Annotated in this window: 51 protein-coding genes (1 of these 51 running past the window's edge); 28 read left to right on the plus strand and 23 right to left on the minus strand. The window is 36.7% G+C overall.

All coding sequences use genetic code 11. The annotated features are described in order from the left end of the window. Positions 1 to 321 precede the first annotated feature (321 nt). The 6 genes from rlmN to lptC all read right to left on the minus strand — a co-directional run bounded on the left by rlmN (position 322) and on the right by lptC (position 7,447). Positions 322 to 1,548, minus strand: coding sequence for a 23S rRNA (adenine(2503)-C(2))-methyltransferase RlmN (gene rlmN / locus ACFIJS_RS00620; protein WP_375648856.1), 1,227 nt, complete (start codon positions 1,546 to 1,548; stop codon positions 322 to 324). A 41-nt stretch (positions 1,549 to 1,589) separates the two neighbouring features. Continuing rightward, positions 1,590 to 2,093 (minus strand): invasion associated locus B family protein, encoded by a 504-nt coding sequence (locus ACFIJS_RS00625; protein WP_273787736.1) that lies wholly within the window; start codon positions 2,091 to 2,093, stop codon positions 1,590 to 1,592. A 1,861-nt stretch (positions 2,094 to 3,954) separates the two neighbouring features. After that, positions 3,955 to 4,419, minus strand: coding sequence for a PTS IIA-like nitrogen regulatory protein PtsN (gene ptsN / locus ACFIJS_RS00630; protein WP_375648858.1), 465 nt, complete (start codon positions 4,417 to 4,419; stop codon positions 3,955 to 3,957). 912 nt (positions 4,420 to 5,331) lie between these two features. Beyond that, entirely contained in the window at positions 5,332 to 6,126 is a 795-nt protein-coding gene (gene lptB, locus ACFIJS_RS00635) for an LPS export ABC transporter ATP-binding protein (protein ID WP_375648860.1), read from the minus strand. 6 nt (positions 6,127 to 6,132) lie between these two features. After that, positions 6,133 to 6,729, minus strand: coding sequence for an LptA/OstA family protein (locus ACFIJS_RS00640; protein WP_375648863.1), 597 nt, complete (start codon positions 6,727 to 6,729; stop codon positions 6,133 to 6,135). Between the two features lie 73 nt (positions 6,730 to 6,802). Beyond that, entirely contained in the window at positions 6,803 to 7,447 is a 645-nt protein-coding gene (gene lptC, locus ACFIJS_RS00645; protein WP_375648865.1) for an LPS export ABC transporter periplasmic protein LptC, read from the minus strand. A gap of 199 nt (positions 7,448 to 7,646) precedes the next feature. Here lptC and ihfB point away from each other — a divergent pair, with 199 nt between their 5' ends. The 7 genes from ihfB (at position 7,647) to ACFIJS_RS00680 (ending at position 13,550) form a co-directional block, all read left to right on the plus strand. Then, complete coding sequence (gene ihfB, locus ACFIJS_RS00650; RefSeq protein WP_012754445.1) at positions 7,647 to 7,925, plus strand: integration host factor subunit beta; 279 nt, start codon at positions 7,647 to 7,649, stop codon at positions 7,923 to 7,925. A gap of 7 nt (positions 7,926 to 7,932) precedes the next feature. Continuing rightward, the gene (locus ACFIJS_RS00655) at positions 7,933 to 8,229 is read left to right on the plus strand and encodes a lipopolysaccharide assembly protein LapA domain-containing protein (protein ID WP_375624807.1); all 297 of its coding nucleotides are present in this window, start codon (positions 7,933 to 7,935) and stop codon (positions 8,227 to 8,229) included. Between the two features lie 172 nt (positions 8,230 to 8,401). Beyond that, the gene (locus ACFIJS_RS00660) at positions 8,402 to 9,334 is read left to right on the plus strand and encodes a class I SAM-dependent methyltransferase (RefSeq protein WP_375648866.1); all 933 of its coding nucleotides are present in this window, start codon (positions 8,402 to 8,404) and stop codon (positions 9,332 to 9,334) included. Between the two features lie 2 nt (positions 9,335 to 9,336). Then, the gene (locus ACFIJS_RS00665) at positions 9,337 to 10,191 is read left to right on the plus strand and encodes a TrmH family RNA methyltransferase (protein ID WP_375624809.1); all 855 of its coding nucleotides are present in this window, start codon (positions 9,337 to 9,339) and stop codon (positions 10,189 to 10,191) included. Then, positions 10,181 to 10,684 (plus strand): signal peptidase II, encoded by a 504-nt coding sequence (lspA, locus tag ACFIJS_RS00670; RefSeq protein WP_375648868.1) that lies wholly within the window; start codon positions 10,181 to 10,183, stop codon positions 10,682 to 10,684. The genes ACFIJS_RS00665 and lspA overlap by 11 nt, the downstream gene beginning before the upstream one ends. Before the next feature lie 1,116 nt (positions 10,685 to 11,800). Further along, entirely contained in the window at positions 11,801 to 12,574 is a 774-nt protein-coding gene (locus tag ACFIJS_RS00675) for a Bax inhibitor-1/YccA family protein (protein WP_375648871.1), read from the plus strand. Between the two features lie 112 nt (positions 12,575 to 12,686). Further along, entirely contained in the window at positions 12,687 to 13,550 is an 864-nt protein-coding gene (locus ACFIJS_RS00680) for an endonuclease/exonuclease/phosphatase family protein (RefSeq protein WP_375648873.1), read from the plus strand. Between the two features lie 4 nt (positions 13,551 to 13,554). Here the strand turns inward: ACFIJS_RS00680 and polA are convergent, their stop codons facing one another. The 6 genes from polA to ACFIJS_RS00710 form a co-directional block, all read right to left on the minus strand. Then, entirely contained in the window at positions 13,555 to 16,467 is a 2,913-nt protein-coding gene (polA, locus tag ACFIJS_RS00685) for a DNA polymerase I (RefSeq protein ID WP_375648875.1), read from the minus strand. Between the two features lie 300 nt (positions 16,468 to 16,767). Continuing rightward, the gene (dnaQ, locus tag ACFIJS_RS00690; RefSeq protein WP_375648878.1) at positions 16,768 to 17,475 is read right to left on the minus strand and encodes a DNA polymerase III subunit epsilon; all 708 of its coding nucleotides are present in this window, start codon (positions 17,473 to 17,475) and stop codon (positions 16,768 to 16,770) included. A 4-nt stretch (positions 17,476 to 17,479) separates the two neighbouring features. Further along, positions 17,480 to 18,064, minus strand: coding sequence for a dephospho-CoA kinase (coaE, locus tag ACFIJS_RS00695; RefSeq protein WP_375648880.1), 585 nt, complete (start codon positions 18,062 to 18,064; stop codon positions 17,480 to 17,482). Beyond that, entirely contained in the window at positions 18,061 to 18,933 is an 873-nt protein-coding gene (locus ACFIJS_RS00700) for a shikimate dehydrogenase (protein ID WP_375648882.1), read from the minus strand. Before ACFIJS_RS00700 ends, coaE begins: the two co-directional genes overlap by 4 nt. Next, positions 18,926 to 19,522 (minus strand): Maf family nucleotide pyrophosphatase, encoded by a 597-nt coding sequence (locus tag ACFIJS_RS00705; RefSeq protein ID WP_375648885.1) that lies wholly within the window; start codon positions 19,520 to 19,522, stop codon positions 18,926 to 18,928. Before ACFIJS_RS00705 ends, ACFIJS_RS00700 begins: the two co-directional genes overlap by 8 nt. Positions 19,523 to 19,534: 12 nt before the next feature. Then, positions 19,535 to 20,359 carry a pyruvate, water dikinase regulatory protein gene (locus ACFIJS_RS00710; RefSeq protein ID WP_375648887.1) on the minus strand — a complete coding sequence of 275 codons (825 nt, stop codon included), beginning with the start codon at positions 20,357 to 20,359 and terminating at the stop codon, positions 19,535 to 19,537. A 552-nt stretch (positions 20,360 to 20,911) separates the two neighbouring features. Here ACFIJS_RS00710 and rho point away from each other — a divergent pair. From rho to ACFIJS_RS00740, 6 genes are all read left to right on the plus strand, one after another. Next, positions 20,912 to 22,177: a transcription termination factor Rho gene (gene rho, locus ACFIJS_RS00715; RefSeq protein WP_015857121.1), complete on the plus strand. Its 1,266-nt coding sequence runs from the start codon at positions 20,912 to 20,914 to the stop codon at positions 22,175 to 22,177. A gap of 31 nt (positions 22,178 to 22,208) precedes the next feature. Beyond that, entirely contained in the window at positions 22,209 to 23,516 is a 1,308-nt protein-coding gene (mnmE, locus tag ACFIJS_RS00720) for a tRNA uridine-5-carboxymethylaminomethyl(34) synthesis GTPase MnmE (protein ID WP_375648890.1), read from the plus strand. 105 nt (positions 23,517 to 23,621) lie between these two features. After that, the gene (mnmG, locus tag ACFIJS_RS00725; protein ID WP_375648892.1) at positions 23,622 to 25,490 is read left to right on the plus strand and encodes a tRNA uridine-5-carboxymethylaminomethyl(34) synthesis enzyme MnmG; all 1,869 of its coding nucleotides are present in this window, start codon (positions 23,622 to 23,624) and stop codon (positions 25,488 to 25,490) included. Continuing rightward, complete coding sequence (rsmG, locus tag ACFIJS_RS00730; protein WP_375648894.1) at positions 25,490 to 26,137, plus strand: 16S rRNA (guanine(527)-N(7))-methyltransferase RsmG; 648 nt, start codon at positions 25,490 to 25,492, stop codon at positions 26,135 to 26,137. Before mnmG ends, rsmG begins: the two co-directional genes overlap by 1 nt. 6 nt (positions 26,138 to 26,143) lie before the next feature. Beyond that, positions 26,144 to 26,941, plus strand: coding sequence for a ParA family protein (locus tag ACFIJS_RS00735; protein WP_375624823.1), 798 nt, complete (start codon positions 26,144 to 26,146; stop codon positions 26,939 to 26,941). 41 nt (positions 26,942 to 26,982) lie between these two features. Beyond that, positions 26,983 to 27,888 carry a ParB/RepB/Spo0J family partition protein gene (locus tag ACFIJS_RS00740; protein ID WP_375648898.1) on the plus strand — a complete coding sequence of 302 codons (906 nt, stop codon included), beginning with the start codon at positions 26,983 to 26,985 and terminating at the stop codon, positions 27,886 to 27,888. A gap of 454 nt (positions 27,889 to 28,342) precedes the next feature. Here ACFIJS_RS00740 and gloB read toward each other — a convergent pair whose 3' ends face one another. From gloB to dapF, 5 genes are all read right to left on the minus strand, one after another. After that, the gene (gloB, locus tag ACFIJS_RS00745) at positions 28,343 to 29,104 is read right to left on the minus strand and encodes a hydroxyacylglutathione hydrolase (protein WP_375648899.1); all 762 of its coding nucleotides are present in this window, start codon (positions 29,102 to 29,104) and stop codon (positions 28,343 to 28,345) included. 69 nt (positions 29,105 to 29,173) lie between these two features. Beyond that, positions 29,174 to 29,860: a septation protein A gene (locus tag ACFIJS_RS00750; protein ID WP_375648901.1), complete on the minus strand. Its 687-nt coding sequence runs from the start codon at positions 29,858 to 29,860 to the stop codon at positions 29,174 to 29,176. Further along, on the minus strand, positions 29,857 to 31,110 hold the full coding sequence (gene ftsY / locus ACFIJS_RS00755) for a signal recognition particle-docking protein FtsY (RefSeq protein WP_375648904.1): 1,254 nt from the start codon (positions 31,108 to 31,110) through the stop codon (positions 29,857 to 29,859). The genes ACFIJS_RS00750 and ftsY overlap by 4 nt, the downstream gene beginning before the upstream one ends. Positions 31,111 to 31,124: 14 nt before the next feature. Further along, positions 31,125 to 32,408: a tRNA (N(6)-L-threonylcarbamoyladenosine(37)-C(2))-methylthiotransferase MtaB gene (gene mtaB / locus ACFIJS_RS00760; protein WP_375648906.1), complete on the minus strand. Its 1,284-nt coding sequence runs from the start codon at positions 32,406 to 32,408 to the stop codon at positions 31,125 to 31,127. Then, on the minus strand, positions 32,408 to 33,259 hold the full coding sequence (gene dapF / locus ACFIJS_RS00765) for a diaminopimelate epimerase (protein WP_375648909.1): 852 nt from the start codon (positions 33,257 to 33,259) through the stop codon (positions 32,408 to 32,410). Before dapF ends, mtaB begins: the two co-directional genes overlap by 1 nt. A 226-nt stretch (positions 33,260 to 33,485) precedes the next feature. Here dapF and ACFIJS_RS00770 point away from each other — a divergent pair, with 226 nt between their 5' ends. The 8 genes from ACFIJS_RS00770 (at position 33,486) to lpdA (ending at position 44,619) form a co-directional block, all read left to right on the plus strand. Then, on the plus strand, positions 33,486 to 34,031 hold the full coding sequence (locus ACFIJS_RS00770; protein ID WP_375648911.1) for an AprI/Inh family metalloprotease inhibitor: 546 nt from the start codon (positions 33,486 to 33,488) through the stop codon (positions 34,029 to 34,031). Between the two features lie 98 nt (positions 34,032 to 34,129). Continuing rightward, on the plus strand, positions 34,130 to 35,329 hold the full coding sequence (gene zapE / locus ACFIJS_RS00775; protein WP_375648972.1) for a cell division protein ZapE: 1,200 nt from the start codon (positions 34,130 to 34,132) through the stop codon (positions 35,327 to 35,329). A gap of 289 nt (positions 35,330 to 35,618) precedes the next feature. Next, positions 35,619 to 36,581, plus strand: a complete 963-nt coding sequence (gene mdh / locus ACFIJS_RS00780) for a malate dehydrogenase (protein ID WP_375648913.1) — start codon at positions 35,619 to 35,621, stop codon at positions 36,579 to 36,581. Positions 36,582 to 36,670: 89 nt separating this feature from the next. Then, positions 36,671 to 37,867 carry an ADP-forming succinate--CoA ligase subunit beta gene (gene sucC / locus ACFIJS_RS00785; protein WP_375648916.1) on the plus strand — a complete coding sequence of 399 codons (1,197 nt, stop codon included), beginning with the start codon at positions 36,671 to 36,673 and terminating at the stop codon, positions 37,865 to 37,867. Between the two features lie 3 nt (positions 37,868 to 37,870). Next, positions 37,871 to 38,773 (plus strand): succinate--CoA ligase subunit alpha, encoded by a 903-nt coding sequence (gene sucD, locus ACFIJS_RS00790; RefSeq protein ID WP_375648918.1) that lies wholly within the window; start codon positions 37,871 to 37,873, stop codon positions 38,771 to 38,773. Between the two features lie 164 nt (positions 38,774 to 38,937). Continuing rightward, the gene (locus ACFIJS_RS00795) at positions 38,938 to 41,937 is read left to right on the plus strand and encodes a 2-oxoglutarate dehydrogenase E1 component (RefSeq protein WP_375648921.1); all 3,000 of its coding nucleotides are present in this window, start codon (positions 38,938 to 38,940) and stop codon (positions 41,935 to 41,937) included. Positions 41,938 to 41,969: 32 nt separating this feature from the next. Then, entirely contained in the window at positions 41,970 to 43,181 is a 1,212-nt protein-coding gene (gene odhB, locus ACFIJS_RS00800; RefSeq protein WP_375648923.1) for a 2-oxoglutarate dehydrogenase complex dihydrolipoyllysine-residue succinyltransferase, read from the plus strand. Between the two features lie 31 nt (positions 43,182 to 43,212). Beyond that, positions 43,213 to 44,619 carry a dihydrolipoyl dehydrogenase gene (lpdA, locus tag ACFIJS_RS00805; protein WP_375648925.1) on the plus strand — a complete coding sequence of 469 codons (1,407 nt, stop codon included), beginning with the start codon at positions 43,213 to 43,215 and terminating at the stop codon, positions 44,617 to 44,619. 1,143 nt (positions 44,620 to 45,762) lie between these two features. Here lpdA and ACFIJS_RS00810 read toward each other — a convergent pair. Further along, positions 45,763 to 47,001 carry a saccharopine dehydrogenase NADP-binding domain-containing protein gene (locus tag ACFIJS_RS00810; protein ID WP_375648928.1) on the minus strand — a complete coding sequence of 413 codons (1,239 nt, stop codon included), beginning with the start codon at positions 46,999 to 47,001 and terminating at the stop codon, positions 45,763 to 45,765. A gap of 53 nt (positions 47,002 to 47,054) precedes the next feature. Continuing rightward, positions 47,055 to 48,152, minus strand: coding sequence for a carboxynorspermidine decarboxylase (locus ACFIJS_RS00815; RefSeq protein WP_375648974.1), 1,098 nt, complete (start codon positions 48,150 to 48,152; stop codon positions 47,055 to 47,057). Positions 48,153 to 48,320: 168 nt separating this feature from the next. Here ACFIJS_RS00815 and ACFIJS_RS00820 point away from each other — a divergent pair, with 168 nt between their 5' ends. The 7 genes from ACFIJS_RS00820 (at position 48,321) to mnhG (ending at position 55,101) form a co-directional block, all read left to right on the plus strand. Continuing rightward, on the plus strand, positions 48,321 to 48,818 hold the full coding sequence (locus ACFIJS_RS00820) for a BA14K family protein (protein WP_375648930.1): 498 nt from the start codon (positions 48,321 to 48,323) through the stop codon (positions 48,816 to 48,818). 231 nt (positions 48,819 to 49,049) lie between these two features. Continuing rightward, positions 49,050 to 51,971, plus strand: a complete 2,922-nt coding sequence (locus ACFIJS_RS00825; RefSeq protein WP_375648933.1) for a monovalent cation/H+ antiporter subunit A — start codon at positions 49,050 to 49,052, stop codon at positions 51,969 to 51,971. Next, on the plus strand, positions 51,971 to 52,312 hold the full coding sequence (locus tag ACFIJS_RS00830) for a Na+/H+ antiporter subunit C (protein WP_375648934.1): 342 nt from the start codon (positions 51,971 to 51,973) through the stop codon (positions 52,310 to 52,312). Before ACFIJS_RS00825 ends, ACFIJS_RS00830 begins: the two co-directional genes overlap by 1 nt. Beyond that, entirely contained in the window at positions 52,312 to 53,934 is a 1,623-nt protein-coding gene (locus tag ACFIJS_RS00835) for a monovalent cation/H+ antiporter subunit D (RefSeq protein ID WP_375648976.1), read from the plus strand. The genes ACFIJS_RS00830 and ACFIJS_RS00835 overlap by 1 nt, the downstream gene beginning before the upstream one ends. Next, complete coding sequence (locus ACFIJS_RS00840; RefSeq protein ID WP_375648936.1) at positions 53,931 to 54,416, plus strand: Na+/H+ antiporter subunit E; 486 nt, start codon at positions 53,931 to 53,933, stop codon at positions 54,414 to 54,416. Before ACFIJS_RS00835 ends, ACFIJS_RS00840 begins: the two co-directional genes overlap by 4 nt. Continuing rightward, positions 54,413 to 54,694 carry a K+/H+ antiporter subunit F gene (locus ACFIJS_RS00845; protein ID WP_273787568.1) on the plus strand — a complete coding sequence of 94 codons (282 nt, stop codon included), beginning with the start codon at positions 54,413 to 54,415 and terminating at the stop codon, positions 54,692 to 54,694. Before ACFIJS_RS00840 ends, ACFIJS_RS00845 begins: the two co-directional genes overlap by 4 nt. After that, the gene (gene mnhG, locus ACFIJS_RS00850) at positions 54,691 to 55,101 is read left to right on the plus strand and encodes a monovalent cation/H(+) antiporter subunit G (protein ID WP_375648938.1); all 411 of its coding nucleotides are present in this window, start codon (positions 54,691 to 54,693) and stop codon (positions 55,099 to 55,101) included. The genes ACFIJS_RS00845 and mnhG overlap by 4 nt, the downstream gene beginning before the upstream one ends. Before the next feature lie 16 nt (positions 55,102 to 55,117). On the opposite strand, the gene ACFIJS_RS00855 is transcribed toward mnhG, so the two are convergent. The 4 genes from ACFIJS_RS00855 to ACFIJS_RS00870 all read right to left on the minus strand — a co-directional run. Next, positions 55,118 to 55,507, minus strand: a complete 390-nt coding sequence (locus ACFIJS_RS00855) for an MliC family protein (RefSeq protein WP_375648940.1) — start codon at positions 55,505 to 55,507, stop codon at positions 55,118 to 55,120. A 17-nt stretch (positions 55,508 to 55,524) separates the two neighbouring features. Then, entirely contained in the window at positions 55,525 to 55,920 is a 396-nt protein-coding gene (locus tag ACFIJS_RS00860) for an MliC family protein (RefSeq protein ID WP_375648943.1), read from the minus strand. A gap of 417 nt (positions 55,921 to 56,337) precedes the next feature. Continuing rightward, positions 56,338 to 57,471 (minus strand): 3-dehydroquinate synthase, encoded by a 1,134-nt coding sequence (gene aroB / locus ACFIJS_RS00865; protein ID WP_375648945.1) that lies wholly within the window; start codon positions 57,469 to 57,471, stop codon positions 56,338 to 56,340. Next, positions 57,446 to 57,671, minus strand: the end of a protein-coding gene (locus tag ACFIJS_RS00870; protein ID WP_375648979.1) for a shikimate kinase. Its footprint extends 407 nt past the window's final position; only the last 226 of its 633 coding nucleotides appear in the window; the start codon falls outside the window, past its right edge; it ends in the stop codon at positions 57,446 to 57,448. Before ACFIJS_RS00870 ends, aroB begins: the two co-directional genes overlap by 26 nt.

The raw sequence follows: 57,671 nt of genomic DNA on the forward strand, positions 1-57,671 counted from the left end.
GACAATGCACAATCTCCATTTTTTAAAAGATATTACCGTAAATGCTTTTAAAAGTCATAAAATAGAATTAAAGGGTATGATAATAAGGTGGAAATTAGTTAAGACTCCTAAGACTTCCTATTCCCTTTAAATGAGGCTGCCTCATCATTGCATGAGATTACGCAAACAGACTGCTATATACAATATTTTCCCCCATTTAACATATAAAAGCTGAAATTGTTCGCCTAGCACTTATCCATCTTAATCTCTGTCTCACACATGCTATTATATGCTGATTTACTGAAAAAACATAGGTTTTAATATCACTGAAAGTTGCATTAACTAATGACCAAGGGCATTTTCAAGTCGCAAACGTTCAGATTTCCGTAAACGCTCTGAAGCTGATTTAAGTTGTCCACATGCCGCTAAAATATCGCGTCCACGCGGTATCCGAATAGGAGAAGCATAACCCGCTTGATTAACGATATCAGCAAAACGCTCGATTTGCTCCCAATCAGAACACTGATAATTACTCCCTGGCCACGGATTAAAAGGGATTAAATTGATCTTAGCAGGAATCCCTTTCAATAACTGAATCAATCGCTTAGCATCATCTAAACTATCATTGATATCTTTCAGCATAACATATTCAAAAGTGATTCGTTTTGCATTGGAAAGACCAGGGTAATTACGGCAAGCCTCCATTAATAAAGCAAGCGGATATTTTTTATTAATGGGAACAAGCATATCCCTTAATGTATCGTGTACTGCGTGGAGTGAAATCGCCAACATAACACCAATTTCTTCTCCGGTTCGGATAATTCCAGGAACAACCCCACTAGTTGAAAGCGTAATCCGACGTTTTGATAAAGAAAGCCCATCACCATCAGAAGCAATCAATAAAGCTTTTTTAACAGCTTCAAAATTATAAAGAGGTTCTCCCATCCCCATCATAACAATATTGGTAATTTTGCGACCTTCAATGGGAACTATTGCTCCATCAGGAGTATTTTTATCAGGAAAATCACCCAAACAATCACGTGCAACCAATAATTGTGCCAAAATTTCTTCCGCAGTCAAATTGCGAACAAGCATCTGCGTTCCCGTATGGCAAAAAGAGCAAGTTAACGTACACCCTACTTGCGATGAAAGACATAGAGTACCACGTCCTTCTTCAGGGATATAAACCGTTTCAATTTCAACAGGCCTTCCAGCTCCACGTGCAGGAAAACGTAAGAGCCATTTACGCGTACCATCTTTTGATATTTGTTCTCCAACAATTTCTGGGCGCGCAATGGAGAAATGACACTTAAGTGTTTCTTGCACTGCTTTAGAAATATTCAGCATCTCATCAAAATTTGAAACACCACGCACATAAAGCCAATGCCAAAGCTGACGCACACGCATACACGTTTGATTCTCTGGTACACCAACTGTCTTTAAAGCTTGCACCATTTCATCTTGCGACAAACCAATTAAAGATAGCTTAGAACTCTCCTTTACGACCACATTATCTGTTTCTCGCGCAAAACATGAACCAACTGGTCTAAGGTCATAGAAAATGGCCATTGCTTTCCAATTCACATCACTATTTAGAAATTATCGAAACCTTAATGGCACTTTTGAGCTGCATTTAATGCAGCAGTGACCCCTTTTAAGGAATAGGTATAAGTGGTATGTGTTCCTCGTTTTGATATCGCTTTCACTGTCATATTGCTTCCAGCACGCATAGCAGAAACAAGCTGCTTTTCTAGCTCTGATGACGCCAACCAAGCTGAGGAATCTTTCGTGAAAAAATCAAAGTCCTTACCTCCAATGGTCACCGTCACTCTCGACCCTTCTTGAAGGGTATAACCAGCCATAAACTGCGGTTCAAACGAAATAGGTGAATGAGAACGCTTGGTAACCAAGAAAAAGTTATCACCATGATTAACTGTCGTTGGAAGAGCCTTCAAAGGTACCGATAACACATAGCAAATCGTATTTTTGGGCGATTTATAAGAATAGGCTCCCCACGCTTCAAATTGATTTAAACGGCTTGGCGTTTGTGCATACGCTACTCCCGCTGTAACAAGAACCATTACAGATGCAGCAATAACAGTCTTTTCAAACATCTTCATTTAACTCACTTCTTTAGTCTCTAACAAGATTCTCTTCATTGGAAAAATTCAACAAAAACTTCCCGATATTCATGTGTCATTGTCCTAATTCCTTAAATAAGCGAAATATTTTCACACTGATCAGAATAGATTTCTACGTTTCATTGTGATCTTTTAATCGTTACAAAAATATAAACTTCTTATTCAATAATCACATTAAAAAATAGCATCCTCATTTTACGCTACTCATTTCGTCTTTGTATAAAAAACGATTTCTTTAAGTTATAGAACTTCAAAACGAGATGAAAATATACCATCACTCTGTTAAGAAATAAACCATACTCTTTATATCACAAGCAATCTGATGTAAAATTTTGAAAATACACCCCATACTCCTCCCCCAAAAAGCTTCATCGCCTTGCGAATATCACTTCTCGACTTTATGCATTCAATAATTTATGTTCTAAAAACACTCCACCTTTCACCCATTATAGTGCATTCATACTTCGTATTCAATATCGTTCCGATAACACTTTTTCTAAATCTTCAAAAGATCTTGCAAAAATAATAAAACATAAAGAATTTAGATTCTATCTCAATAATCACCTACAACTTTTTTTCTTTTGATCTTATTCCCCTATATATTTTATCTCCAATTATTAATTTCTAAAATGATTTTAGTAGCTTATAATAGCTTAATCATATTATTTTATGTATTAGACGATATTTTTCTTTCTGTTATAAAAAACTTCTTAAGAATTCTTTTGGAAAGTTTCCTTATCTTATTTCTAAGTAATTTATAAACAAAAATATAAAGCCTTTTTCTACAGCAATTCTAACGTTATCGTTTTTTTAACAACATTTTAATCAATTAAAGTGGAGTTGAATAAATCTTCCCATGCACAAAGCTCTTTCACCCAATCTAAAGCTATAATTTTCATTTTTACCGTACAAAATTATTTTTTAGCATGAGCTCTATACAGCAGCTGACATCTAAATCATATCTATAAAATAGTTGATCTCTTCCCTTGTGAAGAAATAAACTGGCGCCATTACACTATTTTCTAGCTCCCAATGTTTTACTACAATCCTCGATACTTGAGACGATTCATAAGAGGCATTTTTACTCCTTTCTTGTACAGTTTTTATCCACACGCTAATTCCGTTTATAACGTGCAAGCAAATAGTTTTGATTGATTCAATATAAACGGATTTGGAATGAGAGAATCTTACAATATTCGAATCTCTCATCCAACGTGCAAAATAGTGAATTATATTTAAAATCAATATCTTGCTATCCTGAGAATACAATATATCGCTTATTTCTTCTTGAGAATTAAAATATTATCTCTAAACACTCAAATTCAACTTACGAAAAAATTCAATGCACAGATAAACTTTCCTGTTGATTTCTTTCCGTTTTCAAAGGACGAAGCTTCTTAAGCCAATCTCGACTGAAAACAGTTTGGATTCTTTTAGAGCGCTCTCCTCTTGTCTTCCCACTTATGTGATTCACTTAACAAAAAGCTCTACAAACAAGTCCTGCTTAAGAATATTTACCACACATTCTAAAAGCATTTAATGTATTAAGGAGACTTACATGCCTTATCTCTCCACACCTCTAATGATAGCTTTTTACAGTATAATAGGATAAACGAATCCACAAAACATAATGATTAGATGCTTTAACATACAAGAATAAGAAAAGATAAGTACTTCGTTTTGTTGCTTGCTCTTTAAAAAGAAGGTTCGCTTAGAAGCGATTTTTCAAAATTACATGACATAACCTTTTGTTATCAGTCTTTTAAGATAAAAATTATATTATTTTCTACGTTCTGTGGTGTATACTTTGCAACTGATAAATTCATAATACCTTCTAAGCTGCATTCGATTCTGAATTTTGAATCAGTAAAGCATAAAGCGCATTAGCATTATGCGTATTGCGCAATTTTTGCACAACATCAGTGTGACGCAAAACACGTGCGATCAGTGATAAAGCTTTTAAGTGATCTGCACCAGCGTTTTCAGGTGCTAAAAGGAGAAAAACGAGATCTATAGGTTCGTCATCGAGAGCTTCAAAATCAACAGGACTTTCAAGACGTGCAAATATACCAATAATCCGATTAATATCAGGTAATTTTCCATGAGGAATCGCAATACCTCCACCCAAACCTGTTGAACCAAGCTTCTCGCGTTGTAAAACAATATCAAAAATCACATGCTCACTAAGACCTGTTAACTTGGAAGCTTTTTCGGCTAAAATTTGTAGAACCTGTTTTTTCGAATTAGCCTTAAGAGCCGGAATAATCGCTTCCGGTGCTATTAACTCACTCAAATTCATACTTTAATTTTCCTCTTACACGCTCAAATGCTTATCAATAAACCTGTAAACGGTATAGATACTTAATGTTCTTTCACTTTTCGCAACATCGCATGTGTTTTTACTTTTCAATTTATAATGGGTGATGGCTCACTACATCTTATATCACTTTTAACACAACAATAAATAGTATTCGGGTCCTCATTAACGGTATGAGAAAACAAAGAAATGAAGTTGTTCATAAAGTTAATTTCCTTACGACTCTAGAAAAGGTCATTATTCATAAATTTATTAAACTTGTCATAAGAGTTGATGTATAATTCGCCATCAGAGTTTTTCTTTCTTTAAAAATGAGTCCTTAAATTAAGATGAAAAGCATACTGAGAAAAATGGGCCTTTACTTTGAAAATTACTGTATAGCTTGAACATTGCCTTATAACAAGAATATAAAAGTTTTTAGGGATTTAATGATTATTTTAAAAATTTATAGATTTAGCCTGCTATCTGCAGCCGAGCTCCTATTTTTAAATAGGCCATATAAACCAATAAAATACGACAACTCCTATTGAATAACCGCACTATATAACCGGTGCTCCCATCAAAATACCTAAAACAGCATAATCGATATATTATTTGATTCGACAGAGAAAAATATGATAAATATCTCTTACCTTTCAATAACACACGCATTGATTGAGAGCTTCGTTTATCACTCATTATCAAGTTAATCTAGTGATATCTTCTCTGTGATACAATCATGAGTAAGCTAAACTTATAAAACAACAAACTAACCCTTTAATGATGAAGCCTTTTTCACCACTCAATAAAAACATTCTAAGGTTATAGTCATAAAAGAAGTTTTGGCATAAATAAGGAAATTTTCAGTAATAATGTTTGGTTAAGCTTAAATGGAAACTCGTGAAAGCTGTAAAATTAAAGAGAAAACTGATTTCCCAAATAAATTCTGCGTACATCAACGTTGTTGATAATATCATTAGGACAACCGTGAACTAACACCCGCCCTGTATGAATAATATAAGCGCGATCGACAAGCCCTAATGTCTCACGCACATTATGATCCGTTATTAAAACACCAATGCCACGCTGCGTTAAATGACGAATAAGTTGTTGAATATCGAAAATAGCGATAGGATCAATTCCTGCAAATGGTTCATCAAGTAACATAAAATGGGGACGAGAAGCTAAAGCGCGCGCAATTTCAAGTCGCCGACGTTCTCCTCCAGACAACGAAAGTGCAGACATTTTACGTAAATGATCAATTTTAAATTCATGTAAAAGGCTATCTAACTCTTCACGTTGTTTAAGGCGATCTTTTTCAACGACCTCTAAAACAGCTTTAATGTTATTTTCTACTGAAAGACCACGAAAAATAGAAGCCTCCTGTGGAAGATATCCAATACCTAAACGCGCACGTCGATACATCGGAAGATGCGTAATATCAAATCCATCAATTTTAATGAATCCTCCATCAGATTTTATGAGCCCCGTAACCATATAAAAACAAGTTGTTTTACCTGCCCCATTGGGACCTAAAATGCCAACGGCTTCTCCCGTACGAATGCCAAAAGAAACACCATTAACAGTTCGTCTTCCTCGATAAACTTTAATCAAATTACTGGCAATCAAGGTCCCTTTTAAGGGATTTTTTGAAGCTTCACTTTTAAGATTATACCTATCGGTCTGCTTTTTTCTTTTGATTCCAAACATGAAATCTTAATGGCCATTCTTTTGATTTTGTTTTAAAATAATAGAAACACGACCTTTTTTCTTAGGCGTCTCACAACCTTCTAAAAAAGCCTTTCCGCTTTCCATATTTGCCGTTAGTTTGCACCCCATGGCTACATTATCACCATCAGTTAACACAACATGATTCCCTGTCAAACTCATCATTTTTGACTTTCCATCAAAAACGCCTTTATCACCCGTAGCAATTTGCGTAGCAATTTTTATATAAACTTTTCCTAAAGCTTCCATTTTTTGTATGCCCGACGAACCAAATAAAGAAACAGATGATACCTTTGTATCTTCCTTGTTTTTATCAATTTCTTTATATGCTTTATCATAGTAAACAACTAATTTTGCCGTTCTTAAAAGACGTTCACCTTGCACCACTGAAACATCACCCTTAAAAAGCGCTATCCCTTCTTTGTCACGTATTTCCAAAGAATCTGCATGAAGTTCTACCGGTTCTTTGTCGCTTGATAGACTTATTCCAAAATGGGCCCCTTCAGCATATCCTGAAACTGCTCCTCCTAACATTCCCATGCTAAAAGCCAAGGTCACACCTATCCACCTTTTATACGATTTCATTATTTCAATTCTTCTGTTTATATATATACTTCTCTTTAATAAATATTCTTTAAAGATTCGTATTGATATTGCGTCATTGCTTTTGAAGCACTAAATGCACACCACCATGGAAATACATGTTTTTTCCTTTTTCTCGAATTTGTAAGGCATTTGCGGCAAGATGCAAGCCGGCTTGCTGAATATTAACACGTTGATCTGTTTTTAACTGTCCCTTGGATAAGTTAATACTAGCTGACATAAATTGTGCTATCATCCCATCATTCGTCGTAATGGTGAATGGCTTCCTCAACTGTAAAAAACCATTAATGTTATCGTACCCCCCCCCTTGTGCTGCAAGAAAAACCTGTCTTTTTTGGCCCATAAACGCTTTAGCTGTAATGTTTTGCAACTCAATCATTCCAGAGTGTGTATGGTCTTGAAATGCCTTTTCTGCTTTAAGCCAATAAGGTTCATGAGCACGGGTATACCCTTCTAATTTTGGATTGAGCATCGTCAAATTCATCACGCCACTTCCTTCATTATCCAAAGACATAGAATCAGAAGTAACGGGAACAAAGAAAAACGTAAACCAGCAAAAAACCAGCGCTGAAATCAACGCTAAGAGAGGTAAAAAAAATTTTAATATGCTAATGCGACGCGAATGACGGGATGCTTTTTTAAAAACATCTTCAAAAGATGATTGCGTTGAAAAGGCTTCATAATGATTGTGTACAGACATACTCTCCTAAATCTCTTAAATACTCCGCATTTTTAATCTGTAGAACCTTTTCTGTATAACCTTTATAGAAGGTATTTTCAAATTTTCTTTCTTGCAATTTGTTTTTTCTTGATTTTATTTTGCTTTTATCCGTTTATATATTGTAATATGCATGAAGTGTACAATTACAAAAAGCTTTTTGTGTGAAAGTGAGGCCATTGTGGTAAAATCAGAGCTCGTGCAAATTATCGCTCGTCATAACCCGCATCTTTTTCAACGGGATGTGGAGAATATTGTAAACGCTATTTTTGAGGAAATTTCAACAGCACTTGCAAATGGCAATCGCGTTGAACTTCGTGGATTTGGAGCTTTTTCTGTAAAAAGCCGTTCAGCCCGTAATGGACGTAATCCACGAACAGGTGAAGCCGTTTCTGTTGAAGAAAAGTGGATTCCTTTTTTTAAAACTGGCAAGGATTTACGCGACCGTCTTAATCAGTGAGAAACTTATGATAATTAAACGTATTCTTTTAACAAGTATCGGTGTGATTCTCGCAGCGTTTTTGATTGTTTTTATCGTAGCTAATCGCCAAATGGTTCCGTTAACCCTTGATCCTTTTCGAGCAAATTCTGAAAGTTTTACTTATCATGCTCCCCTTTTTATATGGCTTTTTATTTTCTTTGGTTTTGGTATTTTATTAGGAAATCTGATCAGTTGGTTTTCCTATCACAAATACAAAAAAGCTCTCAAAAAAAGTAAAGCCGAGATCGAGAAATTGAAAACGTCTATCACAAATCTGATGTGATGGTATTTTAATTAAATTTTTTCTCTCTGTATTTTATATTCAGTACAGAGTTAAAAGTGCTCTTTTTCTTTTTTATACATGTTTTAACTGACTTTAGCTCTTTTGCACTTTTACGAAACACTTAAGAGCTTTATAATATATTTTCTTACCTCATATACCGTGATACCAAAACATGCTCGCACAATGCTTTCAATCTTCCCATAACAATAGATATCTGCAGGAAAAGTTGCCCCTTATTTTAGAAACAGGTATAAGTGAAAACTATGCTCTCATTGATTCTGGTCATGGACAAAAATTAGAACGTTATGGAGCTTTCCGCATTATTCGACCTGAAGGTCAAGCACTATGGAAACCCGCTTTACCACGAAAACAATGGGCTGATGTTGATGCTATTTTCACAGGAAACCGTGATGAAGAAGGGGTTGGTCGTTGGCATTTTCCTAAAAAGCCACTTGATGAAACATGGCCTCTTTCTTGGAATGGATTATCTTTTCTAGGCCGTTTTACTTCCTTTCGTCATGTAGGGGTTTTTCCTGAACAAGATGCCCATTGGCGCTCTATGGAAGAACAAATTATTAAAGCCGAACGTCCTATAAAATTGTTGAATCTTTTTGGCTATACAGGTATTGCTTCTTTGATTGGGGCACGAGCGGGTGCGAATGTTACCCACGTTGATGCTTCTAAAAAAGCCATTGCGTGGGCAAAAGCTAATCAAGAAAGAGCAGGATTACCAAATCATTCTATTCGCTGGATTTGCGATGATGCTATGAAATTTGTCGAGCGTGAACTGCGGCGTAAGAAAAGCTATGATATGATTCTTCTTGATCCCCCTGCTTATGGGCGTGGACCCCATGGTGAAATTTGGCAACTGTTTGATCATTTACCCACTATGATCATAAATTGTCGTAAACTTCTCTCTGATAAACCGCTCTCTGTTGTCCTTACAGCTTATTCTATTCGTGCTTCCTTCTTTGCGCTTCATGCTTTAATGCGTGATGCATTTGTAAATCTTGGTGGTACGGTCGAATCAGGAGAACTCATTTTGCGTGAAGAAGTTGCAGGACGTGCTCTTTCTACTTCTCTTTTTAGCCGTTGGATTGCTTGAAGATGTGTAGACCCAAAACTGGTAGAGTGAAAGAAATTACCTCTCTTAGCAACCCCATCATAAAAGATCTTAAAGCACTTAGCCAAAAGAAAAACCGTAATAGAGAAGGTCTTTTCATGGCAGAAGGATTGAAATTGGTCATTGATGCTCTCAACCTCGGCTGGACAATACAGACGCTTATTTTTTCTAAAAGTAAAATCGGTAATGCTGCTATCGAAAATACTGCCGCACGTGCTGTAGCCAACGGTGGTTTTGTTATTAAAGCCTCACAAAAGGTTATGGAATCACTTACCCGACGCGATAATCCACAAACAGTTATTGGTATTTTCAAGCAAAAATGGCATTCTCTTGAAATGATAAAAGGACAGATTAAAGATGTTTACATCGCGCTTGATCGTGTACGTGATCCCGGAAATCTTGGTACCATTATTCGAACTGCTGATGCTGTAGGTGCTAAAGGTGTTATTTTAATTGGCGAAACAACAGACCCTTTCTCACCTGAAACAGTCCGTGCAACCATGGGATCTATTTTCTCTGTACCACTTTATCGTTTTGATGAAAGCGCCTTTTTAAACTGGTCTGCTCACTTTAAAGGTATGATCGTTGGAACACATCTCAAAGGATCTCTGGATTATCGCACACTTGATTTCAAAAATGGCCCTATTATCCTTTTAATGGGGAATGAAAAACAGGGATTATCAGATCTTCTTACAAATCGGTGTGATAAACTTACGCGTATTCCACAAAGCGGACGTGCAGACTCACTTAATCTAGCTGTAGCAACAGCTGTTATGCTTTATGAAATCCGTCGCCCTTATTTAATACTAGAACCATGTGAGGAAAAATATGATTCGTAAATCACTCCCTTTTCTTCTTTTTGGCTTGGCTTTTACAGTAGTACTTGATCAAGCTGTCAAATACTGGGTTATGCACAATATGCCTTTAGGAACAGAAATTTCGCTTATTCCTTTTCTTTCCCTTTATCATGTGCGTAATTCTGGCGTTGCATTTTCGTTTTTTTCTTCCTTTTCTCACTGGGGAATCATTGCCATCACGATCATCGTGATTATCTTCCTTCTATGGTTATGGAAAAATACTGAATATAATAAGTCTTTAATGCGCTTTGGTCTTATTCTTATTATTGGGGGAGCAATCGGCAATCTCATTGATCGTATTCGTTTTCATCATGTCACTGATTATATACTTTTTCATATTAATGATATTTTTTATTTTGCTATTTTCAACCTTGCAGATAGTTTTATCACTCTCGGTGTTATTGCCATCCTTATTGAAGAATTGCATACTTGGATGAAAGCAAAACGTCATTCCAACAGTACATCTTCTCATTGATATGCTCATTGCCTTAGAAAACAGAGATTATTGACTATCATAAGCCTGATTATAAATTGATTTTTCTTGATCCATTCTTGCAGTTAATCGTTTCTTTTATTTCTTTTCATAAAATTATAAAATCTTATTTTTCAACTTTACCTTTCTACACGTGGTCAATGCAAAAGAAATGAACTCAAATAGAAATCAATATTTTTTTATCCATGTGTCCTCTATCAAATTTAGAGAAAAAATATTTTACAGCATTTAAAATTCTATTATTTGCTTAGAATATTTGCTTTTCGTATGTTTTTTTAGCTTTTATAGGTATTGTTTTTTACAGAGCCTTTCTTACAGTGCTTCGTTAAAAAACTCTCCTTTTTTATTTTATTAATAAAAAACATTTTTTCAACTATTTTCAATGGTTTCTTGTTAAATCAATCTATTGATTATAAATATAAATTACCGTTTTCATATTGAATAAAAGTCCTTAATAGCCAAAATCTCTTTTATTTGGAATCTGTTCATGTTGAATCCATTAAAACCATGTCTCTTGCAAGACATAATCAAGCCAATAATCTTGATTAATTTAATATAAACAGATTTGCAACCAGAGAATCTTACGATATTCGGAATATCATTTAGCATACAAAAAAGACAATTTATCATTATATATCAATATGTTATATAAAATTTTAATTCAATAGCTCTCCTAACCGTACAAAACAGATGCAATATTGGAGGTTGAAAAATAGTGTGACGATACTTGCCGCTCTTCTCATAAACGCAAAAATAGTGGATATTTTATAAAGAATTGTATTACATAGTTTCTGTGAATAATAAAAAACCTTTGATTATAGTCTTTTTATTTTGTAAAAATATGGTGAAAAATAGAAATATTTTTCATTAAAATGAACTATTTCCTTACCAATTTGTAAGGTTCCTTCTTCATATAAATCTCTTGTAATTTTTAAATAAATCTCCATAATAGGAGAAGATATGCTGGAATTCTGTTAGTGATTCTTAAGGTTTTTTGTATTTGCCCAATTAAGGCTTATGCCAAGCTTATCTGTGTAATGACAGAGATACTTTTAAAGCCCTATACCTGACAGAACATATGCTAAAGGATTTTATATTATGGCTAATTTTAAAAATTTACGTTCGGCGCCTACTTCTCATGCCGATGCATCAATTGATCAGGGATTGCGCGACTATATGTTGGGTGTCTACAATACAATGGCCATTGGTTTGCTTATTACAGCTGCTGCCGCTTATGCAATTGTATCATTAGCAACGACAACGGATATGAGCCAAGCAGCAGCTCAAATCAATAGCAGTGTTTATCTAACACCATTTGGAGTAACATTTTATACATCGCCATTCTCTTATATTGTTATGTTTGCACCACTCATAGCAGTTTTATTCCTCAGTTTTAAAATTAATACATTGAGCACAAATGCTGCTCGTAGCCTCTTTTTTGGTTATGCTGCTCTGGTTGGTCTTTCACTGTCTTCAATCGTTTTGCGCTATACGACAGAAAGTGTTGTGCAAACCTTTGTCATTTCCGCCGCAACTTTTGGAGCTCTTTCACTTTATGGATACACAACAAAGCGTGATCTCACAGCAATTGGTTCATTTTTATTCATCGGATTGATCGGCTTGTTTCTTTCCATGATTGTGAACATTTTTCTTGGATCAAGTGCTTTGCAATTTGCTATCTCTGTGATTGGTGTTTTTATCTTTGCTGGTTTAACAGCCTACGATACTCAGAGCATTAAGTTGATGTATTATGAAGGAGATGAAAGCGACACCAGAGGACGTAAAGTTATTATGGGCGCGTTGAATCTTTATCTTGATTTCATCAATATGTTTGTCTTCTTGCTACAGTTTCTTGGCTCAAACCGTGATTGATTGCAAAAATCATAACTTAATTAAAGAACCTTGTTTCTAAAAGAGACAAGGTTCTTTTGTTTTTAGTGTAAGTCTTTACCCTTTGCCTCTTAGGGACTATTCTTTTCGCAAAATGACAAAAATACCTTATAAGCAAAAATTTCCTTGGTTTACCGGTTTTATCCAACAAAAACTCCATAGTTCCTTTTTAAATGTAATTCACAGCCGCTCTCATCATCAATCAAACATCATTAATCAAAATAGTAATTATGATCTGACCGTTGCTTCCTATAATGTGCATAAATGTGTAGGTGTTGATAAAATTTTTAATCCTACAAGAATTGTCCGTGTTATTACTGAATTACAAGTTGATATCCTTGCTCTTCAAGAAGCAGATAAACGTTTTGGAGAACGCATCGGTTTGATTAATCTTCAGCTATTAAAAGCTGAAACCGGTTTGATTCCTGTACCTCTTAATACTATGTCACCTCATGGCCATGGTTGGCATGGGAATGCTCTTTTTTTGCGAAAGGGATATGTACGTGATATTTTACAAGTCACTCTTCCTAGTATTGAACCACGTGGGGCTGTAATTGTAGAGTTGGAAATGGCAGCAGGTCCTATTCGTATTATTGCGGCTCATTTTGGCTTATTACGTTACTCTCGTAAACAACAAACAAAAATGCTCCTTGAAATTTTCCAAAAACGCTCCCTTATGCCTACACTCCTCATAGGAGATTTTAATGAATGGCGGATGGGAAAAGGCTCATCTTTAAATCATTTTTCTCCCTATTTTGATAACACTTTTGAAGTTGTACCAAGCTTTCCCTCTCGCTTTCCTTTTTTAGCCCTTGATAGAGTTTTTTGTTTTCCCCACCAATTGGTAACAAGTATTGAAAATCATCATTCACCGCTTGCACGCATTGCTTCAGATCATTTGCCTATCAAAGCCTATCTTAATCTTTCCAACGCAATCAATATTCTTAAAAATAAATAAAAAATTAATGTGCTTCATCCCAATTTTGAGCCGTCATGACTTTTACTTCAAGCGGTACAGATAAAGATAAAACCGGCATTGTAGCATTTTCCATAACATTTTTAACAATATCCATGGTTTTTTTACTCTCTTCTTCTGATACTTCAAAAATCAGTTCGTCATGCACTTGCAGCAACATTTTTGCTGATAGTTTTTCTTCTTTTAAAACATCTTCCATCTGTATCATAGCGCGGCGAATAATATCGGCCGCAGAACCTTGAATTGGAGCATTGATAGCTGCTCGCTCATTAAAAGAACGAATTTTTACATTCTTTGCTTTTATTTCTGGATAATGGATACGACGTCCAAAAATTGTTTCTACATAACCATTTTCACGTGCAAAGATTTTGGTCTTCTCCATATAATCTTTAATTCCTGGAAATCTTTCAAAATACAGTTGAATATAACGACCCGCTTCTTGGCGTGAAATTCCCAATTGATTGGCTAATCCAAAAGCTGAAATACCATAAATAATACCAAAATTAATCGCTTTTGCACGCCGTCGTATATCTGAATGCATTCCTTCTATCGCAACACCAAACATTTGTGACGCCGTTATAGCATGAATATCATACCCTTTAGCAAAAGCTTCTTTTAATGCTTTTATATCCGCAATATGTGCAAGAATGCGCAATTCAATCTGACTATAATCAGCAGAAAGTAACACATGTCCTTTGGGAGCAATAAAAGCTGTTCGAATTTTACGTCCTTCAGCGGTTCGCACTGGAATATTTTGCAAATTTGGCTCTGATGATGATAACCGCCCTGTTGATGTTATTGCCAAAGAATAATTCGTATGAACTCGCCCTGTTTTTGGAAAAATATAAGAAGGCAAGGCATCTGTATAGGTAGATTTTAGCTTTGCAAGTTGACGCCACTCAATAATTTTACGCGGTAAAATATGACCTTCAGCAGCCAACTCTTCTAAGGTCTGTGCAGAGGTTGACCATTGTCCACCCTTGGTTTTAGCTCCTCCGGGCAATCCCATTTTACCAAAAAGGATATCTCCTAATTGTTTTGGCGAAGCAAGATTAAATTTTTCATCAGCTTGTTTGTAAATTTCCTCTTCTAGAATCAAAGCAGCTTGTGCTAATTCTCCTGAAAGCTGTAACAAAATCTGCTGATCAATAAGAATCCCACGTTCTTCCATTCTTACCAGAATTTCTACAAGGGGTCGATCAAGACGCTCATAAATTTTTGTCATTCCACGAGCAACAAGTTGCGGTTTCAATACTTGCCAAAGGCGTAGTATTATATCAGCACCTTCCGCCGCATAAAGGGTTGCTTGTTTTAAATCTACTTGTGCAAAAGAAGTAATTTTTTTTCCGGTATGTGTTAAATCTTTATAGGAAATTGGTTTATGCTCAAGCCAACGTTCAGACAAATCATCCATATTATGGGATAACGTCCCAGCATCAAAAGCATATGATAAAAGCATGGTATCATCAAAAGAGCTTATAGTAATGTCGTATTGCTTCATCACTAACCAATCATATTTTATATTCTGACCAATTTTTAACACCGCTGAATCTTCTAATATCGGTTTTAAAAGTGCTAAAGCTTTTTGGGTTTCAATCTGCGAGGCAACACGCCCGCCCCTCATCAAAAGGTTCTCTTCTCCTTCATCCAAATGTTCAAGAGGTATATACGCTGCTTTTTCTGGCTGTAATGCGAGTGAAAAACCAACAAGCTTTGCTTGCATCGGATCAAGAGATGTTGTTTTAGTATCAAAAGCGAAAAAACCTTGCTCGTGTGCTTGTGATAACCACTCTTTTAAAATTTTCTCATCAAGAATTGTTGTATAAGCATCTCTTGTAATTTTTTGAGTCAGCGCTTGATCTTTACGTTTTTGTGCAAAAACTTGTGGAGAATTTTCAGAAAAATTACGAAGAGATGTGCGCTCAGTATTATTGATATCAGAATCATGTCCGTGGCTCAGCTTTTCCCATTCAACATCTACATCAAGTGCATCAATAACAGCTGCATCGCATGTCGTTGCCTCTGCCACGCGACGCGTTAATGTTGAAAATTCCATCGCTTTCAAAAAAGCAATTAAACGTGGACCATCTTGTGGCTCCAAAATAAAATCATCTAAATCCTTATCTATAGGAACATCTGTTTTAAGCCTAACAAGTTCACGAGAAATTTTAACTTGTTCTCTATAAGCTTGAATGTTTTCACGTCGTTTTATCTGTTTAACTTCTGTTACATTTTGTAATAAAAGATCAAGAGAATCAAACTGATCTAACAATTGAGCTGCAATTTTTGGACCAATGCCTGGAATACCCGGTACATTATCCGTTGAATCTCCAATTAATGCTTGTAAATCAATCATTTTTTCAGGCGCAACACCCCATTTTTCTACAACTTCTGAGATACCTATATGCTTGTCTTTCATTCCATCATACAAAGATACATGCGTATTTACGAGTTGCATAAGATCCTTATCAGAAGAAATAATAGTTGTTGTTGCCCCAACCTTTGTTGCCAATTTTGCATAGGTAGCAATTAAATCATCCGCTTCAAAGCCTTCCTTTTCAATACAAGGCAAATTAAAAGCCTTCGTTGCTTGGCGTATTAACGCGAATTGAGGAATTAGATCTTCTGGAGGTTCAGCACGATTCGCTTTATATTCAGGATAAATTTGTTTCCTAAAAGTATCAGATGAATAATCAAAAATAACAGCAAAATGTGTTGGAACAATACCCATAGCTGTATTACGAGCATCACAAAGTAATTTCCATAACATATTACAAAAACCAGCTACTGCTCCTACAGGAAGTCCATCCTTTTTACGTTTTAAAGGTGGCAAAGCATAATAAGCACGAAAAACATAGCCTGATCCGTCAACCAAAAAAAGATGATCTGTTGCTTTCATGACAATTTTATTTCTCCATTTCAGCTAAAAAACAAATGACCCTTATATATTTTTTTACTTTGCCTCTAAAAAGCCATTTTTTCTTTTCATAATACATGAAGTCGTTGCATTTTATATTAAGTACCTAGAGCTTTTCTTTGCTGTTACAGGACTAATAGCTTTCATTTTGCTCCTCCTATGATAGCTGAGGTACGATGTAGCGACAAGGTCGTTGTGGTGTTCCCCTCCCCACAACGACCGTTTTTTTTGACATCCATATTCTCTAATTTAAATGGTGACTTTTTTAGAGAAAAGATGATGTTATTCATAAATTTTGAAGTTATTCCACAGAGCTTTTTCACCCATATTTTTGATAAAATCAGCATGCAACCTTTTTTCTTGCGGACTCAATCTTGAAGGTAAAGCCTGTGGGCGAATTTTAACTGCATAAGATGTATCTTTATCATTCTGGATATGTTCATCAACACCCCTTCTATTATCAAAACCCAATACACCCTGCTTTCCACCGATCAGTTCAATATAAACATCGGCTAGAATCTCTGCATCAAGCAAAGCACCATGAAGAACACGATGGCTGTTATCAATTCCAAAACGTTTGCATAAAATATCAAGCGAATTAGGACCCATAGGAAATTTACGCCGTGCCATAGCCAGTGTATCAAGAATATTATCAACACTGATAAGCGGTTTGTTGACGCGTTTTAATTCTGCATTAATAAAACCAATATCAAAACTCGCATTATGCGCAATCATTGTCGCGCCTTTGATAAATTCCAAAAATTCATCAACAATATCACTAAAACTTTTCTCGTTTTTTAGGCGTTCATTGGTTAATCCGTGAATTGCTACAACTTCATCAGGAATAATAACGCCTTCAGGGTTTAAATAAACATGAAATTGGCGCCCCGTAAGATAACGATCAACCATTTCTACACAACCAATTTCGATTATGCGATCTTTTTCTTTATCTAAACCTGTTGTTTCTGTATCAAAAATAATTTCCCGCATGATTTCAATTCTTTAGTTTTTTTATCACATCAAAAACCTGTTGACGTGTATTCTCTAAATCTTTCCCTGTATAAATAATAAAATCAGCACGTTCTCGCTTTTTTTCATCCGGCATTTGTTGAGCATTGATAAAGGCAAATTTTTTCTCATTCATACCTTGGCGAATCATTACACGTTCTTTTTGTATCTCTGGTGGAGCAGAAACAACAATAACGCCATCCACACGACTTTCACTATTTTTTTCAAACAGAAGTGGAATATCAAGAATAACTAATTTTTTTCCTTGTTCACGCGCTATATCAATAAATTCCCTTTCTTTTTCTTGCACCAAAGGATGAATTATTTTTTCTAATGTTTGTAATTTTTCCTTATCATCAATCAAAATTTCAGAAAGTTTCAAACGGTTAACTTCACCATTTTCCACAACACTAGGAAAAATACGCTCTATGAGTGACAAAGATGGCTCACTTTTATAAAGCTGTCGTACTGCTTCATCAGCACTAAAAACAGAAATGCCCGCTTGCTTGAAAAAATCAGCAACTGTTGTTTTTCCCATAGCAATTGATCCCGTTAATCCTATGATCTTCATTCTCTTTTTTCACTCATATCCTCTAAAATGGCTGTCCGTAACGCTTTTGTTACCTGTGGTCTTGTTCCAAACCACTGTTCAAACCCTATAACAGCCTGATGTAGAAGCATCCCAAGCCCATCAACCGTCTTGAGATCACAAGCCTTTGCCTGTTGTAAAAAAGGAGTCATCAATGGTGTATAAATAATATCTGTTACTAACGCCGTTTTTTTTACTTTATGAAAATCGCAAAAAAAAGAATCACTTTTTTCTTCTGGATTTTTTATGCCAATAGAGGTTGTATTAACAATCAAATCAGCTTGATGAAGTATTTCAGGGATTTTATGCCAATCATAAACTTTAATGTTTTTTCCAAAATGCTGAGCTAAATTATCTGCGCGTTGTTTTGTCCGGTTAATCAAATAAATCTGTTCAAATCCGCGTTTTTTTAAGGCATATATGATAGCGCGTGCGGCACCACCTGCTCCAAAAACAAGAGCTGTTTCCCCTCCCCAATCAGATGCAAAATCATCAAGATTAGCGCTAAAACCATATGCATCGCTATTCGTGGCACAAAGCTTATCTCCTTCGTACCAAAGTGTATTAACAGCACCAATCATTGTTGCTTTCTCATCTTTAAAATCTGCTAAACGAAAAGCTTCCTGTTTATAAGGCAAAGTAACATTTCCTCCACAAAAGCCTATTTTTTGTAAAGACTCAATAAAATGACTGAATTTTTCAGATGTTACTTCTTGTGCAAGATATTCTCCTTGTAAACCATATTCTTTAAGCCAAAAATTGTGAATTTTTGGCGATTTTGAATGATGAATTGGAGAACCAACAACAAAAGCACGCGGATGATTTGTTTTTTTTATTGTTAAGTCAACCATCAATAATTCCTAAATGACGCAGTTTTATGAGTAGAGGCAGCAAAGGTAAACCAATAATGGTAAAAAAATCTCCATCAATTTTTTCAAAGAGATGAATCCCTTCCCCTTCAATTTGATATACTCCCACACTATTTAGAACATTTTTTCCTACGCGTGCTAAATAACGTTCAATAAATTCTGACGAAAGCAAACGGACGGACATATGTGCACTAAAAGCTTCAACCCAAATCTTTTGACCATTTTTAAATAAAGCTACCGCACTATGAAGAGAATGGGTTTTTCCTGATAACTCACATAAACGTTGATGTGCTTCCTTAATATTTGTTGCTTTATGAAAAACTTTACCTTCCAAATCAAGTACTTGATCACAACCAATAACGAAAGCATCAGGAAAACGATCTGAAACATTTTTTGCTTTTGTGCTCGCAAGAAAACAGCTGAGTTCTTTAGGTGTTTTTTCTTTTGCTTTTTTTTCTACTTCTCTTTCATCAAAAGAAGCTCCTTCAATGAAAAAATTTAAACCTGCTTTTTTTAATAATTTTGCACGATAAAAACTAAGAGATGCTAATATTAATGTATCTGCGTTCATAAGAATTTTTACTCATTTTCCTTCACGAAATCGTGATAAAAGTTCAAATATTTCAGCAGCAGTTTCTTCAATAGAGCGTCTTGTGACATCAATAATAGGCCAACCAAAACGTTCGCAGATGCGTTTTGCATAGATTAATTCTTCAGCTATGTTGATACGATTTGTATAACTATCAAGAGCAAAACCTTCTCCCAAATCTCGATTTTGGCGAATATGTGATATTCTTTCAGCTGAAGCAATTAAACCAATAGTTAAAGAGTTTTTTGCCTCTAAAAGGGATTCTGGCAAATCAATATTAGGAATAAGAGGAACATTAGCCGTTTTTATTCCGCGATTTGCTAAATAGATACTTGTTGGCGTTTTAGAGGTTCTTGAAATTCCCACAAGGATCACATCTGCTTCGGATAAGCTAGTGGAAGACTGTCCATCATCATGCTCTATTGTAAAATCCAATGCTTCAATACGGCGAAAATAATCTGCATTAAGATCATGTTGTGCGCTTGCACGTAAATGTGCTGGCATTCCAAGGTAAGACTGAAAAGCATTTAAAACAGGATGCAATATATCAATACAGGGAACTTTTATTTTTTTACATCTTTTTTGAAGAAGAAGTTTAAGTTCTTCATCAATCATTGTGTAAAGAACAATACCTGGCTCTTGTTGTATTTCATCAAGAGCTTTTTGTAACTGTATTTTATTACGAATCATAGGATAGATATGCTCTGTTGCCTGACTCATTGCATACTGTGATGCTACAGCTCTTCCAACAGAGATTAATGTTTCTCCCGTTGCATCAGAAAGCATGTGTAAATGAAAGAATTTTTTTTCTTTTGTCACAAAATTTTTAACTCCTTGTTAAGAAATGTGTATATATCTTTACCGTTTTTTATAAAACTAAAATTTAGGAAAAATTTTCCGTTTTTATGCACAAATTAAATGCTTGTGATAATTTAACTCCTCTTATAAAAAAAGAGGGGATAATATCTTTAAGATAGTGTTATCTTTATTCTTTTTTTAGTTACTTTTGTGGATAAAATTGAGGATAAATAATAATCCACATTAAACACAGTTATAAATAAGAAGAATCCTTTCTTTAATATAAATTTATTAATATAAGTTTCTGTGAAAAATACTTTTAATAGCATTTCATTAATGCTATAATTTTAACTCACGTTTTTGTTATAAAATAATTAAATACTTTTTGTATTTTACATTTTTTCAATTTTTTCATATAATTACTTAATATTATAAGAATAAATTTCATATAAATGGTACTTGCAGATTGAAAAAATTGAGTGTAAAATGTTTCTTTTTCTTAGAATATTTCATTCATAAATTTCCATAAATTATTTAAGATAATCTTCTCCTTAATTACAAAGAGCATATTTCATGCAAAAAATGAAACTACAAGAACTTAAAAGCAAAAATCCCGTTGAACTTGTTTCTTTTGCTGAAACATTAGAAGTTGAAAATGCTTCCCTTATGCGCAAACAAGAATTAATGTTTGCTATCTTGAAAAAACTTGCTCTACAAGATGTAGAAATTATAGGAGAGGGTGTTGTTGAAGTTTTACAAGACGGATTTGGATTTTTGAGATCTGCTGACGCTAATTATCTTCCTGGTCCTGATGATATTTATCTTTCACCTGCACAAATACAGTCATTTTCTTTAAAAACAGGTGATACCATTGAAGGACCTATACGCAGTCCAAAAGAGGGAGAACGTTATTTTGCTCTCCTTAAAATTAATACAATTAATTTCGAAAAACCTGAAAAAATTCGTTATAAAATTCACTTTGATAACCTTACTCCTCTTTATTCAAATGAGCGTTTTCAAATGGAAATACAAGATCCTACAGAGAAAGATATGTCATCACGCGTGATTGATTTGATATCTCCATTGGGAAAAGGACAAAGAGGATTAATTGTGGCTCCTCCTCGGACAGGAAAAACAGTTTTACTTCAAAATATTGCTCATTCTATTACCACTAATCATCCTGAATGTTATCTCATTGTTCTTTTAATAGATGAACGACCAGAAGAAGTTACTGATATGCAGCGTTCAGTAAAAGGAGAGGTGGTTTCTTCTACTTTTGATGAACCTGCAATACGTCATGTACAAGTAGCAGAAATGGTCATTGAAAAAGCCAAACGCCTCGTTGAATATGGACGCGATGTTGTTATTCTTCTCGATTCTATTACACGTCTTGGGCGTGCATATAATACAGTTGTTCCTTCTTCGGGTAAAGTTTTAACAGGTGGTGTGGATGCAAATGCCCTTCAGCGTCCAAAACGTTTTTTTGGTGCAGCACGTAATATTGAAGAAGGCGGATCTTTAACCATTATTGCAACGGCTTTGATTGATACAGGAAGTCGTATGGATGAGGTTATTTTTGAAGAATTTAAAGGAACAGGTAATTCGGAAATTGTTCTTGATCGAAAAGTTGCTGATAAGCGTATTTTTCCTGCTATGGATATTTTAAAGTCAGGAACGCGTAAGGAAGAACTTCTGGTAGAACGACAAGATTTGCACAAAATTTTTGTTCTTCGTCGTATTTTAGCATCTATGAATGTAACAGATGCAATTGAATTTTTGATTGATAAATTAAAGCAAACAAAAAATAATAGTGAATTTTTTGATTCAATGAATACGTAGAGTCATTAAAGTTTTTATTAGGATAAAACCTGTGGATACAATCTTTGCTGTTTCGAGTGGATTGTTACCTTCAGGGGTTGCAGTCATTCGGCTTTCTGGTCCTCATGTTGTAGATATAGTTAAAACGCTTTGTGGTCGTTTACCTAAAGCACGTTTTATGCATTATGGAAATCTTATTGCTCGTGATGGTAGTTTTTTAGATTCTGCTTTAACTGTTTTTTTTCCTGCTCCTAATAGTTTTACGGGGGAAGATTGTGCAGAATTCCATTTACATGGAGGAAAAGCCGTTGTTAGTCGTTTTCTCGATGAATTGTCGACATTTTCTGGATGCCGTATTGCTGAAGCAGGTGAATTTTCACGTCGTGCTTTTATGGAAGGGAAATTAGATCTTGTTCAAGCAGAAGGTCTTGCTGATTTAATAGAGGCAGAAACGGAAAGCCAACGGCGTTTAGCTGTTATGGGTGCAAGTGGACATTTAACGACGCTTTATCGTGATTGGCGTCATAAGCTTATGAAGGCGCGTGCTTTTATTGAGGCAGAACTTGATTTTGTTGATGAAGCAGATATTCCCAACGCAATATCTGATAAAATTTGGAAAGATGTTGAGGATCTTTGTAGTTCTCTTAGAGAATATATTATTGAAGGAGAGCGTGCGAGTATTTTACGTGATGGATTAAAAATTGTTATTGCTGGTGCTCCAAATTCCGGAAAATCAAGCATTATGAATCGTCTTTCAGGAAGATCTGTTGCTATTGTAACGGAAGAAGAAGGAACAACCCGTGATGCTTTAGAAATGAGAATTATTCTTGGTGGTTTACCTATTTTTTTAACGGATACTGCTGGTTTTAGAAAAACAGAAAATAAAATAGAACAAATGGGAATAGAAGTTGCTAAACAGCATGTTAGGGAAGCTGATTTGGTTATTTTGGTTTATGATATAGTAAATCCTAAGCAAGTTGATTTACCAGAAACATCGGCTGAAATATGGTGTGTTGGCAATAAGCTTGATCTTTATGAAAAAAATGATCAGCGTTGGTCTATGCAATTTTCCGCATTAACTGGTTTAAATTTTGATTATTTTATAAAAGAACTTGAATCATTTTGTCATCATCGTGCTTCTGAAATAGGAAATATTGTTCCGGCGCGTAAAAGACAACTTCAATTATTAAAGGAGGCTGTTAAAGAGATTGAATTTTCTCTTAATTATCATTCTCTTGATCTTAGTTTACGTGCAGAACATCTCCGTTGTGCAAGTAATTTTCTTGGGAGAATTACAGGAGATATTGATGTTGAAGATTTACTTGATATTATTTTTTCAGAGTTTTGTGTTGGTAAATAATGATTCACGTGAAACATTGATTATTTCATAGACAGATTACAAAGATTATGTAATTTATATACTGTTTCACGTGAAACCTAGAATATTTTCTACGGAATGAATAAAATGCAATCATATGATGTTGTTGTTGTTGGTGGTGGTCATGCTGGCTGTGAAGCGGCTTCAGCTTCAGCGCGTGTAGGAGCTAAAACAGTGCTTATTACACATAAAATATCAGAACTTGGAACAATGTCGTGTAATCCTGCTATTGGAGGACTTGGAAAAGGGCATCTAGTTCGTGAAATAGATGCGTTAGATGGTCTCATGGGAAGAGCAGCAGATGCTGCTGGAATTCAGTTTAGACTACTTAATAGACGTAAAGGACCGGCAGTAAGAGGACCACGGACACAGGCGGATCGACAACTTTATAAAAAAGCAATTCAAAGATTATTAAAAGAACAAGAAGATCTTACTCTTATTGAGGATGAAGTTATTGATCTGGTTGTTAAAGATAATTGTGTATCAGGTGTTATTTTAAAAAAACAAGGAACAATTTTATCTGGTGCTGTTGTTTTAACAACAGGGACATTTTTAAATGGCTTTATTCATATTGGTGATAAAACATGGGCTGCTGGACGTATGGGAGATCAGTCAAGTGTGCAACTTGCTCAACGTTTAAAAAATTATCATATAAAACTTGGTCGATTAAAAACAGGAACCCCTGCTCGTTTAAGTAAAAAAACAATTTCTTGGGATCATCTTCCAAAACAACAAGCAGATGAAAATCCCATTCCCTTTTCTCTTTTAACAGAGAAAATTGAACAACCACAAATTGAATGTGCAATAACACGTACAAATGAGAAAACACATAAAATTATTCGCGATAATATTTATCGTTCTGCTTTATATTCTGGAAATATTGAAGGGTTAGGACCACGTTATTGTCCTTCTGTTGAAGATAAAATTGTTAAATTTGGAGAACGTGATGGACATCAGATCTTTCTGGAACCAGAAGGATTAAATGATGATATTGTTTATCCAAATGGTCTTTCTACTTCTCTTCCTGAAGATGTACAAATTTCTCTATTGAAAACCATTGAAGGATTGGAAAATGCTATAATTTTGCAATCTGGTTATGCTATTGAGTATGATTTTGTTAATCCACAACAATTAACTAGAAGCTTAGAATTACGTTCTTTACCGGGTTTGTTTTTAGCAGGCCAAATTAATGGTACAACAGGATATGAGGAAGCAGCAGCACAAGGACTTTTAGCTGGATTAAATGCGGCACGTAAAGTAGGTAAATTAGATGAAATACTTATAAGTCGTTCTACCGCTTATATTGGTGTTATGGTTGATGATTTAGTTTCGCATGGTGTTTGTGAACCTTATAGGATGTTTACATCACGTGCTGAGTTTCGTTTATCTTTACGATCTGATAATGCTGATACGCGTTTAACACCTTTGGCACAAAAATGGGGTATTGTGAGTAAAATACGTTGGGAATGTTATCAGAAAAAACAACAACGGCTTGATCAAGCTCGATCAATATGTCAAAATCTTTTTTTAACACCTAATGAAGCTTCTGCTCATGGATTACACGTTAATCATGATGGAATTCGACGCTCGGCTTATGATTTTCTTGCTTATCCTCATATTACTTTAGAGTGTCTTTCAGATTTTTGGCCACAATTACAAACAATTGATTCTAAAACAGCAGAATCTTTAGAAATTGAAGCACAATATGCGGTTTATTTAGATAAACAAGCACAAGATATTGCCTCTCTTCAGAGAGATGAGCGTTTAGAAATTCCTTCTTCTCTTGATATTCAGGGAATTTCAGGTCTTTCAAATGAACTTAAATCAAAAATTCAAGAAGTGTCGCCGCGTTCAATTGCTGATGCACAAAAAATTGATGGTATGACACCCGCCGCGTTATCGCTTATTATTACATATATTCAACGTCAACGACGTGAAAAGGCTAAAACAGCTTAATGGATTTTTCTACAGAAAAAAAATATAGACAATTATTAAATATTATTCCTTCTGTTTCACGTGAAACGATGGAAAATTTAATTCAGTTTGAGTCTTTAATACTTCAATGGAATGCGCATATTAATTTGATATCTGCTACAACAATACCAGATCTATGGACACGGCATATTCTAGATTCAGCACAAATTTTTCCTTTGTATGCTCATTCTTTACATTGGTGTGATTTAGGATCAGGAGGAGGTTTTCCTGCAATTGTGATTGCTATCTTTTTGAAAGAAAAAAATATAGGACATATTAATCTTGTTGAAAGTAATGGGAAAAAAGTTTCTTTTTTGCGAACAGTTATTGCTCAACTTAATCTTCCAGCGACAGTTTATCACGCTAGAATTGAAGATGTATATCAAAAAATTCCCATATCTGATATTATAACGGCACGGGGATTAGCGCCGCTCAATACTCTTTTACAACTTATTTTTCCTTTATTAACAGAAAAAACAATCGCTCTTTTGCAAAAAGGTCGGGATTACGCTACAGAAATAAAAAATGCCTCTGCCAATTGGCACTTTGATCTGTTAGAACATAAAAGTAAAGTTGATGAAAATTCTGTTATTTTGGAAATTTCTCATATTAGATCATATAGAGGGTAGAGCAAAATGAGCGAAACAAGAATTATCGCTATTGCAAACCAAAAGGGTGGAGTCGGAAAAACAACCACAGCAATTAATCTTGCAACAGCTTTAGCGGCTATTGGTGAAAATGTCCTGATTATGGATGTTGATCCACAAGGTAATGCTAGTACAGGTTTAGGGATTGATCGTAATAACCGTCCTCTATCTTCTTATGATGTTTTGGTTTCGGGAGTTTCAATTACACAGGCGGCTTTAAAAACAGCAGTACCCAATCTTCATATAGTTCCCTCTACACTTGATCTTTTAGGTGTGGAAATGGAAATTTCTTCATCACAAGATCGCATACAACGCTTACGTAAAGCTCTCTATGATGATCCGGAAATGGAAAAAAAATTCAATTATGTTTTAATTGATTGTCCGCCATCACTTAATCTTCTTACGCTTAATGCTATGGGGGCTGCAGATTCTGTTTTGGTACCCATGCAATGTGAATTTTTAGCACTTGAAGGTTTAAGTCAATTACTTGAAACAGTAAAACAAGTGCGATCCGTACTTAATCCATCTTTAGAAATCCAAGGTATCGTTCTAACAATGTATGATGGACGTAATAATCTTTCAAATCAAGTTGTTGAAGATGTACGTTCTTTTATGGGAGATAAAGTTTATCGTACTGTTATTCCGCGAAATGTGAGAGTATCAGAAGCACCCTCTTTTGGCAAACCTGTATTGCTTTATGATCTCAAATGTGCTGGGAGCCAAGCTTATTTGCGTTTAGCATCAGAAATGATTCAACGTGAAAAACAAGCACGTGCTGCTGCTTAAAAATGTAAAAAATTTTGTAAGAAAACTCAAAGAGCAAAATTATGAATGATGATCAATCAAAAAAAAGACTGGGTCGTGGATTAGCGGCATTGATTGGGGATATCAGTTTAAACAACGATCTTACACGTTTATCAAATACTGACAAATTTACAGAGTCCAATACAGTTTCTTCTGTTTCTGAACGATTTGTTCCACTTGAATCTATTTCATGCAATCCACATAATCCGCGGCGCCATTTTACCGATTCAGAACTTGATAATTTAGCACAATCAATTCGCCAGCACGGTGTTGTTCAACCTGTTATTGTAAGACCATCACGTGATCATCCTCATCGGTTTGAATTAATTGCTGGCGAACGGCGTTGGCGTGCTGCACAGCGAGCCAATTTAAATAAATTACCGGTTATTGTTCGCGATGTAGATGATAAAACGGCTTTAGAATTGGCAATAATTGAAAATGTTCAACGTGCTGATCTTAATCCTATTGAAGAAGCAATGGGATATGAAATTTTGCTGAATGAACATGGATATACGCAGGCAGATTTAGCGCAAGTTATTGGAAAAAGTCGCAGTCATGTTGCTAATACGCTTCGTTTGTTAAAACTTCCACAAAAAGTACAACAATTCTTAACTGATGGGCAACTTTCCGCTGGTCATGCACGCTGTCTTATCACTGCTGAGAATCCACAGGATTTAGCTGAAAGAATTATTCGCGAAGGGCTTTCTGTGCGCCAAACGGAAATACTTGCATATGAACAGGCAAATCCAAAAGTCAAAAAGCGAACTGCTGTTGAGAAAGATACAGAAACAAAATCTTTAGAAAAATTACTTACAGATGTGATCGGAATGAAAGTTACTATTCGACATGGCAAAAAAGGTGGTGATTTAAAAATACGCTACTCTTCACTAGAACAATTGGATGATATTTGCCAGCGTTTGCAAAACTAATTAATTATCTAAAATAGTATGAATTTTATCAATATATTTTGATTGAAATTTAAATTATCTGAAGATATAATATTTTTTTATCTTCAAAGACTATTATTGTAGCTAAAGTTGTTTGAAGAGCCATGAGACCAATAACATAATCTTTAGGTGAGATATTATGTTTTCTTAAAAGATCTGTTAGTTTTGGTTAGCAGAAATAGAAACAATGAACCCTTCAATACTGTTATCATTTCCGGTATTGGATGCCTCTGGCTCTGGAGGTAAATTCTCAATTTATTTGTTTTAGTTATTCTATTTTTGAGAGGAAACCTTCTGTTAAAGGATAATTTTCAATGAAATGCGTGAAATCGAATTGATTATCTGTTTCCTTTTCCTCTGCCATTGTTAGTTGAGTATATATCACGAAAATAAAAAGGAAAAACAAAAAACAAATGTAATACGAACTTGAACATGTTTAAAAATTATCCTTTCTTCTTCGAATTTCAGCAAAGACGTCTTCATCTGTTTCTTCTTCCATTGCAAGGTTTCTTCGCAACGTAGCATCATCCCAGCGGAGAAAAGGATTGGTGGCTTTTTCTTGCTCTAAGGTTACTGGTAAAGTCATAGCGTTTTTTGCACGTAGAAAAAAAACTTCTTCTACTCTTTGACGAAGTTTTTGATTATGTGGATCAAGTGTTAATGCGAAAAGAGCATTGTCTTTTGTATATTCATGTCCACAATAAAGAAGTGTCTTATCGGGAAGTTGACGAAGCTCTTTTAAAGAGTCCAGCATTTGAGCGGGTGTTCCTTCGAAAAGGCGTCCACAACCGAGAGAGAAAAGTGTATCTCCAGCAAAGAGTACACCTTCTTCCGGAAAATAATAAGATAATGCGCCCAAAGTGTGACCAGGTGTTGAAAGAGCTAAAAGCGGGTACGTGCCAAAGAAAAGATTTTCATCAGGTTGAAGTGTTTGATCAAGATGATTAATCTTTTCTTTCTCTTCTTCTGGTCCAATAACTATAGCGTTGTATACTTGTTTTAATTCTTTTAGGGCTTCTACATGATCGTGATGATGATGAGTTACAAAAATAGTCTGAAGTGTCCAGTTACGGCGTTTTAAGGCGTTATGAATCGCTTCACTTTCAGGTGCATCAATTGCAGCTGTGTAGCCGCTTTTTTCATCATGAATGAGTACACCAAAATTATCTTTTCGACAAATAAACTGTTCAATTAACATATCTTTTCTCCATGAACAGTGTGCAGCCATAAATCTACAAAATAATCTAGAGTTATGGACACATTATGTTTAAGAATCAGTTTTTTCCTCTTCTGTGAAAAGTCCCTTTGAATGTTTCATAATGATAGGCATTTGGGTAAGCATAAAGAGGACTGTTAAAGGCATGACGCCAAATACTTTAAAACTTGTCCAAAAATTATTGCTAAAATTTCGCCAAATGATTTCATTCAAAAGAGCAAGAAAAACGAAAAAGAATGCCCAACGATAGGTAAGTTTTTGCCAGCCTAAATCATCAAGTTTTAAGGTAGAATCAAGAGCATAACGTAAAAGTGGTTTTTTAAAACACATACCACTAAAAAGGATGAGCGCAAATAAGCTATTAATAATTGTTGGTTTCATTTTAATGAAAGTATCATTGTGAAGCCAAAGAGTTAAAAAACCAAAGACTAAAACAAATATTCCTGAAATAAGAGGCATAATAGGAATTTGTTTTGCAAGGATCCATGATAAGTTTAGAGAAATAATAATCGCTATCATAAAAATAGCTGTTGCAGGGAAAATAGGTTTATTAAAATTTTCAAAAAATCCAATGTTTTTTATCAACCATTCTCCCTTATAATTGGCAAAAAAGAAGGCAACCAATGGACCCATTTCTAAGAGGAACTTAAGTGTTGGTGAGAGAGGGGTTTTCTTATTGTTATTGATATTTTTTTCAGAATTATTGTGTGAATTAGGGTTAGATAAAGGCTGTTTCATGTATGTTTTCCTGCGATAGTTTCGGCAAAGTCAGAAGCAGAAAAAGGTTGAAGGTCTTCAATATTTTCTCCTATACCGATAAAATAAACGGGTAATTTATATTTTGCTGCTATAGCGACAAGAATTCCTCCTCGTGCAGTTCCATCCAACTTTGTCATGATTAAACCATTAACACCAGCAATATCACGGAAAATCTCCACTTGGTTGAGTGCATTTTGTCCAGTAGTTGCATCAAGCGTTTGAAGAATTGTATGGGGTGCTTGGGGGGTGTGTTTTTTTAAAACACGAATAATTTTTGCCAACTCATCCATCAATTCAGATTTATTTTGTAAACGCCCTGCTGTATCAATAATTAGTACATCACTGTTTGCTTTTTTTGCTTTTTCATAAGCATCAAAGGCTAAGCTGGCGGCATCTGCACTCAATTTTGTTGAAATAACAGGAGAATTAGTACGTTTACCCCAAATATGCAATTGCTCAATAGCTGCGGCTCGAAAAGTATCACCAGCTGCAAGCATAACTTTTAATCCCCCTGCTGTTAATTTTGCTGCAAGTTTTCCGATTGTTGTCGTTTTTCCAGTGCCATTTACACCTACTAGCAAAATAACATGAGGCTTATAGCTGAGATCAAGTTCTAATGGCATTGCGACAGGTTCCAGAACTTTTTTGACTTCATCAGCTACAATAGTATGAATATCATCTGGGGAGAGGTCTTTTCCGTAACGACTGGAAGCTAAAGTATTTATGATGCATGTCGCCGTTTCTACCCCAAGATCAGCTTGGATAAGGATATCTTCGAGCTCTTGCAATGTGTCTTCATCAAGTTTTCTTTTAACAAAGAGGTCGCCAATTGATCCGCTTAGGCGTTGTGAAGAAAGGGATAGACTTTTTTTAAGGCGCCCAAACCACGCTATCTTTTTTTCTTCAACAGAAGATTCAGATAAAATTTCTTCATTCTTTTTTTCAAGGATGTTGTCTGTGACAATAATTTTACCAGAAAAGGGAATTTTATCAGAATGGGATTCTAGAAATGGAGATTTTTCGTCATATTTTGTAAGTGTTGACTCTAGATTTTTTGTTTGTTCTTCTTTTTCTGTGTTTGTAGAGATTTGGTTATTTTTTGTCCTTTCATTTTTGTCTTTATTTTCTTCTATTATATCGCTTTTATCAGGAATAGAAGTCTGTTTTTCCATTTCCTGCTCTTGAGATTTGTTAAAATAGAATATTTTTTTAATAAAAGATTTCGTCATAAGAATTTTCCTGCTCAAGCAGCGTTTAATTTTGGAAGGACAGCAATCAATTTAGCGCCATCATGATCAACGATAAGAGCTTGAACAATTGTTCCTGCTTTTGCACCTTTAACTTGTACAAGAGTATAATCTTCTGTGCGTCCGATTTCATCTTTTTCAACAAGAATTGTTTGTAGACTGTTTTGTAAATGAGCAAGATGCTTTTGGTAAGCCTCATCACCTGCTTTACGCAACTTTTCAGCACGCATCTTAACTGTTTTACGGTTGATTTGTGGCATACGTGCGGCAGGTGTTCCTTCTCTTGGACTAAAGGGGAAGACATGGAGATGGGTTAAATTACAATCTTTGATTAAAACAAGACTGTTTTGAAACATCTCTTCTGTTTCTGTAGGAAAACCAGCAATTAAGTCGGCACCATAAACCATTGTAGGACGTTTAGCGCGCAATTCTTGGCAAAATTGAATGGCATGTTCGCGCAGATGGCGCCGTTTCATCCGTTTTAAAATCATATTATCACCTGCTTGCAAAGATAAATGCAAATGGGGCATGATCCTTGTTTCATAAGTTAAAAGATTGATGAGTTCTTCGTCTGTTTCAATAGAGTCAATAGATGAGAGGCGCAATCGCGCTAAGTCAGGGATATGATGTAAAATTGCTGAAGTTAATTTTCCTAGAGTAGCTTTTCCAGGAAGATCGTGGCCATAACTTGTAAGATCAACACCTGTAAGGACCACTTCTTGAATACCCTCATCTATCAGCTTTTTAATTTGTTCTATGACAGCACCCATGGGAACTGAACGAGATGGTCCACGTCCATAAGGAATAATGCAAAATGTACAGCGATGATCACATCCGTTTTGTACTTGTACAAAAGCGCGGGTGCGCTCTTGTATTGCACTGACCATATGTGGAGCAATTTTTTGTACTTCCATAATGTCATTGATACGCACCTTTTCGGAGTAGTTAATACCAAAATCAGGAAGTTGACGATAAGAATGGGCGTGAAGTTTATCTTCGTTTCCTAAAACGAGATCCACTTCTGTCATGGAGGCAAAATTTTGTGCTTCTGTTTGGGCTGCACATCCTGTTACAATGATACGTGCATGAGGATTTTCACGTCGTGCTTTGCGGATAGCTTGTTTTGCTTGTCTTACGGCTTCGGCAGTAACAGCACAGGTATTAAAGATAATAGCACCATCGTTAAGCTGATCTAGACCTGAAGAAGTACTTTCTTTGCGAATGATTTCTGATTCGTAGCTATTAAGTCGACAACCAAAAGTTACAATTTCTATTGCCATCAGGAGTGATCCTTTTTGTAAATCCCTGTTAAAGAGCTCAAAAAACCACTAAATTGATATTTTATTGGTCCTGTCATAATAACGTGATCATCTTCTCGGTAAAAAATATTAAGTGTTCCCTTTGGTAAGTTTACATCAATATGGCGTTGTGTAAGACCACGACGATAAGCAGCCACTGCACTTGCACAAGCAGCACTCCCACATGCTTGTGTTAATCCTGCTCCTCGCTCCCATGTACGTAAATTTAGACTTTTCTTTGACGTTATACAAGCAATGGAAATATTACACTGTTCGGGAAATAGGGGATCATGTCCAAGTTTTGGCCCATATTTTTCTAATGGAATATGTTGAATATCATTTTCAACAAAAAAGATAGCATGGAGATTGCCAATGGATATGAGACAAGCATCTTTTAGGGGACCAGCCGTAATTTCTACGTGATTGGTATCAACTATTTCACGTGAAACAGGCATCTCTTTTGCATTGAAATTTGGGCATCCCATATCAACAGAAATGAGATTATCGGTTTGGTATTTCCCTTCAATAATTCCAGTGGGAGTTTCTAAACGAAATTTTTCATCAAAATTGTGATCTTTAAGCCATGCAATGACACAGCGGGTACCATTGCCACAAGCTTTAGCCTTTGAACCATCAGAGTTCCATATTTCTATGCGGAAGTCGGCTTTTTTCTGGGTTGGTGTGTGGATGGCCATGATTTGATCAAAATGCATTTCAGGATCTGTCGACAAAGCAAGGATTGCTTGTGGTGTAAGAGCATGAGTATTTTCACGCATATCAACAACAATAATTTGATTTCCAAGACCGTCCATTTTGCTAAATGGCGTTTTCATGAAACTTCTCTATTTCTAATGATTACCTATAAAGAGATATATGACTGAAAATCTTATAAATTTCTAGTGTTTAATAAATATAAAATCGGGTGCATAAATTATTTCTTTTAAAATTAAGTGATTTTAACCTGTTTTTTTTAATTTGTTAATTTATCTTTGTAACTATAATAAAAATTCACTTAATTTTTTTGTGAACTTATTTATTGTCGTGGGAGAGAGTACAGATATGTCGTTTTCAAAAATTTCGTTTTTCGTTGCACTATCAACTGTAATGCTTTTAGGGGGATGTTCAACAACACGGTTTGACAGTAATGACGGTAGTAACGCATTAGAAGTTTTTTATCCATCTCAACAAATGACAACACTGGAAGTGTCTAATCTGTCATCTACTTCTTCGTCGATATCTGAGTCAGCAAATGCTTCGATGTATGAGAAAGGAGATTCTCAGAGTGATGGACGAATGGCTAATCTCGAATTGCCAAGTAATGCTACTGATTTATTTCCTGCAAGTATTGCTGGCGTATGGAATCTTTCTATGGGGGGAAAAGTTTGCCGGATCGCAACGCCGCAAACAAAGTTTGGACAGGGGTACCGTGCTGGCCCTTTACAATGTCCAGGAATTGCTTCCCAAGTGAGATCGTGGGCCGTTAAAGGAAAAAGATTATATTTTTATAATAACTCTGGACGTGTTATCTTTGCTCTTTACTCTTCAAATGTTGATCGTTTTGAGGGACGTACACTTGATGATCATCCCGTTGTTTTAAGTCGTTAAATCATTTTTGATCGTTTATGAAAAATTAAGCTAGACGGACAGATTCGTGAAAAGTATTTGTATTTTTCATTGAGAACGGTTTGAAAAAGGTTACTTGGATGCTTCTCGTTTCAACGCGTTATAAAGAGCTTGTCTCTAAAGGAGAGGTTTGTTTTGATCCTGCTCAATTAGCTATAACAGAATATTTTGATCTTTTATTAAAAAAAATCGCGGAACAAAATATCTCTCGTCCTTGGACTTGGATATTTTGCTCTTTCTTTAATAGAATATTTAAAAGGAAAAAACAAAATATTTCTTGTGTTGGAAAACAATGGGATGAAAAAGACTCTTTTCAGGGATTGTATATTTGTGGTGAAGTAGGGCGGGGCAAAACCATGCTGATGGATTTGTTCTTTTCTTGTTTGCCTAAAGGTCATAAAAAGCGTGCCCATTTTAATGATTTTATGACTGATGTGCATGAGCGTATTAATTTTTATCGTCAAGCATCTGGATGTGTAAAATTTAAACAAGATAATCCTATTTTAGCTGTTGCTGAAGATCTTGCACGAGAAGCAAAGGTACTTTGTTTTGATGAGTTTAGTGTAACAGATATTGCTGATGCTATGGTATTAGGGCGGCTTATTTCTGCTTTGTTTGATAAAGGAATTTTCTTTATTGCGACTTCAAATGTGGCGCCGGATAATCTTTATTATAACGGTTTAAATCGTGAACTCTTTTTGCCTTTTATTCAAGTTTTGAAAGCATATGTTCGTGTTGTCAATCTTGATGCAAAAACAGATTATCGTCTTGCAAAATCAAATCTACAGCTTGTGTATGTAGCACCTTTAGGGAAAAAAGCAGATGAATACATGGATCAAGCATGGGCACTTGTATTGCAAGGACATAAGGAGATATCTGATGAGTTTTCTATAAAAGGCCGCTTTATTTCTATTCCGCGCGTTGGTGCAGGATGTGCACGCTTTGATTATGGAGATTTATGTGCAAAGCCTTTGGCAGCGGCTGAGTATTTGGTATTAGGAGAACGTTATCATACGATTTTTATTGATAATGTACCGGTCATGGATGATACATATCGCAATGAAACAAAACGGTTTATTTTGCTTATTGATATTCTTTATGAGCGTCACATACGGTTATTTATGTCGGCAGCAGCATGGGTGGGGGATTTGTATAAAGGGCATAAGCAGATTACGGAAACATTTGAATTTCAAAGAACACAGTCACGTCTTTTTGAAATGCAAAGCCACGATTATTTAAAACTTTGGGAAGAACATTTTCTTTTGAAGAAGAAGCATTGATTATACTTTTACCTTTACGTAAACTGTAAAAACAATAAATCTTTGAAATTAAAGAAATGTAATAATTCTGTTGTATTTTTTTAAAATTCACTTTATCGATACATCGTGATAATTTTCTAATAGTTGTTTCAGTGGAGGGTTGTTGTTTCTGTAAGGAGAAAAATTTGTGAATTTCATTTCTTTACTCTTTTTTATGATATTGTTTGAATATGGTTGAAGTCAAATATATTCAGTATATGGACGCTGATAGGTGTGCGCTGAATTATCTAAAAGTTAGGAAAAAACTAAAATGGCACGAAAAAAGATAGCTCTTATTGGTTCAGGTATGATTGGTGGTACTTTAGCACATATTATTGGGCTTAAAGAGCTTGGTGATGTTATCTTATTTGATATTGTAGAAGGTGTGCCACAAGGTAAGGCTCTAGATATCGCCGAATCTTCGCCTGTTGACAGTTTTGATATCAGTTTAAAAGGTGCTAATGCTTATGAAGCAATTGAAGGTGCTGATGTTGTTATTGTAACAGCAGGCGTTGCGCGAAAACCTGGTATGAGCCGTGATGAACTTTTGGGCATTAATTTAAAGGTTATGGAACAAGTTGGAGCTGGAATTAAAAAATATGCTTCTTCAGCGTTTGTTATTTGTATTACCAATCCCCTCGATGCAATGGTGTGGGCATTGCAGAAATTTTCAGGTCTCCCTACACATAAAGTGGTTGGTATGGCTGGTGTTCTTGATTCAGCACGTTTTCGTCATTTCTTATCTGAGGAATTTAAGGTTTCTGTTAAAGATGTAACAGCGTTTGTTTTAGGAGGGCACGGTGATTCAATGGTTCCTCTTGTGCGTTACTCAACAGTTGGTGGTATTTCTTTGCCTGATCTTGTAAAGATGGGCTGGACAACACAGGAAAGAATTAATCAAATTATCCAGCGTACCCGTGATGGCGGTGCAGAAATTGTTGGTTTATTAAAAACAGGTTCTGCTTACTATGCACCAGCAGCTTCTGCTGTTTCTATGGCTGAGGCCTATTTAAAGGACACTAAGCGTGTTGTGCCTGTTGCAGCTTATCTTTCAGGAGAATATGGGGTTAATGATACCTACGTTGGTGTTCCTGTTGTACTTGGTGCAGGTGGTATTGAACGAGTCATTGAAATTGATCTTGATAAAGAAGAAAGAGATGCTTTTGTTCATTCAGTAAATGCGGTTAAAAAGCTTTGTGAAGCTTGTATTGCTCTTGTGCCTAGTCTCAAGTAAATTGAACAAGATTTAATTCATTAAAATAAGTATTTAGAATATTAAGACTTTAGGATTAATAATAATCCATAAAAGAAAGGGACGAATGCATGAATATCCATGAGTATCAGGCCAAACGTCTGCTTCATGAATATGGAGCACCAATTGCAAATGGTGTCGCTATTTATTCTGTAGAGCAAGCTGAAAAATGGGCGGAAAAACTGCCTGGACCTCTCTATGTGGTTAAAAGTCAGATACACGCTGGTGGTCGTGGTAAGGGTAAGTTTAAAGAACTTGGTCCTGATGCAAAGGGTGGTGTTCGGCTTGCACAATCTGTTGAAGAAGTTGTTGCAAATGTTCAAGAAATGCTTGGTAAAACTTTGGTAACCAAACAAACGGGCCCAGAGGGTAAGCAGGTCAATCGTCTTTATATTGAAGATGGTGCCGATATTGAACGAGAGCTTTATCTTTCACTTTTGGTTGATCGTAGCGTTGGTCGAATTGCTTTTGTTGTTTCAACAGAAGGTGGAATGGATATTGAAACAGTTGCTGAAGAGACACCAGAAAAAATATTCACGCTTCCGATTGATGCTGTAGAGGGTGTTACTTCTGCTGATTGTGCAAGACTTTGTGATGCGTTGAAACTACAAAGTAGTGCGCGAGAAGATGGTGAAAGGCTTTTTCCGATTCTCTATAAAGCATTTTGTGAAAAAGATATGAGCCTTTTAGAAATCAATCCGCTTATTGTGATGAAAGATGGTCATTTGCGTGTTCTTGATGCAAAAGTTTCTTTTGATAATAATGCTCTGTTTCGTCATCCAGATATTTTAGAATTACGTGATCTTTCAGAAGAGGATCCAAAAGAAATTGAAGCATCAAAGCATGATCTTGCTTATGTTGCTCTTGAGGGGACGATTGGTTGCATGGTTAATGGTGCGGGTCTTGCTATGGCAACAATGGATATCATTAAGCTTTATGGAGCAGAGCCAGCGAATTTTTTGGATGTTGGTGGTGGAGCGTCAAAAGAAAAGGTGACAGCTGCTTTTAAAATTATTACGGCCGATCCAAATGTTAAGGGCATTTTGGTTAACATTTTTGGTGGTATTATGCGTTGTGATGTCATTGCTGAAGGTGTGGTTGCTGCTGTTCGTGAGGTTGGTTTAAAGGTTCCCTTGGTTGTTCGTCTTGAAGGCACTAATGTTGAGCAAGGTAAAGCAATTATCAATGACAGTGGTTTGAATGTTATTCCTGCTGATGATTTAGATGATGCTGCCCAAAAAATTGTTGCAGCCGTGAAGGGAGCTTAAGCTATGTCGATTTTTGTGAATAAAAAGACAAAAGTTCTAGTTCAAGGGCTTACAGGAAAAACAGGAACATTTCATACAGAACAGGCGCTTGCTTATCATGATACGCAAATGGTTGGTGGCGTTAACCCTAAAAAGGGTGGAGAAACATGGGAAGGTTCAAAAGGCGAAACTCTTCCTATCTTTGCTAATGTTGCAGAAGCAAAAGAAAAAACAGGTGCGGATGCTTCCGTTATTTATGTTCCTCCTGCAGGGGCTGCGGCAGCTATTATAGAGGCTATTGAAGCTGAGGTTCGTTTAATTATCTGTATTACGGAAGGTGTTCCCGTTATGGATATGGTTAAAGTGAAGGCGCGATTAGAAAACTCGAAGTCTCGTCTTATTGGTCCTAATTGTCCCGGTATTCTTACACCAAATGAATGTAAAATTGGTATTATGCCTGGTTCTATTTTTAGAAAAGGTTCTGTTGGGGTTGTCTCGAGGTCGGGAACTTTAACTTATGAAGCCGTTTTTCAAACGAGTCAGGAAGGTCTCGGGCAAACAACTGCGATAGGGATTGGTGGCGATCCTGTTAAGGGCACTGAATTTATTGATGTGTTAGAAATGTTTTTAGCGGATGATGAAACTCAGTCTATTGTTATGATTGGTGAGATTGGTGGTTCTGCTGAAGAAGAAGCAGCACAGTTTCTGAAAGATGAAGCAAGAAAAGGTCGTAAAAAACCAGTTATTGGCTTTATTGCTGGCCGCACAGCTCCTCCAGGACGTACAATGGGACATGCTGGTGCTGTTATTTCTGGTGGTAAAGGTGGAGCAGAAGATAAAATTGCGGCAATGGAATCAGCAGGGATTCGAGTGTCTCCTTCACCATCACAGATAGGTAAGACTTTGATGTCAGTTTTGAAAGGTTAAAAGAAAATTTCACCTGAATAAAAAAAAGTTCTTAGATTCAGGTGAAGAAACTTGAGTATAAAAAGGTAAAACTTTTTTGAATGTTCGAATCATTGCTTGTTTTGTAAGCATTTAAAGGTTGAAAAGAGATATAAGGAGACGGAATAGATGTTCCGGAGAGGTATATGGCAAGGCAGGACGAAATAAATAGCCTTTTTGCACAGACATCATTTCTTTATGGTGGGAATGCAGATTATATAGATCAACTTTATGCTCAATATGAAAAAGATCCTACCAGTGTTGATTCACAGTGGCGTGCTTTTTTTGAAGGACTTCACGATAGTAAAGAAGATGTTCTTAAAAATGCTGAAGGAGCAACATGGCAATGTGATCATTGGCCATTAAAAGCAGAGAGTGAATTGATTTCTGCTCTTGATGGTGATTGGTCTTCTCTTGAAAAACATCTTGGTGATAAATTAAAGGAAAAAGCAATAAAAGGTGCTGTGCAAAAGGGAAAAATTTCCAGTGAGCAAGATATTATTCGTGCAACACGTGATTCCGTTCATGCAATTATGATGATTCGTGCGTTTCGAGCACGGGGGCATCTTCGTGCGCGGCTTGACCCTCTTCAATTGGCCGAAAAACAAAAAGATTATAAGGAACTTTCTCCAGAAGCTTATGGTTTTACTCCAGCTGATTACGAGCGTCCCATTTTTATTGATAATGTTTTAGGGTTGGAATATGCAACTATTCCACAAATGCTTGAAATTCTCAACCGTACTTATTGTTCAACAATCGGTGTGGAATATATGCATGTTTCTGATCCGGTTCAGAAAGCATGGCTTCAAGAACGCATTGAAGGGCGAGATGAAAAAAAATCTTTCACACAACAAGACAAGAAAGCTATCCTGAAAAAGCTTATTCAGGCAGAAGGATTCGAACAGTTTTTAGACACTAAATATAAAGGTACAAAGCGTTTTGGACTCGATGGTGGTGAGGCACTGATTCCCGCTCTTGAACAGATTATCAAATGTGGTAGTGCTTTAGGGGTGCAAGAAGTTATTTTAGGAATGGCACATCGTGGTCGTTTAAATGTTCTTTCACAAGTTCTCTCTAAGCCACATCGAGCTATTTTTCATGAGTTCAAAGGGGGATCTTATAAGCCTGATGATGTGGAAGGATCGGGTGATGTCAAATATCATTTGGGAACTTCAGCTGATCTTGAATTTGAGGGTAAAAAAGTTCATTTATCACTGTTGGCCAATCCATCTCATCTTGAGATTGTTGATCCGGTTGTTATGGGAAAAGCACGTGCTAAACAAGATCAACTTATGGGACCTGCGCATACTGATTTACTCTCATTAAGTGAGCGTTCAAAAGTGATGCCATTGCTTATTCATGGTGACGCTGCCTTTGCAGGACAAGGCGTTATCCAAGAAACTTTTGGTCTTTCAGGTCTTAAAGGTTATCGTGTTGCAGGCTCACTTCATGTTATTATCAATAACCAGATTGGTTTTACAACATCTCCACGTTTTTCACGTTCTTCGCCTTATCCATCAGATGTCGCAAAAATGATTGACGCACCAATTTTCCATGTGAATGGTGATGATCCTGAGGCAGTTGTTTTTGTTGCCAAAATAGCAACAGAGTTTCGCCAAATTTTCCATAAACCAGTGGTTATTGATATGTTTTGTTATCGCCGTTATGGGCATAATGAAGGTGATGAACCTTCCTTTACGCAGCCGCTTATGTATAAAGCAATACGTAATCATAAAACAACACTTCAACTTTATAGTGACCAATTGGTAGCAGAAGGAATGGTTACTTCAGAAGAGATTGAGCAACAAAAAAAATTATGGCGCGATAAGCTTGAAGGTGAACTTGAAGCAAGTGCTTCTTATAAACCTAATAAGGCTGATTGGCTTGATGGAAGCTGGACGGGACTCAAAGCTTTTAGTAGTTCTGATGAGCAGCATTCTAGAACAACTGGTGTTGAATTAAAAACTTTAAAGGAAATTGGTCAGAAAATTGTTGAAATTCCGGCAGATTTTCACGTTCACAAAACCATTCAACGTTTTTTAAATAATCGTGCTAAAATTTTTGAAACCGGTGAGGGTGTTGACTGGGCAACTGCTGAAGCTTTAGCTTTTGGTTCACTTTGTTTGGAAGGAGCACCGGTTCGTCTTTCCGGTGAAGATGTTGAACGGGGAACTTTTTCACAACGTCATTCAGTTCTTTATGACCAAGAAAATGAGGCGCGTTATATTCCTTTGAATCATTTACAAAAGGGGCAAGCGCTTTATGATGTTGTTAATTCTATGCTTTCTGAAGAAGCTGTTCTTGGTTTTGAATATGGATATTCTCTTGCTGAACCACGAGGATTAACACTTTGGGAAGCACAATTTGGTGATTTTTCTAATGGTGCACAGGTCATTTTTGATCAATTTATTTCATCCGCAGAGCGTAAGTGGCTTCGTATGTCTGGTCTTGTGTGTTTATTGCCTCATGGTTTTGAAGGGCAAGGGCCGGAGCATTCTTCTGCACGTTTAGAACGGTTTCTTCAACTTTGTGCGGAAGATAATATGCAGGTTGCTAATTGTACAACCCCTGCAAATTATTTTCATATTTTGCGTCGACAAATTAAGCGTGATTTCCGGAAGCCATTGATTTTGATGACACCGAAATCACTTTTACGTCATAAGCGAGCTGTTTCTTTTCTCAATGAAATGGGGCCAGAAACAAGTTTCTGTCGTGTGTTGCTTGATGATGCAGAATGTCTCAAAGATTCTGTCATTAAGTTGCAAAAAGATAATAAAATTCGCCGTGTCGTTCTTTGTACTGGTAAGGTTTATTACGACCTTTATGAAGAACGTGAAAAAAAGGGTATTGATGATGTTTACCTCCTTCGTGTTGAGCAGCTTTATCCTTTCCCTGCTAAAGTTTTGGTGAATGTGTTGTCGCGCTTTTTGCAGGCAGAAGTTTTTTGGTGCCAAGAGGAACCAAAAAACATGGGGGCTTGGTCATTTATTGAGCCTTATTTGGAATGGGTTTTGACGCATATTAATGCGCAATATTCACGTGCTCGTTATGCAGGACGTCCTGCGAGTGCGTCACCGGCCTCTGGGTTAATGGTGAAACACCTTGAACAACTGGCTGCGTTTCTTGAAGACGCGTTAGGTTCTTAATTTATTACTACTCTGATGTATGGAAAAATATTATGACTACTGAAGTTCGTGTTCCTACTTTGGGCGAATCGGTTACCGAAGCAATGATTGGCAAATGGTTTAAAAAACTTGGCGAAGCTGTCGCTATGGATGAGCCTTTGGTTGAATTAGAAACTGATAAGGTAACCGTTGAAGTTCCTTCTCCTGTTTCGGGAAAATTATCTGAAATCATTGCAAAAGAAGGCGATACGGTTGAAGTAAATGCTCTTTTAGGAGTGGTGGAAGCTGGAGAAGCTGGTGTCTCCCAATCATTTTCACCTTCTGCTACACTTGTTCCAGCGGCTTCATCTGAATCGCAGAAGTCTGCTTTGAGCAGTACAATGCCTCCTTCTCCTTCAGCAGCAAAATTGATGGCTGAAAATAATGTTGCAAAAAGCGATATTTCAGGTTCTGGAAAACGTGGACAAATTCTTAAAGAAGATGTTCTTGGTGGATTAAAACAAAGTACAAATGCTCCTACACCCTCTTCTTCTGCGACGAGTTCTTCGGCAACTTCTGTCCAAGAAACACGTGAAGAGCGGGTTCGTATGACGAAATTGCGTCAAACAATTGCTCGCCGTCTTAAAGATGCACAAAATGTAGCAGCAATGTTAACCACATTTAATGAGGTTGATATGTCAGCGGTGATGGATTTGCGCAAGCGTTATAAGGATCTTTTTGAAAAGAAACATGGTGTTAAACTTGGTTTTATGGGTTTTTTTACCAGGGCTGTTTGTCACGCATTAAAAGAACTTCCTGCTGTTAATGCCGAGATTGATGGGACAGATATTGTTTACAAAAACTATGCCAATGTTGGAATTGCTGTTGGAACAGATAAAGGGCTTGTTGTTCCAGTAGTGCGAGATGCAGATCAAATGTCATTGGCAGAGATTGAAAAAGAGATTGGTCGTTTGGGGCGTCTTGCACGCGATGGAAAATTAGCCGTTTCTGATATGCAGGGCGGAACTTTTACCATTACCAATGGTGGTGTGTATGGATCGTTGATGTCAACACCGATTTTGAATGCACCACAATCTGGTATTTTGGGAATGCATGCAATTAAAGAGCGAGCAATGGTTGTTGAGGGCCAAATTGTGATTCGCCCCATGATGTATTTAGCGCTTTCTTATGATCACCGTATTGTGGATGGGCAAGAAGCTGTAACTTTCCTTGTGCGTGTTAAGGAAAGCTTAGAAGATCCGGAACGCCTTGTTCTTGATTTGTAAAATACAGTTTTCAGGATGAAAGGAGAAACGGATGTCTTATGATGTGGCTGTGATTGGAGCGGGTCCAGGTGGTTATGTAGCAGCAATAAAGGCTGCACAATTGGGACTTAAAGTAGCGATTATTGAAAAGCGTACAACATTAGGAGGAACATGTCTCAACGTTGGTTGTATTCCTTCTAAAGCGTTGTTGCATGCTTCAGAAGTGTTTTCTGAAACCCAGCATGGTTTTGAAACGCTTGGTATTTCTATTGGTAAATCTAAGTTTAATCTTGAACAAATGATGGTTCATAAAAAAGCTGTGGTGACAGCCAATACAAGTGGTGTTTCTTTTTTGATGAAAAAAAATAAAGTTGATACTTTTTTAGGGACAGCCAAAATTTTGAGTGCGGGTCGTGTGGAAGTTGTTGCCAGAGATGGTAATAAACAAACAATTGAAACAAAAAATATTATTATTGCTACGGGTTCAGAGAGTTCGGGCATTTCAGGGGTGAATGTTGAAATTGATGAAAAGACGGTTGTTTCTTCTACGGGAGCCCTTTCACTTGAAAAAGTACCAGCGCATATGATTGTAGTGGGTGCTGGTGTCATTGGTTCAGAACTTGGATCAGTTTGGAGCCGTTTAGGTGCTAAGGTGACCATTATTGAGTATCTTAATAAAGTTTTGGGCTCAATGGATGGTGAAGTTTCACGGCAATTTCAGAAATTAATGGAAAAACAGGGAATAGAATATAAGACGGGAACAAAAGTAACAGCTATTACACAATCTGGCTCAACTGCTCAGGTGACTTTTGAAGCCGTCAAAGGTGGTGCTGCTGAAACTTTAGAGGCTGATGTTGTGCTCATTGCCACTGGACGTTCTCCATACACCGATGGTCTTGGTTTAGGAGAGGTTGGTGTTCAGTTGGATGAACGCGGTTTTATTGCAATTGATGCCCATTGGCAGACGAATGTTCCAGGAATTTATGCGATTGGTGATGTCGTAAAAGGACCAATGTTAGCGCATAAAGCAGAGGAAGAAGGCGTTGCTGTGGCAGAAATTCTGGCAGGTCAAAAAGGGCATGTTAATTTTGATGTTATTCCTAGTGTTGTTTATACACAGCCGGAAATTGCGAGTGTAGGAAGGACAGAAGAAGAGCTAAAAACTGCTGGTATTGAATATAATGTTGGCAAGTTTCCTTTTATGGCCAATGGCCGTGCACGTGCAATGCAAAAGAGTGATGGATTCGTTAAAATCCTTTCCGATAAAAAAACAGATCGGGTACTAGGGGGGCATATTCTTGGGTTTGGTGCTAGTGAAATGATTCATGAAATTGCAGTTTTGATGGAATTTGGTGGTTCATCAGAAGATCTGGGACGTTGTTGCCATGCACATCCTACCTTATCAGAAGCTGTGCGTGAGGCAGCTTTGGCAACATTTGCTAAACCACTTCATATTTAAAAGTACATTTTAAAAAGCACAGGAGGCAGAAAATATTTGTGAAGCATGCAACAATATTTTAAAAATTCAAAAAGGAATACAACCAATTGTATTGAAATGTTCTATTTGTTGTATGCTTTTCGGTAATTACTGTTTTAGAACTCTGTTGTGCAGTTTTGATTGATTATCCTGTTTTGCACTATCGTTTAGAGCGGTGGTGTTTTCTCTGTGTAAAGTTTTACATATGGGGTGGTTTTATACTGTTATAAAATATTTAGGATAGGGCTTTGAGCCTATTTGCGTGCTTCGTTTTAAGAAAACATCTCTCAAAATACCCAAGTCTACTTTGCGATGGTGCTCGTGAATGGTATAGCTGTAAAGTTCCTATTGAAATATATAAAATTCATTCAAACTGTTATAAGACCTATTGTGCACCATTATCTTTATGTTTAGTAAAAGTATACGCTGACATTATAATACACTTTTTCAGTTTTTAATATTGCTAAAGCTTTTTATTATTTGATAGTTTTTATAAGAGAAATTTTAATTCTTTTCTTTCATCATTTTTACTCACATGCTCGTTTTGTTTGTAATGTGCAGACAAAAGATTTTAATTGATTCAATGTGAGAGAGTTTGTGATAAGAGAATCTTACAGTTTTCAGCGTTATAAATCAAGTCGAAAATGATATTTTATTGTTATAAATCAATATGTTATGTATGATTATGAATCATATGAAGAGGGAAGCCAAAAGGAATTCGCTCAAAGAAATTGAATTGTTTAATGATTGGTGTGAGTTAAGGATCTTTGTCATTTAAGATGAATAGGGGAGGGATTGAATATTCTAAAAAATACCGCTCTTTTTTAAAAGAGCGGTATTTTTATATCTTTTGTTTATGACACTATCTTTTTGATGATGATGACAAGTTATACAATGTGATTAAATTAGTTTTTGCTTCTCTATTTTTCTTGATCATTGCTTGCTATGTCTTAAAAAGATGATATGTCTCTTCTTTAAGGTTGTTAAGAAATCGCAATATTGCCAAAATATAGACGAATAGCTAAATTTTTTTATGAAAACCATAATACACGAGAATATTAAATTTGTTTTCATTGGGCAGTTTTGTGATAACTTAAAAAATCAAGCATATGCTTTCTATAGGTATTAAAATTGTAATTTTTTATCCTTTTGTTGTTCTCTTATAAAAGTGGGAAGCCCCATACGATCAAGATATTTAAGGAAAAGGTGGGGTGGTAATTCCTCTACATTGACCATAGTTTTAACATCCCATTCACCTGTAGCAATGAGAAGGGCCGTTGCGGCTGCTGGTACGCCAGCTGTATAGGAAATACCTTGTGCCCCAGTTTCATAAAAAGCTTGTTTGTGATCGGCTATGTTATAGATAAAAATTTCTCTCGGGTTTCCACCTTTTTCACCTTTAATAAGATCTCCGATACAGGTTTTTCCTGTGTAGTCTGGGGCGAGAGAGGAAGGGTTGGGTAAGACGGCTTTCACGACTTTCAAGGGCACGACTTCTTGACCTTCCGCCGTTTTAATTGGTTGTTCAGATAAGAGTCCGAGGTTTTTTAGAACGGTAAAAACAGTGATATAACGATCACTAAATCCCATCCAGAAACGGACATTTTGGACATCGAGATTTTTGGAAAGTGAATGAATTTCATCATGTCCTGTCATATAGGCTTTTTGTTTTCCAACAACGGGAAGATCCCATTCATGGCTGACTTCAAACATTTTATTGGAAGTCCATTTTTTATTTTGCCATGACCATACTTGTCCTGTAAATTCACGGAAGTTAATTTCTGGATCAAAATTTGTAGCAAACCAACGCCCATGATTTCCGGCATTAATATCAATAATATCAATATCTGTGATTTTATCAAAATAATCATCGCGCGCTAATGCTGCATAAGCATTTACTACACCTGGGTCAAAACCTGCTCCTAGAATAGCAGTGATACCAGATTTTTCACATTCTTGACGCCGAGGCCATTCATAATTGCCATACCAAGGAGGTGTTTCACAAATTTTCAAGGGGTCTTCATGAATTGCTGTATCGATATAAGCGCATTTGGTTTCAATACAAGCTGAAAGAACAGACATATTAAGAAAGGCAGAACCAACATTAATGACAATTTCGCATTTGGTCTTTTGGATGAGCTTTATAGTTTCTTCTACATTCATGGCATTGAGCGAATGGCTTTTGAGAACACCCTGTTCTTTCATTGTGTTTTTTTCTTTAATAGAAGAAATGATGGCTTCACATTTTTTGAGTGTTCGTGAAGCAATATGAATTTCACCAAGAATATCATTGTTTTGAGCACATTTGTGTGCAACAACTTGTGCAACACCTCCAGCACCAATAATGAGAACATTTTTTTTCATTGTAGGTTTATCTCCCTTTTAATACTGTTGTATGACGTTTTTATGGTTGATCTTTATGAAAGGCTTTCCTGATAGTCGTTATAGCTGAATTGGCGTTGAAGTGTTAATGTACCATCGCACTCTTTGAGAACAATAGCAGGCATTGTAACGCCATTAAACCAGTTTTTCTTGACCATTGTATAACCTGCTGCATCCTGAAAAGACAGTCTGTCACCTATTTTGAGAGGTTTTTTAAATTGAAATGTTCCAAAAATATCGCCTGCAAGACAAGATTTTCCACAAATCATAATTTCGTGTGGTCCTTGATTGGGTTCTAATTTGGCGTTTTCACGATAAATTAAAAGATCAAGCATATGTGCTTCAATTGAGCTATCAACGATGGCAAGATTCTTTTCATTATACAATGTGTCAAGAACACTGACTTCTAATGTGGTGCTTTTGGTGATAGCAGCTTCTCCTGGTTCTAGAAAAAGAGCAACACCATGGGTTTTAGAAAATTGTTTTAAACGTTTTGCGAGAGCTTCTAGAGGATAATTTTCAGCTGTAAAATGGATACCACCGCCAAGGCTTATCCAGTCAACTGCAGCGAAAAGTTCTGCAAATTTTTCTTCCATATGATTTAGCATTTGGTTAAAAAGATTAAAATCAGCATTTTCGCAATTGTTGTGGATCATCAGGCCATTTATGAGTGGTAGAACTTTTTTTATAGCGCTTTGATTGGTTTCGCCTAAGCGGCTAAAAGGGCGGGAGGGGTTGGCAAGATCAAAATTGGATGCGCTGATTCCTGGATTTAACCTCAAGCCTCGTTGGATAGTCTTGCTAGCGTTAGCAAAACATTGAAGCTGTTGGATTGAGTTAAAGATAATTTTGTCTGCATAACCACAGGCTTCATCAATTTCATGACCGGCCCAAGCAACCGAATAGGCATGGGTTTCTTTGCCAAATTTTTCTCTTCCTAAACGCAATTCATACAAAGATGATGAGGTCGTTCCATCCATATACTCAGACATTAAATCAAAAACACTCCATGTGGCAAAACATTTCAAAGCAAGTAAAATTTTAGCTCCGGACATTTCTCGTAAACGAGAAATTGTTTGCATGTTTTTGATGAGTTTCGATTTATCTATAAGATAATAGGGGGTTTTTATCATCATTTATTCATTCTTTTTTGAAGGATCTTATTGTCAAAATCAACGTTTAGTACAAAGAGTAACAGAATGTCTCAAGAAAAAAAGAGTCTTAAAAAAAGAATCTGTTTCTGTCTAGCAAGAGAAAGGCTTTCTGTAATTACTGTTGTTTATTATTTTGAGTTTTGCGTTATGAGTATGAAAAAAAAATTATATTATGCTTTAGCTTTTCTATTTGTTAGCAATTTTTTCATTATAACAACTACTCTTGTTAATTGGGGGCAAAATAGAAGTGATGCTAAATCCAAACTGGTTACTCACGCTTCTGTCCAGGATAGTTCGGTGCCTTTGATTTTTACGGGGCGTAGAGAACTTAATGGTTTCAAAGGTTATCGTCATTATCGGCGTGGTTATCGTAAATACAGTGATAATTGGTGGTATCCTGAAGTGGCATTTGTTACAACACCGCACTTAAGCACAAAAGGCGCATCATTAAAAGTTGTATCAGATGCTAAAAAAGTGTTTTTAACGTCTTCTTCAGAAAAATTAGAAAAAAAAGAGCCATGGATGCTTAAACAACATATTGAATCTTGCCGTGCGCGTTATCGCTCTTATAATAAAAATGATAATAGTTTTCAGCCTTTTCATGGAGGTCGTAAACAGTGTTCATCACGCTTTTTTAAAGGATAGAAATTATTAAATAAAATTTTAATTGCTTCTTGTCGTGGGCGTTATTGTTCTTACAATAAACAGAAAAATTGTGTGGTGTACAGCATTTTCATGCAAGGATTTTTTTTGAAAAATTAAAATGCTTTTAAGTTTTATTAAATCTTATTATCATTAAGTGTGGAATGGGGGGTGAGAATATAAGTTTTTGTTTTGTCGATGACAAAGTATTAAGAACAGGATGGAGCTGAAAGAATGACAACACGGGAAGCAATGTTGGTATTGCTCGTTTTGCTTCCCTTTGGTGGAAGTGCTATCATTGGCTTTTTTCGTTCGACAGCAAAAAATAATGAAGCGTGGTTTGCTGGGATTGTTGCACTTTTCTGTCTTATTTTTACGATAATGCTTTATCCGGAAGTTCGCGGAAACCACGTAGTACGTTTAGATATTTCTTGGCTTCCAGAATGGGGGAGCGATTTGATTCTTCGTATAGATGGTTTGTCGTGGCTTTTTTGCCTGCTCATTACAGGAATTGGGCTGCTTGTTGTCATTTATTCACGTTATTACATGGATCCAGCGGATTCTGTACCGCGTTTTTTTTCCTTTTTTTTGGCCTTTATGGGATCAATGACGGGAATAGTCTTATCAGGCAATCTCGTCTTTTTGGTTGTTTTTTGGGAACTCACCAGTATTTTTTCTTTTTTGTTGATTGGCTATTGGTACCATAATGCAAGTGCGCGCGAGGGTGCGCGTATGGCTCTAACAATCACAGGTTTTGGCGGTTTTGCCCTTTTTATTGGGGTTTTATTGATTGGGTATATTGTTGGCAGTTTTGATTTGGATAAGGTGCTGCAGTCTGGAGATATGATTCGGTCCAGTTCTCTTTATAGTCCTGTCCTTATTTGTATTTTATTGGGGGGATTAACAAAAAGTGCGCAGTTTCCTTTTCATTTTTGGTTGCCCAATGCGATGGCTGCTCCAACCCCCGTATCGGCTTATTTGCATTCGGCAACCATGGTAAAAGCGGGATTGTTTTTGCTTGTTCGTTTATGGCCTGTGCTTTCTGGAACAGAATCCTGGTTTTGGCTGGTTGGCTTTTCAGGACTCTCGACATTGCTGCTTGGTGCCTATTTTTCCATGTTTCAGCAGGATTTGAAAGGACTACTTGCTTACTCGACTATTAGTCATCTTGGATTGATTACTACACTTTTAAGCCTTGGTAGTCCACTTGCATGTGTTGCAGCGATCTTCCATATGGCCAATCATGCTACTTTTAAAGCTTCTTTATTTATGGCTGCTGGTATTATTGATCACGAGACGGGAACACGTGATATGCGTAAATTGTCAGGGCTTTATCGTTCTATGCCTATTACAGCAACTCTTGCTTTAGTTGCAAGTGCAGCGATGGCCGGAGTTCCTTTGTTGAATGGTTTTTTATCGAAAGAGATGTTTTTTGCTGAAGCTGTTGAAACGCATATGGAATCATGGCTCGATTGCATTGCACCTTATGTAGCAACGCTGGCTAGTCTGTTTAGTGTAACCTATTCTATACGCTTTATTCATGGCGTTTTTTTAGGACCAAAACCTGTCAATTTACCCAAAACTCCCCATGAACCACCGCATTTCATGCGTTTACCAATGGAGCTTTTGGTGTTTATTTGTTTAGCAGTTGGTATTTTTCCTAATTTAACGATAGGACCTATTTTAGATAACGCGGTCGTGTCTGTTTTAGGAACAATGACAATCCCTTATAGTTTGGCTGTTTGGCATGGGTTTAATACTCCATTAGTGATGAGTTTGGTTGCGTTATTAGGAGGCGGGTTGCTCTATGCTGTCGGGCATCGTTATTTTTTATCCTGTGATGATGGGGCGCCTTTTTTTCGTCACTTGAATGGACCGCGTATTTTTGAACGCATTCTCGTAATTATTTCTTGGAAATGGGCACGTGCGGTGGAAGCTATTTTGTCAACACGCCATTTGCAGATACAGTTGCACTGGATTTTTTGGGTGTGTTTTACATTTGTTGGTCTTTTACTTTGGTGCGATGGTTTCATTTCAGCGGGGGCGTTACCGCTTTTTCCAGTTGATATTCCTTTTCTCGCTCTTTGGTTAGTTGGCGGGTTATGTGCGCTTTTAGTTGCTTGGCAAGCAAAGTTTCATCGTCTTGCATCACTCATGTTGTCGGGGGGAGCTGGTTTGATGACTTGTGCAACCTTTTTATGGCTTTCTGCTCCTGATTTAGCAATAACACAATTAGTTGTTGAGATTGTTACAGTCGTCTTATTATTGCTTGGTTTACGGTGGTTGCCTAAACGCTTGCATAATCCTACTCTAACGCCTGTTCGTTTTTTTGTGCGCTTGCGTCGTATCCGTGATTTCATCATAGCTCTCGTGGGAGGCGCTGGTGTAGCATGGCTCTCTTTTGCAGTGATGACACGCCCTCAAGATACGACGATTTCTGATTTTTTTCTCACCAAGGCTTACTCTGATGCTGGTGGTCGCAATGTTGTGAATGTGTTGTTGGTTGATTTCCGTGGTTTTGATACCATGGGAGAAATTGTCGTTTTGGGTGTTGTTTCCCTTACTGTTTTTGCCCTTTTACGACGGTTTCGTCCTGCCCCTGAAAGTATTGATGCACCTTTTCAACAACGTATTCAGAAAGCCTTTGATATGGCACAGCCTAATCGAAATGTGGGAGATACAGTATTGAATTATTTAGCTGTTCCTGCTGTTATTATGGGTTGGCTCTTTCCGATTATTATCGCTTTTGCTGTTTATTTATTCATGCGAGGGCATGATCTGCCAGGAGGTGGATTTGTTGGTGGTATTACTTTGGCGATAGGATTTATTTTACAATATCTTGCGCGCGATATCCGGTGGGTGGAAACGCATTTGAGAGTTTTACCTTTGCGTTGGATAGGATTTGGCTTATTATTGTCAGTCGTAACGGGGATGGGCTCTTGGTTTTTTGGATATCCTTTTTTAACATCTTTTTTTCGATATATTCATCTTCCGTTAATTGGAGAAGTTCCCATGGCATCTGCTTTTTTGTTTGATTTTGGTGTGCTTTCTCTTGTGTTAGGAGCAACTGTTCTCATTTTAATTGCACTTGCACACCAGTCAATTCGGAGTTACCGAATCGGTAAGAAACCTGTTTTGAAAGAGAAGGAAAATTAATGGAAATTATTCTTTCTTTGGGTATTGGTATTCTTGTTGGATCAGGAATTTGGCTTGTTTTGCGTCCACGCACTTTTCAGGTCATTCTTGGTTTGTCTTTGATTTCCTATGGTGTCAATCTTTTTATGTTTTCAATGAGTAGACCGCGTAGTAATGCCGCGCCAATTGTTGGTCCTACTGTTGTTATTAATCCAGCTAATTATGTCGATCCTCTCCCTCAAGCCTTGGTTTTAACTGCGATTGTGATTGGTTTTGCAACGACAGCTTTATTTTTAGTTATTCTCTTGGTTTCACGCGGTTTAACGGGTTCAGATCACGTTGATGGACGTGAGGTGCAGTGATGGAAGTAGGGGTGCACCATCTCCTTATTTTGCCTATTCTTTTGCCATTAAGTACTGGAGCTGTTCTACTTTTCTATGATGAACGGCGTTGGAAACTTAAATCATTGATTAGTCTTTTTTCGGCGGGATTGTCGGTTGTTATTGCTGTTTTATTGATTATACGTACTCTTGAAATAGCGCCGGCTTGCGATGTTTATCGGCTTGGCAATTGGCCCTCTTCCTTCGGAATTGTTTTGGTTCTTGATCGTTTAAGCGCCATGATGCTTTTACTTTCAAGCTTGTTGGTGACTAGCGCACTGGTTTTTGCGCGAGCTTATTGGTACAAAGCGGGTTCTCATTTTCAGTCACTGATGCAATTTTTTATGGTGGGGATAAATGGTGCTTTTTTGACCGGTGATTTATTTAATTTATTTGTATTTTTTGAAGTTATGTTAACGGCTTCCTATGGGCTTGCTTTGCATGGTTCTGGTCAGACACGCGTGCGTGCAGGGTTGCATTATGTAGTAGTTAATCTTGTTGCTTCATTACTTTTTTTAGTTGGTACAGCACTCATTTATGGAGTGGCTGGCACTCTTAATATGGCCGATTTGGCTGTTAAAATAAAATACATATCGTCTACAGATATTGTTTTGTTCGAAATAGGTGTTGCACTTCTAGGTATTGCTTTTTTGCTTAAGGCTGGTATGTGGCCGCTTAATTTTTGGTTGGTGCCAACTTACAGCGCAGTAGTAGCGCCCGTTGGAGCTTCTTTTGCACTTTTGAGTAAGGTTGGTATTTATATTATTTTACGTTTAATGCTGCTATGGTTTGGTCCTGAAAGTGAATATTTTAACCATTTTGGTCATACGGTTTTGTTTTATGGTGGGCTTGCCACTATGATTTTTGGTTTTATTGGGGTATTAGCGAGCCAAATTTTGGTGCGTTTGGCAGCTTATAGTGTTCTTGTCTCTTCTGGTACATTGTTGACTGCGATTGGGATCGGCAATCCAGCACTGATAGCAGGGGCACTTTTTTATATTGTTTCTTCAACTTTAGCATTGGGAGCTTTTTTTCTTTTGGTAGAGTTGGTTGAACGCTGTCAAGATGTGGCTGCTAATGTTCTGGCTGTCACAATGGAGGTTTATGGTGACGATGAAGAGGAGGAAGAAGATGAAGTTGGGACATATTTCCCTGTAACCTTGGCAATTCTTGGGGCTTGTTTTGGTATCTGTGCCATTTTGATTATTGGATTGCCACCTTTTTCTGGTTTTGTTGCTAAATTTATGATGTTTATGGCAGTTTTAAACCATAGTAGAGAAGATTTTTTTGCTTCTCTTCCGCTTTACCATGATTGGCTTTTTGTGGTTTTTGTCACCCTCTCTGGTTTTGCAGCTTTGATTGCACTGACACGAACGGGGATTCGAACTTTTTGGGTTTCTCTTGAAGGTCGCGTTCCCCGTGTGCAGGTGATAGAATTTGCGCCTATTACCTTTCTTCTTGCCTTGTGTTTTCTTATAACAATTGTAGCCGGTCCTGTTAGTCATTATATGTCTGAAACTGCTAAGGCTTTGTATGAACCTCAGAATTATATTGGGAGCGTTTTAACGGATTTTTCTTTCGAAAAGAGGGAGATGAATAAATGAATCGTTTTTGTCCTTCTCCTTTTTTCAGTGGTGTTATTGTCCTTATGTGGCTTATTTTAAATGGTTTTAGTTTAGGGCAATTACTTTTAGGTATTATAACAGCTTTGTTTTGTGGTTGGATGATACGGCTTCTTGAGCCGGAGAAGGTTGCTATTAGAAGCTGGAGTGCGGTTTTTCGTCTTATTTTTCGAGTCTTGATAGATTCTATATCATCAAATATCTCAGTAGCTTGGTTTGTTTTAACAAAAAGGTCTCGAAAAAAGCAATCTGGCTTTATTGTCGTGCCTCTTCTGCTTCATAATCGCGCTGCTTTGGCTATTTTAGCGTGTATCCTTTCAGCAACTCCTGGAACGGCTTGGGTTGCCTATAATAGTAAAAAAGGTGAGCTTTTGCTTCATGTCTTAAATTTTAAAAATGGATGTGATTATCAACGATTGATCAAACAACGGTATGAGCAATTACTTTTGGAGATTTTTTTATGAGTATGGTGATCCTTTATTGGGGGCTTTTCTTTTCACAGTTTTTTTTAAGTTTAGCGGTGATCTTCGCATTGTTTCGGTTGATTCGTGGTCCACGGGCACAGGATAGAATTGTTGGTTTGGATGCTCTTTATATAACCACTGTTCTTTTGTTTCTTACATTCGATATCCGTTCAGGAACAACCATTTATTTTGTTGCGGCTCTCATTATTGGGTTGTTGGGATCTGTTTCAAGCATCGCTTTGGCGAAATTTCTTATGCGGGGGGAGATTATTGAATGAAAGATGATGTATCGCTTGTGGTTGCTATTACTATCACGGTTTTCTTAATATTAGGGTCTGGATTGACACTGATCGCAACGATAGGTTTGGTGCGTTTTTCCAGTTTTTATGAGCGTTTGCATATGCTTTCAGTATGTACAAGTTGGGGCATTGGTAGCATTCTTATTTCTTCATTTCTTTATTCAATATTTGTGGATCATTATTTTGTTTTTCATGAAGTGCTGCTGATGTTTTTTTTGTTTTTAACAGCACCGGTAGCTTCTATGTTGCTCTCACATACAGCAGCTTATCGACATCATTCAGAAGAACAGTCAGAAAAACCGCTGGCTCTTTTATTACACCAGACGGAGGAAAATTTATCCACGTCAGAAGGAATATCAAGCGATGAGAGCCAGCGTGGTTCTTGAAATGTAAGAACCTTCTTTATTCTGTGCTTTTTTCTTCTACACACGTGAGGGGCGTTGCGTGGTCTTCAGCAAGGGTATTGTAGAATGAGGCCTCGTTTCCTTTTGTCCACCAAACATATTCACCCCCTACATATTTTGCTCCAGAAGCAGAAATGACATTGGAAGCGATGATGCGATTTCCATTCCATTTAAGATCAACTAATGCAATATCATCGGTCGTGTAGTAGGTTGCTTCAACACGCTCTTTTTTTGTTTCATTGCTGCATTGATAGACAACGGTTTCTTTTTTGGGTTCTGGATCGTCTGGTACCTCAATGACTAAAGAACCAGCAAAGGCACTCATTGAGCAAAAAAGTGATAGACTTAAAACGGTTAAAAATTGTAAATTAAAAAGATTTTTTTTCATAATGTTTACCTAATTATTTAGAACAACAATGTTGATTCATCTTGACAGTGGATGGGTTTTTTTCTTTCTGGATCATGAAGATGATCGTAAAGTGTGACTTCGTTGTTCATTTTCCACCAAACATACCATTTTCCTTCGTATTTTTCCCCTGTGTCGGCGACTACATTTGCAGCAATGACGCGATCGCTTTTCCATTTGAAATCAACCAACGAAATATTATCAGCATTGAGATAGATTGCTTCAACGCGCTCTTTACTTGTTCCAGTATTGCACTGGTAGGTAATGGTCTCTGTTTTTGGCTCTGGATTGTCTGGTACCTCAATGATAAAAGAATGAGCTAAGCTATTGTTTGAGCTGAAGAGTGATAAACTTAAAGCGGTGAAAAATCCTAAAATATGTAAAGTTTTTTTCATAATGCTTCCCTATATTCCTATATTGCGCACAAAGAATAATTTGATTGATACGATGGTGTCTACGGCAGGATTCGAACCTGCGACCCCAGGATTCATACCACTTCGATTTTCACCGCCAGCCTTATGAGCTGTTTGTGGTCTGGACTGTCTCTTCACCTTGAAGCTTTTAGCTTGTTAGGTGCTGCCCGTTCAGTCTCTACACCTTTCTCTCATTTGAAGAGAGACTTGGCTCGGGATTGGCATATAGTTTCCCATGAAGCTTTCCCCGAATTTGAGCAGATCCACTTTGAGGATTTCTCCTTAAAGCGCCCAATTTCTTCAGGAATCCTGTGCTCTATCCTACTGAGCTACGCAGACATCATCATTCTTATTCCTTTAATAGAAGTATAAAAACGAATCAATTATATTCAATATGAATTAACGAATTTCTGCTAATTTTTGTTCCAGAAAAGTCAAAACTGCATCTGGTGAAACATTTTTTGCAATAAATGATTGGCCAAGGCCGCGTGTTAAGATGAAGGTCAAATTATTTTGTGAAATTTTTTTATCTTGGGCAATGAGAGTCATTAAAGTTTCAGCATCTGGTAGATATCCTGGGATATCCTTTAATTGTGTAGGCAAACCTATAGATTTGAAGTGTGCTTCAATACGTTGTGTAAGTGCGGGGCTTATTAAATTTAGTTGAGCAGAGAATTGATGCGCTAGAACTATTCCAATTGCTACAGCTTCACCGTGAATTAAACGCTTTGAGTTATAAGCTGTTGCTGTTTCAAGCATGTGTCCAAATGTATGTCCGAGATTTAAGAGTGCGCGCTCTCCTGTTTCGTGTTCGTCACGCGCTACAATGGCAGCTTTAAATTGGCATGAACGAACAATGGCTTCTGTTCGCATAGGGCCATTGGAAAAGACTTCTTGTCCATTTTTTTCAAGCCATTCAAAGAAATCAGGCTGGTTAATGAGTCCATATTTGACTATTTCCGCGTAACCAGCACGAAATTCGCGCGATGGTAGGGTATCAAGAAGACATGTGTCAGCAATAACGCATTGCGGTTGATAAAAAGTACCAATAAGATTTTTACCATATCGGCTGTTGATGCCCGTTTTTCCACCAACGGAGGAGTCAATTTGTGCGAGAAGCGTTGTGGGCATTTGAATGAAGTTCATACCACGGCGGATTATACTTGCCGCAAATCCTCCTAGATCGCCAATGACACCACCGCCAAAAGCAATAACACAGTCGCCTCTTTCTAAACGCGCAGCAAGAATTTGATCGATGACAACTTGCAGGGTTGAAAATGATTTTGATTGTTCTCCCGCTTCTACAATAATAGGGACAGTATGAATTTTATTTTTTGTTAACTCTGTTTGTAATATTTCCAAATGAAGGGAAGCAACATTTGTATCTGTAACAAGTGCCAAGCGCGTTGGATGAGGATCTTTTTTGTTAAGAGCATGTTTAATTTGTGAAGCAGCTTGTGTAATCAGACCCGAACCAATGATGATATCGTAACAGTGTTTGTTGAGTTTAACAGTAACGGTCTTTGTTTGCATGCTGGTTGTTCCTATTGTTAATTTCTGTGTGTAGGTAGTGCTGTACAGATCGTATAACATTTTGTGCTACAGTATGACGGCTTTCTTTATGACTGTTAATTGTTAAGTTTGCCTTTGCATAGATAGGATAACGCTGTTCCATGAGTTTTTGCATGGTTTCTTTAGGACTGGCTGTTTGAAGAAGGGGGCGTGTTGGGTGC

It is taken from the genome of Bartonella sp. OT172YNZD (assembly GCF_042193725.1).
GTDB lineage: Bacteria > Pseudomonadota > Alphaproteobacteria > Rhizobiales > Rhizobiaceae > Bartonella > Bartonella grahamii_A.

Coding starts and splice junctions, on each gene's coding strand:
- rlmN (WP_375648856.1), bottom strand. CDS start 1,548: ATGGCCATTTTCTATGACCTTAGACCAGTTGGTTCATGTTTTGCGCGA.
- ACFIJS_RS00625 (WP_273787736.1), bottom strand. CDS start 2,093: ATGTTTGAAAAGACTGTTATTGCTGCATCTGTAATGGTTCTTGTTACA.
- ptsN (WP_375648858.1), bottom strand. CDS start 4,419: ATGAATTTGAGTGAGTTAATAGCACCGGAAGCGATTATTCCGGCTCTT.
- lptB (WP_375648860.1), bottom strand. CDS start 6,126: ATGTTTGGAATCAAAAGAAAAAAGCAGACCGATAGGTATAATCTTAAA.
- ACFIJS_RS00640 (WP_375648863.1), bottom strand. CDS start 6,729: ATGAAATCGTATAAAAGGTGGATAGGTGTGACCTTGGCTTTTAGCATG.
- lptC (WP_375648865.1), bottom strand. CDS start 7,447: ATGTCTGTACACAATCATTATGAAGCCTTTTCAACGCAATCATCTTTT.
- ACFIJS_RS00655 (WP_375624807.1), top strand. CDS start 7,933: ATGATAATTAAACGTATTCTTTTAACAAGTATCGGTGTGATTCTCGCA.
- ACFIJS_RS00660 (WP_375648866.1), top strand. CDS start 8,402: ATGCTCGCACAATGCTTTCAATCTTCCCATAACAATAGATATCTGCAG.
- ACFIJS_RS00665 (WP_375624809.1), top strand. CDS start 9,337: ATGTGTAGACCCAAAACTGGTAGAGTGAAAGAAATTACCTCTCTTAGC.
- lspA (WP_375648868.1), top strand. CDS start 10,181: ATGATTCGTAAATCACTCCCTTTTCTTCTTTTTGGCTTGGCTTTTACA.
- ACFIJS_RS00675 (WP_375648871.1), top strand. CDS start 11,801: ATGGCTAATTTTAAAAATTTACGTTCGGCGCCTACTTCTCATGCCGAT.
- ACFIJS_RS00680 (WP_375648873.1), top strand. CDS start 12,687: ATGACAAAAATACCTTATAAGCAAAAATTTCCTTGGTTTACCGGTTTT.
- polA (WP_375648875.1), bottom strand. CDS start 16,467: ATGAAAGCAACAGATCATCTTTTTTTGGTTGACGGATCAGGCTATGTT.
- dnaQ (WP_375648878.1), bottom strand. CDS start 17,475: ATGCGGGAAATTATTTTTGATACAGAAACAACAGGTTTAGATAAAGAA.
- coaE (WP_375648880.1), bottom strand. CDS start 18,064: ATGAAGATCATAGGATTAACGGGATCAATTGCTATGGGAAAAACAACA.
- ACFIJS_RS00700 (WP_375648882.1), bottom strand. CDS start 18,933: ATGGTTGACTTAACAATAAAAAAAACAAATCATCCGCGTGCTTTTGTT.
- ACFIJS_RS00705 (WP_375648885.1), bottom strand. CDS start 19,522: ATGAACGCAGATACATTAATATTAGCATCTCTTAGTTTTTATCGTGCA.
- rho (WP_015857121.1), top strand. CDS start 20,912: ATGCAAAAAATGAAACTACAAGAACTTAAAAGCAAAAATCCCGTTGAA.
- mnmG (WP_375648892.1), top strand. CDS start 23,622: ATGCAATCATATGATGTTGTTGTTGTTGGTGGTGGTCATGCTGGCTGT.
- rsmG (WP_375648894.1), top strand. CDS start 25,490: ATGGATTTTTCTACAGAAAAAAAATATAGACAATTATTAAATATTATT.
- ACFIJS_RS00735 (WP_375624823.1), top strand. CDS start 26,144: ATGAGCGAAACAAGAATTATCGCTATTGCAAACCAAAAGGGTGGAGTC.
- ACFIJS_RS00740 (WP_375648898.1), top strand. CDS start 26,983: ATGAATGATGATCAATCAAAAAAAAGACTGGGTCGTGGATTAGCGGCA.
- gloB (WP_375648899.1), bottom strand. CDS start 29,104: ATGTTAATTGAACAGTTTATTTGTCGAAAAGATAATTTTGGTGTACTC.
- ACFIJS_RS00750 (WP_375648901.1), bottom strand. CDS start 29,860: ATGAAACAGCCTTTATCTAACCCTAATTCACACAATAATTCTGAAAAA.
- ftsY (WP_375648904.1), bottom strand. CDS start 31,110: ATGACGAAATCTTTTATTAAAAAAATATTCTATTTTAACAAATCTCAA.
- mtaB (WP_375648906.1), bottom strand. CDS start 32,408: ATGGCAATAGAAATTGTAACTTTTGGTTGTCGACTTAATAGCTACGAA.
- dapF (WP_375648909.1), bottom strand. CDS start 33,259: ATGAAAACGCCATTTAGCAAAATGGACGGTCTTGGAAATCAAATTATT.
- ACFIJS_RS00770 (WP_375648911.1), top strand. CDS start 33,486: ATGTCGTTTTCAAAAATTTCGTTTTTCGTTGCACTATCAACTGTAATG.
- zapE (WP_375648972.1), top strand. CDS start 34,130: ATGCTTCTCGTTTCAACGCGTTATAAAGAGCTTGTCTCTAAAGGAGAG.
- mdh (WP_375648913.1), top strand. CDS start 35,619: ATGGCACGAAAAAAGATAGCTCTTATTGGTTCAGGTATGATTGGTGGT.
- sucC (WP_375648916.1), top strand. CDS start 36,671: ATGAATATCCATGAGTATCAGGCCAAACGTCTGCTTCATGAATATGGA.
- sucD (WP_375648918.1), top strand. CDS start 37,871: ATGTCGATTTTTGTGAATAAAAAGACAAAAGTTCTAGTTCAAGGGCTT.
- ACFIJS_RS00795 (WP_375648921.1), top strand. CDS start 38,938: ATGGCAAGGCAGGACGAAATAAATAGCCTTTTTGCACAGACATCATTT.
- odhB (WP_375648923.1), top strand. CDS start 41,970: ATGACTACTGAAGTTCGTGTTCCTACTTTGGGCGAATCGGTTACCGAA.
- lpdA (WP_375648925.1), top strand. CDS start 43,213: ATGTCTTATGATGTGGCTGTGATTGGAGCGGGTCCAGGTGGTTATGTA.
- ACFIJS_RS00810 (WP_375648928.1), bottom strand. CDS start 47,001: ATGAAAAAAAATGTTCTCATTATTGGTGCTGGAGGTGTTGCACAAGTT.
- ACFIJS_RS00815 (WP_375648974.1), bottom strand. CDS start 48,152: ATGATAAAAACCCCCTATTATCTTATAGATAAATCGAAACTCATCAAA.
- ACFIJS_RS00820 (WP_375648930.1), top strand. CDS start 48,321: ATGAGTATGAAAAAAAAATTATATTATGCTTTAGCTTTTCTATTTGTT.
- ACFIJS_RS00825 (WP_375648933.1), top strand. CDS start 49,050: ATGACAACACGGGAAGCAATGTTGGTATTGCTCGTTTTGCTTCCCTTT.
- ACFIJS_RS00830 (WP_375648934.1), top strand. CDS start 51,971: ATGGAAATTATTCTTTCTTTGGGTATTGGTATTCTTGTTGGATCAGGA.
- ACFIJS_RS00835 (WP_375648976.1), top strand. CDS start 52,312: ATGGAAGTAGGGGTGCACCATCTCCTTATTTTGCCTATTCTTTTGCCA.
- ACFIJS_RS00840 (WP_375648936.1), top strand. CDS start 53,931: ATGAATCGTTTTTGTCCTTCTCCTTTTTTCAGTGGTGTTATTGTCCTT.
- ACFIJS_RS00845 (WP_273787568.1), top strand. CDS start 54,413: ATGAGTATGGTGATCCTTTATTGGGGGCTTTTCTTTTCACAGTTTTTT.
- mnhG (WP_375648938.1), top strand. CDS start 54,691: ATGAAAGATGATGTATCGCTTGTGGTTGCTATTACTATCACGGTTTTC.
- ACFIJS_RS00855 (WP_375648940.1), bottom strand. CDS start 55,507: ATGAAAAAAAATCTTTTTAATTTACAATTTTTAACCGTTTTAAGTCTA.
- ACFIJS_RS00860 (WP_375648943.1), bottom strand. CDS start 55,920: ATGAAAAAAACTTTACATATTTTAGGATTTTTCACCGCTTTAAGTTTA.
- aroB (WP_375648945.1), bottom strand. CDS start 57,471: ATGCAAACAAAGACCGTTACTGTTAAACTCAACAAACACTGTTACGAT.